The organism is Psychrobacter fjordensis (assembly GCF_904845995.1).
In the GTDB taxonomy this organism is placed as follows: Bacteria; Pseudomonadota; Gammaproteobacteria; order Pseudomonadales; family Moraxellaceae; genus Psychrobacter; species Psychrobacter fjordensis.
In genome coordinates, this window is sequence record NZ_CAJGYP010000001.1 from 1 (window position 1) to 57,671 (window position 57,671).

At 42.4% G+C, this 57,671-nt stretch carries 45 protein-coding genes (1 of these 45 running past the window's edge); 16 read left to right on the plus strand and 29 right to left on the minus strand.

Annotated elements, in window-relative coordinates; translation table 11 throughout:
* On the minus strand, positions 1-952 hold a 952-nt coding region (locus JMW61_RS00005; RefSeq protein WP_201548249.1), incomplete at its 3' end, for a heavy metal translocating P-type ATPase metal-binding domain-containing protein.
* Positions 953-1,419: 467 nt separating this feature from the next.
* Between JMW61_RS00005 and mrcB the strand changes: the two genes are divergently transcribed.
* The 6 genes from mrcB to purH all read left to right on the plus strand — a co-directional run bounded on the left by mrcB (position 1,420) and on the right by purH (position 9,433).
* Positions 1,420-3,888: a penicillin-binding protein 1B gene (gene mrcB / locus JMW61_RS00010; protein WP_201548251.1), complete on the plus strand. Its 2,469-nt coding sequence runs from the start codon at positions 1,420-1,422 to the stop codon at positions 3,886-3,888.
* Between the two features lie 32 nt (positions 3,889-3,920).
* Entirely contained in the window at positions 3,921-4,715 is a 795-nt protein-coding gene (locus tag JMW61_RS00015; RefSeq protein WP_201548253.1) for a tetratricopeptide repeat protein, read from the plus strand.
* A gap of 122 nt (positions 4,716-4,837) precedes the next feature.
* Positions 4,838-5,764 carry a 50S ribosomal protein L11 methyltransferase gene (gene prmA / locus JMW61_RS00020; protein WP_197218457.1) on the plus strand — a complete coding sequence of 309 codons (927 nt, stop codon included), beginning with the start codon at positions 4,838-4,840 and terminating at the stop codon, positions 5,762-5,764.
* Between the two features lie 182 nt (positions 5,765-5,946).
* Positions 5,947-7,131 carry a DUF3426 domain-containing protein gene (locus JMW61_RS00025; protein ID WP_201548255.1) on the plus strand — a complete coding sequence of 395 codons (1,185 nt, stop codon included), beginning with the start codon at positions 5,947-5,949 and terminating at the stop codon, positions 7,129-7,131.
* Between the two features lie 205 nt (positions 7,132-7,336).
* Positions 7,337-7,699, plus strand: a complete 363-nt coding sequence (gene fis, locus JMW61_RS00030) for a DNA-binding transcriptional regulator Fis (RefSeq protein WP_110922421.1) — start codon at positions 7,337-7,339, stop codon at positions 7,697-7,699.
* 153 nt (positions 7,700-7,852) lie between these two features.
* Complete coding sequence (gene purH, locus JMW61_RS00035) at positions 7,853-9,433, plus strand: bifunctional phosphoribosylaminoimidazolecarboxamide formyltransferase/IMP cyclohydrolase (protein ID WP_201548257.1); 1,581 nt, start codon at positions 7,853-7,855, stop codon at positions 9,431-9,433.
* Positions 9,434-9,631: 198 nt separating this feature from the next.
* Here the strand turns inward: purH and JMW61_RS00040 are convergent, their stop codons facing one another.
* Together JMW61_RS00040 and JMW61_RS00045 are read right to left on the minus strand one after the other, a co-directional pair.
* Positions 9,632-11,506, minus strand: a complete 1,875-nt coding sequence (locus tag JMW61_RS00040; protein ID WP_201548259.1) for a SurA N-terminal domain-containing protein — start codon at positions 11,504-11,506, stop codon at positions 9,632-9,634.
* 384 nt (positions 11,507-11,890) lie between these two features.
* Positions 11,891-12,163, minus strand: coding sequence for an HU family DNA-binding protein (locus JMW61_RS00045; RefSeq protein WP_045445077.1), 273 nt, complete (start codon positions 12,161-12,163; stop codon positions 11,891-11,893).
* A gap of 518 nt (positions 12,164-12,681) precedes the next feature.
* Here JMW61_RS00045 and JMW61_RS00050 point away from each other — a divergent pair.
* From JMW61_RS00050 to fdx, 8 genes are all read left to right on the plus strand, one after another.
* Positions 12,682-13,326: a hypothetical protein gene (locus JMW61_RS00050; protein ID WP_201548261.1), complete on the plus strand. Its 645-nt coding sequence runs from the start codon at positions 12,682-12,684 to the stop codon at positions 13,324-13,326.
* A gap of 535 nt (positions 13,327-13,861) precedes the next feature.
* The gene (locus JMW61_RS00055) at positions 13,862-14,371 is read left to right on the plus strand and encodes an Rrf2 family transcriptional regulator (RefSeq protein WP_110922417.1); all 510 of its coding nucleotides are present in this window, start codon (positions 13,862-13,864) and stop codon (positions 14,369-14,371) included.
* Positions 14,368-15,594 carry an IscS subfamily cysteine desulfurase gene (locus tag JMW61_RS00060; protein ID WP_197100802.1) on the plus strand — a complete coding sequence of 409 codons (1,227 nt, stop codon included), beginning with the start codon at positions 14,368-14,370 and terminating at the stop codon, positions 15,592-15,594. Before JMW61_RS00055 ends, JMW61_RS00060 begins: the two co-directional genes overlap by 4 nt.
* 149 nt (positions 15,595-15,743) lie before the next feature.
* Complete coding sequence (gene iscU / locus JMW61_RS00065; protein WP_110922415.1) at positions 15,744-16,154, plus strand: Fe-S cluster assembly scaffold IscU; 411 nt, start codon at positions 15,744-15,746, stop codon at positions 16,152-16,154.
* A gap of 397 nt (positions 16,155-16,551) precedes the next feature.
* Complete coding sequence (gene iscA, locus JMW61_RS00070) at positions 16,552-16,872, plus strand: iron-sulfur cluster assembly protein IscA (protein ID WP_110922414.1); 321 nt, start codon at positions 16,552-16,554, stop codon at positions 16,870-16,872.
* A 130-nt stretch (positions 16,873-17,002) separates the two neighbouring features.
* A complete protein-coding gene (hscB, locus tag JMW61_RS00075; RefSeq protein WP_201548271.1) occupies positions 17,003-17,584 on the plus strand; it encodes a Fe-S protein assembly co-chaperone HscB in 582 nt (193 codons plus the stop codon).
* A 328-nt stretch (positions 17,585-17,912) separates the two neighbouring features.
* Positions 17,913-19,793 carry a Fe-S protein assembly chaperone HscA gene (gene hscA / locus JMW61_RS00080; RefSeq protein WP_201548273.1) on the plus strand — a complete coding sequence of 627 codons (1,881 nt, stop codon included), beginning with the start codon at positions 17,913-17,915 and terminating at the stop codon, positions 19,791-19,793.
* Between the two features lie 70 nt (positions 19,794-19,863).
* A complete protein-coding gene (fdx, locus tag JMW61_RS00085) occupies positions 19,864-20,202 on the plus strand; it encodes an ISC system 2Fe-2S type ferredoxin (RefSeq protein WP_201548275.1) in 339 nt (112 codons plus the stop codon).
* A gap of 106 nt (positions 20,203-20,308) precedes the next feature.
* Here the strand turns inward: fdx and JMW61_RS00090 are convergent, their stop codons facing one another.
* The 5 genes from JMW61_RS00090 to JMW61_RS00110 form a co-directional block, all read right to left on the minus strand.
* Positions 20,309-21,559: an adenylate/guanylate cyclase domain-containing protein gene (locus JMW61_RS00090; protein ID WP_227687321.1), complete on the minus strand. Its 1,251-nt coding sequence runs from the start codon at positions 21,557-21,559 to the stop codon at positions 20,309-20,311.
* 615 nt (positions 21,560-22,174) lie between these two features.
* Positions 22,175-22,609: an HIT domain-containing protein gene (locus tag JMW61_RS00095; protein ID WP_110922409.1), complete on the minus strand. Its 435-nt coding sequence runs from the start codon at positions 22,607-22,609 to the stop codon at positions 22,175-22,177.
* A 223-nt stretch (positions 22,610-22,832) separates the two neighbouring features.
* Positions 22,833-26,534: a transcription-repair coupling factor gene (gene mfd, locus JMW61_RS00100; protein WP_201548279.1), complete on the minus strand. Its 3,702-nt coding sequence runs from the start codon at positions 26,532-26,534 to the stop codon at positions 22,833-22,835.
* A gap of 218 nt (positions 26,535-26,752) precedes the next feature.
* Positions 26,753-27,268: a ribonuclease E activity regulator RraA gene (rraA, locus tag JMW61_RS00105; RefSeq protein ID WP_265090110.1), complete on the minus strand. Its 516-nt coding sequence runs from the start codon at positions 27,266-27,268 to the stop codon at positions 26,753-26,755.
* Positions 27,269-27,406: 138 nt separating this feature from the next.
* The gene (locus tag JMW61_RS00110; RefSeq protein WP_197218443.1) at positions 27,407-28,108 is read right to left on the minus strand and encodes an NAD-dependent epimerase/dehydratase family protein; all 702 of its coding nucleotides are present in this window, start codon (positions 28,106-28,108) and stop codon (positions 27,407-27,409) included.
* Between the two features lie 503 nt (positions 28,109-28,611).
* Here JMW61_RS00110 and rpsT point away from each other — a divergent pair.
* Positions 28,612-28,878, plus strand: a complete 267-nt coding sequence (gene rpsT, locus JMW61_RS00115; protein WP_110922405.1) for a 30S ribosomal protein S20 — start codon at positions 28,612-28,614, stop codon at positions 28,876-28,878.
* A 232-nt stretch (positions 28,879-29,110) separates the two neighbouring features.
* On the opposite strand, the gene JMW61_RS00120 is transcribed toward rpsT, so the two are convergent.
* The 19 genes from JMW61_RS00120 to JMW61_RS00210 all read right to left on the minus strand — a co-directional run bounded on the left by JMW61_RS00120 (position 29,111) and on the right by JMW61_RS00210 (position 51,781).
* The gene (locus JMW61_RS00120; RefSeq protein WP_201548283.1) at positions 29,111-29,947 is read right to left on the minus strand and encodes a histidine phosphatase family protein; all 837 of its coding nucleotides are present in this window, start codon (positions 29,945-29,947) and stop codon (positions 29,111-29,113) included.
* A gap of 164 nt (positions 29,948-30,111) precedes the next feature.
* Positions 30,112-30,909 carry a metallophosphoesterase gene (locus tag JMW61_RS00125; RefSeq protein ID WP_227687322.1) on the minus strand — a complete coding sequence of 266 codons (798 nt, stop codon included), beginning with the start codon at positions 30,907-30,909 and terminating at the stop codon, positions 30,112-30,114.
* Positions 30,910-31,035: 126 nt separating this feature from the next.
* Positions 31,036-31,734 (minus strand): orotidine-5'-phosphate decarboxylase, encoded by a 699-nt coding sequence (pyrF, locus tag JMW61_RS00130; RefSeq protein WP_201548287.1) that lies wholly within the window; start codon positions 31,732-31,734, stop codon positions 31,036-31,038.
* Positions 31,735-31,807: 73 nt separating this feature from the next.
* A complete protein-coding gene (locus JMW61_RS00135) occupies positions 31,808-32,215 on the minus strand; it encodes a lipopolysaccharide assembly protein LapA domain-containing protein (RefSeq protein WP_110922401.1) in 408 nt (135 codons plus the stop codon).
* A 117-nt stretch (positions 32,216-32,332) separates the two neighbouring features.
* Positions 32,333-32,638, minus strand: a complete 306-nt coding sequence (locus tag JMW61_RS00140; RefSeq protein WP_110922400.1) for an integration host factor subunit beta — start codon at positions 32,636-32,638, stop codon at positions 32,333-32,335.
* Positions 32,639-32,989: 351 nt separating this feature from the next.
* Positions 32,990-34,678, minus strand: coding sequence for a 30S ribosomal protein S1 (rpsA, locus tag JMW61_RS00145; protein ID WP_110922399.1), 1,689 nt, complete (start codon positions 34,676-34,678; stop codon positions 32,990-32,992).
* A gap of 304 nt (positions 34,679-34,982) precedes the next feature.
* On the minus strand, positions 34,983-35,750 hold the full coding sequence (cmk, locus tag JMW61_RS00150) for a (d)CMP kinase (protein WP_201548289.1): 768 nt from the start codon (positions 35,748-35,750) through the stop codon (positions 34,983-34,985).
* A gap of 120 nt (positions 35,751-35,870) precedes the next feature.
* Positions 35,871-36,437 (minus strand): tRNA adenosine(34) deaminase TadA, encoded by a 567-nt coding sequence (gene tadA / locus JMW61_RS00155; protein WP_201548291.1) that lies wholly within the window; start codon positions 36,435-36,437, stop codon positions 35,871-35,873.
* Positions 36,438-37,175, minus strand: coding sequence for a uracil-DNA glycosylase (locus JMW61_RS00160; protein WP_201548293.1), 738 nt, complete (start codon positions 37,173-37,175; stop codon positions 36,438-36,440). It lies immediately after the preceding gene.
* Between the two features lie 177 nt (positions 37,176-37,352).
* Positions 37,353-39,917: an AAA family ATPase gene (locus JMW61_RS00165; protein WP_201548302.1), complete on the minus strand. Its 2,565-nt coding sequence runs from the start codon at positions 39,915-39,917 to the stop codon at positions 37,353-37,355.
* Positions 39,918-40,431: 514 nt separating this feature from the next.
* Complete coding sequence (locus JMW61_RS00170) at positions 40,432-40,839, minus strand: ATP-dependent Clp protease adaptor ClpS (protein WP_110922394.1); 408 nt, start codon at positions 40,837-40,839, stop codon at positions 40,432-40,434.
* Between the two features lie 176 nt (positions 40,840-41,015).
* Complete coding sequence (locus tag JMW61_RS00175; protein ID WP_201548304.1) at positions 41,016-41,849, minus strand: hypothetical protein; 834 nt, start codon at positions 41,847-41,849, stop codon at positions 41,016-41,018.
* A 103-nt stretch (positions 41,850-41,952) separates the two neighbouring features.
* On the minus strand, positions 41,953-43,020 hold the full coding sequence (argC, locus tag JMW61_RS00180; RefSeq protein WP_201548306.1) for an N-acetyl-gamma-glutamyl-phosphate reductase: 1,068 nt from the start codon (positions 43,018-43,020) through the stop codon (positions 41,953-41,955).
* 85 nt (positions 43,021-43,105) lie between these two features.
* The gene (hemE, locus tag JMW61_RS00185; RefSeq protein ID WP_201548308.1) at positions 43,106-44,242 is read right to left on the minus strand and encodes a uroporphyrinogen decarboxylase; all 1,137 of its coding nucleotides are present in this window, start codon (positions 44,240-44,242) and stop codon (positions 43,106-43,108) included.
* A 186-nt stretch (positions 44,243-44,428) separates the two neighbouring features.
* Entirely contained in the window at positions 44,429-45,601 is a 1,173-nt protein-coding gene (proB, locus tag JMW61_RS00190; protein ID WP_110922390.1) for a glutamate 5-kinase, read from the minus strand.
* A gap of 78 nt (positions 45,602-45,679) precedes the next feature.
* Positions 45,680-46,891 (minus strand): Obg family GTPase CgtA, encoded by a 1,212-nt coding sequence (cgtA, locus tag JMW61_RS00195; RefSeq protein ID WP_201548317.1) that lies wholly within the window; start codon positions 46,889-46,891, stop codon positions 45,680-45,682.
* A 301-nt stretch (positions 46,892-47,192) separates the two neighbouring features.
* The gene (locus tag JMW61_RS00200) at positions 47,193-48,635 is read right to left on the minus strand and encodes a glyceraldehyde-3-phosphate dehydrogenase (protein ID WP_110922388.1); all 1,443 of its coding nucleotides are present in this window, start codon (positions 48,633-48,635) and stop codon (positions 47,193-47,195) included.
* Positions 48,636-49,035: 400 nt separating this feature from the next.
* Positions 49,036-50,217 carry a lipocalin family protein gene (locus JMW61_RS00205; protein ID WP_201548319.1) on the minus strand — a complete coding sequence of 394 codons (1,182 nt, stop codon included), beginning with the start codon at positions 50,215-50,217 and terminating at the stop codon, positions 49,036-49,038.
* Between the two features lie 427 nt (positions 50,218-50,644).
* Complete coding sequence (locus JMW61_RS00210; protein ID WP_201548321.1) at positions 50,645-51,781, minus strand: NUDIX domain-containing protein; 1,137 nt, start codon at positions 51,779-51,781, stop codon at positions 50,645-50,647.
* 295 nt (positions 51,782-52,076) lie between these two features.
* On the opposite strand from JMW61_RS00210, the gene hemP reads away from it, so the two are divergent.
* Entirely contained in the window at positions 52,077-52,235 is a 159-nt protein-coding gene (gene hemP / locus JMW61_RS00215) for a hemin uptake protein HemP (RefSeq protein WP_227672156.1), read from the plus strand.
* Positions 52,236-52,510: 275 nt separating this feature from the next.
* On the opposite strand, the gene JMW61_RS00220 is transcribed toward hemP, so the two are convergent.
* Positions 52,511-57,505, minus strand: coding sequence for a translocation/assembly module TamB domain-containing protein (locus tag JMW61_RS00220; protein WP_201548331.1), 4,995 nt, complete (start codon positions 57,503-57,505; stop codon positions 52,511-52,513).
* 72 nt (positions 57,506-57,577) lie between these two features.
* Positions 57,578-57,671, minus strand: the final stretch of a protein-coding gene (locus JMW61_RS00225) for an autotransporter assembly complex protein TamA (RefSeq protein WP_201548341.1). The gene runs 3,254 nt beyond the window's last position; only the last 94 of its 3,348 coding nucleotides appear in the window; the start codon falls outside the window, past its right edge; it ends in the stop codon at positions 57,578-57,580.

The window sequence follows — 57,671 nt, forward strand, 5'->3', positions numbered from 1 at the left end:
TATGCTCGATGTAACGCCCTGCCAATAAGCAGAAAATAAACATGCTGACCGAATCGTAATACGTTTCCCCTTGCCCAGTAATCGTGGCATAGAGACTGGCGAAAAAAGTCACAATTAGCGCAATACTGACAGGCACATCCATATTGACTTGGCGGGCGCGAACCGCTGACCAAGCTGATGTAAAAAACGGTAGTCCAGCATAAAAGAAAACAGGTGTGCTGACGAACAATGAGACCCAACGTAGAAAATCACGCTGCAATATCAGCATATCGCTATATTCACCAAAATAGAGCGCCACAGCGTACATCATTGCTTGCATCGAACCCAGTGCTGCGATACCAAGACGCAGCAGCATTTGATTGGTATGGCGTGCCAGCATAGCCTCATGCGTGTCTTGACGATAAGGCTTGGCTTCATAGCCGATTTCATTGATAACGGCCAGAATACGGCTAATCGGCAGCTTATCTTCGTTCCAAATCACCCGCATGCGTTGGTTGGTCAAATTCACCTGACATTTACTGATACCATCCAACTCGTCGAGACGTGATTCAATCAACCACGTACACGCCGCACAACGTAGATTATTGACAGACAACTCTGCCACCGACATACCATCCTGCGCATACACGAACTGCTGCTTTATCTCGTCATGATCATAAACCTCAAGACGTGTCATCTGAGTAGGCAAGCTTGCCGTACGACTAATCTCCGAGCGGTCCAGATAGTACTGCTCCAGTCCTGCCTCTACGATACTCTGCGCTGCCAATTGACAGCCCATACAGCACATCTCACGTGATTGACCCAGTATCTCGGCATAGAATGGTGGCTGCGGTACAGGATCGCCGCAATGAAAGCAATCGCCCGCAAGTGGCAGCACTAGACCTTCAATGATCGAGTTGTCTTCATAATGATGGTTTGGGGTGGAGGCTATTGATGGAGGTACACTAGACATAATCGCGCTTACTTCCTTTAGACAGGTTTGCTCGAACCTTATTCATTCAAGTTCGTTTCAAGTAAATTCGCTTCGCGTGCAGCTTGCTATCATTAACGGTACTCAATGCTTAGGTTATAGAACCAAATAAAACAGTAACTCTAGAAGTCTCTTGGCGTTGCTAGCATAAAGTAATACGCAACAATAACAGCGGATAATTCATAAAAAATACATCGTTGTAGCAAGATTAAATTGCTATCGTGAACGACTATTCTATATGGCATCTATAAAAGCAATTAAAAGCTCCTGATGCGTTTATATTCATGTGAATACTTTAATAAAGATTATACTATAAGCAAGTGCTGTAAGCAGTCTCAATGCTCATAGTTTAATACCAATGAATGCTAACTTTGACGATGATAGATTGAAAAATTTGTCATTTTGCGTCATTATGAAGCAGTTTTTTATCCCAAAATGGTGCGATATCAGTGCAAAAATCCAATTCCAAGCTACCAAATACCCAGTTACCACAGTCTGCTAGGCCTATTGTCAGCACGCTACCTTCACAGCAGCGTGGCTTGGTATTTAGTAGTCTTATATTAATTGTCATTATCGCGGGTATGGTGCTGCTCGCGCTATACTTAATCAAACTTGATCGTACCATTACCCATAAGTTTGAGGGTAAGCGCTGGGATATTCCTGCCAAAGTATATTCACAGCCACTTGAGTTATATCAAGGTGCTAGTGTCGATACCGATACGATGAAAACTTGGCTAGAATTGCTTAACTATCAAAGCAACAAAGCTTATGATCGCACTGGCACTTATCATAAATCAGGTAATACCTACTTTATCCATACGCGTGGCTTTACTTATAGCGCCAATGATGTGGACAAAGAGCAAGTCATCAAAATGACTATTAATGGCAATAAGATTTCATCGGTACAGAGCACCTTACCTGCCAAGAGTGGCATCATTCGCTTAGAGCCTGTCAATATTGGTGGTATCTACCCAGATAGTAACGAAGATCGTATGGTCGTCTCATTAGATGACGTGCCACAGCCGCTCATCGACGCGTTGATCGCCACGGAAGACCGTGCGTTTTACGAGCACAAAGGGGTATCTGTACGCGGTATCGCACGCGCCGTAATAAATAACTTCTCTGGCGGCTCTAGACAGGGCGGCTCGACCATTACTCAGCAGTTGATCAAAAACTTCTATCTCAACTCAGACCGTACGCTAAAACGCAAAGCCAACGAAGCATTAATGGCTGTACTACTTGAATTGCATTACAGCAAAGACGAAATTCTACAGACGTATCTAAACGAGATTTACTTAGGTCAGAACGGTAAGCGCTCTATCAATGGTTTTGGCTTGGCCTCACAGTTTTATTTTGGCAAACCACTCAAAGAGCTGCGCTTAGATCAACAAGCCATGCTTGTCGGTATGGCAAAAGGCCCAAGTATCTATAATCCACGTCGCAATCCAAATGACTCAAAAGAACGCCGTAATATTGTTCTTGGTAATATGCTGGCTGTAGAATCACTTAGCCAAGAAGATTATGATAAAGCGATTGAACGACCGCTTGATATCGTGGAAAAACCTGTTGAAGGTAAGAGCCAATTCCCTGACTTTTTGGATATCGTCAAACGTGAACTGAACACTGTTTATTATTCTGATGACCTCAAAAACGAAGGTCTCACTATTATCAGTACGTTAGATCCGATTGCGCAGTTGGCAGCAGACAAGGCCGTTGATAAAAAACTGGGTGAGTTACGTCGCAAGAGCAGCAAAACCAAAGATTTACAAGGTGCTCTAGTGAGTGCCAATCCTGAAACTGGCGAGCTGGTATCTGTGGTCGGTAGTGGTAGTGAGTTTACCGGCTTTAACCGTGCCGTTGATGCCAAGCGTCAAGTCGGCTCATTATTAAAGCCAGTCATTTATATGACAGCGCTCGAAAGCGGACGCTACAATCTCGCAAGCTCGGTAGATGACTCACCAATTACGGTCAATTTAAGTGACGGTACTAAATGGAACCCGAAAAACTACGACAATCGTGATCACGGTTATGTCCCATTTACCACTGCACTATCACAATCATATAACCAAGCGGCGGTACGCTTGGGCATGGAGTTTGGGATTGATACCTTTGCCAAACAATTGAAGCGTATGGGTGTAAAAGAAGACATACCACCATATCCTTCAGCACTGCTAGGCTCTGTCAATCTTAGCCCGATGGATATGCTTGGCGTATACCAAGTCTTTGCGACTGGTGGCTTTCGCACCCCTATTCATAGTATTCGTACGGTGATAGATGATCGCGGCCGTATCTTGCAACGTACTGGACTCAATACTCAGCGCAGCATCCCACCTGAGACCAATTACCTCACGAATTACGCGCTACAGCAAGTGGTCGCAACTGGTTCTGCTAAACGTGCAAAATCACTTGGTAGCAATTTAAACTTGGCGGGTAAAACAGGTACCACAAACGACTTTCGAGATGCTTGGTTTGCTGGTTATAGTGGCAACTACGTCAGTGTGGTTTGGGTTGGTCGTGATGACAACAAACCTATCGGTCTAAGCGGTGGTAGTGGTGCATTACCAGTTTGGGTTGATTATATGGACCGTCTCAAGCTGACGCCTGTCTCATTACCAGAGCCTGAAGGCATTGAATGGTTATGGTTAGAGAACAACTCAGGTAAGCTCTCTAATGAGCGTTGTACTGATGCCCGTTATCTGCCAGTACTGTCAGCACATCTACCAGAAGAGGCCAGCAGTTGTGCGCTTGGCCTATATCAACAAGACCGTGCACGCGAGCAGTCACAACTACAAAATCAACAAGGCAACTTTGAGATTCCAAATGGTGAAGCCGTTGATACAGATAGCCAAGAAAATAATGATGAGCAAAATGAAAACGATGCTGATACTTGGTATGATCGTGCCGTTGAATGGTTCTAACATTGCTTTTAAATATTACAAAAGGTCTCAACATGTTGTTATCTCTGAAGCACGCTACGTCAGTCAAGCCAGCCGTTATTGGTAGTTCTAAAAAGCCCACCTCAGCCAATGCTATACTGGTAACCAGCGCACTTATCAGCATGTTGGGTTTGAGCGCTTGTCAGACTGCGCCGACTACGATGACGACAGCCCCTTCTCAGACTGTCCCATCGTCGCAAATGCCTGACATGTCTGCGCCTACTGAGACTCAGGCCCCTATCTATGAAGAGGGTGCTGACAGCGACTATCCTATCGAACCTGACAGTTCTGTTGAATCGACAAATCCACTGACTCAAGAGTCTCCGGTGTTTGTACCATCCAACCCTATACCGACTCAGCCTGACACTGTCTTCGTTATCCCTTCTCGTGAAGAATACGTAGTCCCTGAGCCATCTATACCATCACATAGCGAACTGTTAGAACGTGCTAGAAGCAACTCGCAGCAACGAACGCAACAAGCGACCAGTAACAATAGCAACCTGCCAGCGTTTCGCAGTTTAATGCAGACAGGTGTCAATCAGCTCAAAACAGGTCAATTGACCAATGCTGAAAGCAGCTTTACCCGTGCACAGCGCCTAGCACCCAAATCATCAGCGGTATATTTCTATTTAGCACAAGTGGCATTGAAAAAGAACCAACCTCGTAAAGCAGAAGCAATGGCACGCCGTGGTCTTAGTGTCTCTCAAGACGCCAATCGCAGACGCTCGCTATGGCAAATCATCTTGCAATCAGGACAGGCACAAGGTAACTCACGTGTCGTCAGTGAGGCAAAACAAGCATTACGTTAATATCAAAACATCTCTAAGTGAATAGATGCCAAGTTTATAACTTTGTAATCTATTCACTTTTTATATTCTACACTACATCATTTATCCAAAATATACATTTAATTTAGCTTAAGGTTATCGTTATGGCATGGCAACAACTACATTTACAATGTGAAAAAGCAAACGTCGATTTGGCTGAGGCGCTACTACTAGAGGCAGGCGCACTGTCTATTGCCTTAGATGATGCAGGTGACCAGCCTTTGTTTGAACCATTACCTGGTGAGTCTCCTCTATGGGATGAAGTTATCCTAACAGGGCTGTTTGATGCGACGACTGATGCTGGCAACCGTCAGGCTGTCGAGCAGTTGAGTCATGAAATCGCCGCTCAAGTACAAGCCACCCGTGTTTGGCTGAGTGCTGTCGATGACAAAGACTGGGAACGCGAATGGATGAGTAATTACCATCCTATCGAATGTGCCAATAACCTATGGATCGTACCCAATTGGCTAACGCCACCGAACCCTGACGCGACCAATATTATTATGGATCCTGGACTGGCCTTTGGTACTGGCTATCATGCGACCACGCGCTTATGTCTCGATTGGCTAACAGAGCAAGATTTAAAAGATAAAGTGGTCATTGATTATGGTTGTGGCTCAGGTATTTTGGGCATTGCTGCTTTGCTATTGGGTGCACGCCAAGTTTATGCAGTTGATATCGATCCACAAGCAGTATTGGCAACCAATCAAAATGCAGAACGCAATGATGTTGGTGACCGTCTACAAGCATTCTTGCCAGAAGAATTTACGGATTACTGTTCACAGAATTCTGTCTTGCCAGTAGACGTTATCGTCGCAAATATCTTGGCAAAACCATTAATTGGCCTAGCCCCTTATTTTGCGACTTTAATCACGCAAAAAGGTAGAATCGTACTAGCAGGCTTGATAGAGTCGCAAACTGACCAAGTCACTGATGCTTATCAGCCTTATTTTGCTCTTGATGCAAAACATGCTTTCACAGCGCAAGAAGACCAACATTGGCAACGTCTATCTGGTACATTTACAGGCTAGCAACATTTAATTACATCTGTTACGATAGAGGGCAGTCAGATACCCTGTGTTTGACGCCACTCTATCCGTGCTCATGACTCATAGATTTTTAAATGCTTTTGAATGATGGCATTAGCATCATAGGCAGCCTTTATTGAGTGGCTAAGCGGTATTGATAACCATATTTTTTTGGATTCGACCCTATGACTACGCCAATACAGACCCAGTGCCCTCATTGCAAAAATTGCTTGAAAATACAGCAGGATCAGCTCAATAGAGACAATGCAACAGTCATCTGCGATCAATGCCACCAAGGTTTTTTAGTCAACAAACATCTTGTTGTAAACCCTGATGTTTCTAAGATATCAGCCTCTCCCGTAGAGACAGCAACAACCCAAAAAAAGGATATGTCGACTCCACATAACCACTCTGCACAAACATCTAAAATCAATAATAAAAACAGCTCAGATAACACTAAATCAGCATTTAAAAAACCACCTTCAAAAAAAATCTCCTCTGATATATTAATCCATGATGACATGGATACCGATGAGACAGACGATACCGCTTTAGAATACGATTCTCTAGACAGTATGGATGCGTGGTTGGATCAAATAAACGAGACCAATTATACTTCAACAGTGTCTGATGAACCGTCAAATGCCACCTCTAAAACAACCAGTAAAAGCATCAGTTCAGCCGTCTCTAATGATATTCACGCTAATATCGATGATACGACTGACAACTCATGGCTCGAAAAGCTTCTTAAAGATCAAAACAAAAGCGAAGACATACTACAAGACGAAACCGACTTATCACGACTGTTACTCAATATGGGCGTGCCACTTAGAGACGAAGACAAATCCATTGATGAGCGTGTGAGAAAGTCTCAAGAGCAATTTATACCAACGCCGAGGAAACGTTCAGCAGCATCGTTACTATGGATACTCGGGTGTTTAGTGTTGGCACTATTACTCTTTGCACAATATGTCATCTTTAACTTAGAGACTTTGGTAAAGAATCCTGCTCATGCTGAAAAACTCCAAGCAATATGTTCAGCTATTTCTTGTAGCTTACCCAGTGCCAATATAAATACTCTGACTATTAGCAATGCCAATCATAGATCCAGCAAAATAAAAATGACGGGTAAATTTAGCGATATAAGCGCTACATTAAATAATCAAAGTGCAAGCACTCAGCTATATCCAAATGTTAAAGTCAGCGTCTATGGTAGCAATGAGCTAATTGGCGAGTTTATTGCTACACCAGCTGACTATCTATTAAGTAAGCAAAGCCAACTGGCTGCAGACAGCAACCGTCAGATACTCTTTACTATACCCGTTGCAAATACACAAATCCGCGATGTTAGCATCAGCCCCTTGTACTAAGTTTTGAGCTAAATTGAAGCTTATAACATTGAGTTAATGCTTATCAGTCAGAGAGGTTTGTATTCATACTATTGAGAATAAGCTTTCGTAAATAGCGTCAATGCTAAGATAACTGCCAATATATCAGCGCTAGACGACATTAATTTGATATAATACCCACAATATCTTATGGTTTGATTCTCCCTAATCCCAAGGACATTATCTTATGGCGCCTCATGCACAGCATTATGCCAATCATTTTGCTACAAGCTCTGAGCATCCTGCCGATTATAATAAAGAAAACTACCCTCAGCCGACTCACCACTTTAATGCGTCAGTAGACAGCTATGCGAGTAATACGCATGAGCCGCTACGAGTACACGTTGAGCGTGTGGTACGACAGTATTTTGCGATGCTAGGCGATGAGACACCCACCGACTTATACGAGCTCATCCTAAAACAAATAGAAGAACCGCTCTTATCTGTCGTCCTTGAAAAAACTCGGGGCAATCAAACCAAATGTGCGCAAATCCTAGGTTTAAACCGTGGCACTTTACGCAAAAAACTCAAAACTTATGACTTAATGTAGCCCTTGCTCTATGAGCGCACTTATCTTTAACAACCATCATTATGCATGGCAATTTAATACTCCTGACATTATCCATTGTGATACTGTTTGCAATAATTGTCTTCATCACCTTGCCAGACGTTTACGTCAGGCTTTTTTTATGGAAGTTTTTTTATGAGTACTACCCCACTTGCATTGTTATCGGTCTCCGATAAATCTAATATCGTTGAATTTGCTCAGGGCCTTATTAAAGCAGGCTTTGGCTTACTTTCTACTGGCGGTACTTATCGGTTACTCACAGAAAACAACGTTGATGTGACAGAAGTATCAGACTATACCGGTTTCCCTGAAATGATGGATGGCCGTGTTAAAACACTACACCCTAAAATTCATGGTGGTATCTTAGGACGCCGTGGTAAAGACGATGCTGTCATGAGTGAGCACGCCATTGACCGTATTGATTTGGTGGTGGTGAATTTATATCCGTTTGCTGAAACCATTGCACGTGCTGATGTCACGATGAACGATGCTATCGAAAACATCGATATCGGCGGCCCTACCATGGTTCGTTCAGCTGCCAAAAATCACGCCCATGTGGGTATCGTGACTGATCCGGCTGATTATGACCGTATTCTTACCGCATTAGGTGATGGTACTGCATTGACAACGGCTCTACGCTACGACTTGGCAGTGAAGGCTTTTGAACATACGGCACAGTACGACGGTATGATTGCCAACTTCTTAGGCAGCCGTGTGAACGAAAACCAAAAAGCAGAAAACTTCTCACGTACATTCAATGTACAGCTTGAAAAAGTCCAAGACCTACGCTACGGTGAAAACCCACATCAAAACGCTGCTTTTTATATCGAAAATCAGCCACTAAAGAGCCAACAAGCTTCTATAGCGACTGCCAAGCAACTACAAGGTAAGGCACTGTCTTATAACAACATCGCTGACACTGATGCAGCCCTTGAGTGTGTCAAAGCCTTTAGTACGCCTGCTTGCGTTATTGTCAAGCATGCAAATCCTTGCGGCGTCGCAGTTGATAATGACCAAGTAGCTGCTTATAACACAGCCTTCAGTACCGATCCTGAATCTTCTTTCGGTGGTATCATTGCCTTTAACCGCCCATTGACGCTCGCAGCAGCAAAAGCCATTATCGACAATCAATTTGTAGAAGTGATTATTGCGCCTAGCATCGAAGATGGTGTGCTTGAAGCGACTGCTGCTAAGAAAAACGTACGTGTATTGGTATGCGGCGAGCTACCAGCACCAGATCAACGCGATATCCAGCTAGACTATAAACGCGTTAATGGTGGTCTACTCGTACAAGAGCAAGATCTTGGTTTGATTACTGCCAATGATCTAAAAATCGTTACTGATGTACAACCAACTGAAGCACAGATTTCAGATCTACTGTTCAGCTGGAACGTAGCAAAATACGTCAAATCTAATGCCATCGTCTATGCCAAAGGTCAGCGTACTATCGGTGTTGGCGCAGGTCAGATGAGCCGCGTTAACTCAGCTCGTATTGCTGCCATCAAAGCAGAGCACGCTGGACTAGCGACTGAAGGTGCTGTTATGGCCTCAGACGCGTTCTTCCCGTTCCGTGATGGTATCGATAACGCTGCTGCAGTAGGCATCTCTGCTATTATCCAGCCAGGTGGCTCTATGCGTGATGACGAAACCATCGCTGCAGCCAATGAGCATGGCATTGCAATGGTCTTCACTGGCATGCGCCATTTCCGCCATTAAACCGTCTAGTATCTTGAAAACTGGCATTAATAGCCGTACTAAATTGTATACTGCTGTTAATGCTACATTCTTATGATAAAAGCAATATCCATTAAAAAAGCCACTATAAATAGTGGCTTTTTTATACGTCAAATTTAATAAGGATATTTAGAAAATATGATTTAGCAATCACACCATATTCCCCTCAATTCCTGATTTTTAGCGCCCTTGCGCATTTGACATATTGGCTTCGTTAATCTCAACTTTATACACCAAGCGTAGATAATCTAAATAGTCTTGTAGCTGATCCTGACCTAAGTTATCACGGATAATGCTAGCCGTTTGCGCTCTTTGCGCATCAGATAATGGCGACTGTGGCTCTGTCTTGATACGATCACCAACCAACAGAGTAGCACCCGTTTCTGTTTCGCTCGCAACAGCAACCACACCATTATTAGCCGCTTGCTGACTGAAAGCCAATCCACGCTCTTTTTCTGTCAATAGCGTTGTTTGACGGTTCACTGCACCCAATGACTGAAGGCTGACTGGCTGCTTGCTAATATCAGCTGACGTCTTAATACCAGCGACCAACGATTTGGCTTCTTTCAATGCCAATGCTGTGGCTTTTTGCTGACGTAGTATCTGGGTAATTCTTGGCGTAGCGGCAGATACAGCAAGCGTTTTGGTAGGACGATAATTGCTTGGCTGTACCCATACTGTACCGTTACCCACTTCGATACCAGCGGTCACTGCTTGATCTTGAATGGTAAACTCATCAAAAGCTTGCTTGATCACCGCAGGTTGTGACAGTACTGATGTGTTGTTCTCTTTGCGGTAATCTTTGAGACGCTTCAATGTCACGTTCTCTTGTTGAGCAATGTCTTCAATACTAAAGCCATCTGCTGCCATGTCATTAATCGCTGTTACTTTATCAGCATACATTTCCTGACGCTTATACTCTGTCGCCTTGGCTGTTAAGTCATCACGCATGCTCTCTAAAGTTGGTACTTTACTACCATTGTCTTCGGTCACCGTAAATATCTGATAGCCAAAGCTGGTCTTGATAGGTGCGGTGATATCACCAACACTCAATCCCTCTAACGCTTTTTCAACTGCTGTCGCGTCATTGCCGAATACAGAAGGGTTAAAGCGACCGATACTACCACCCGTCTCTCCTGATGGGTCATCTGACTCTGATTTAGCTAATGCTACAAATGATGCCCCTTTGTCTAAACGCGCTTTAACCGTATCTGCTCGTGCCTTAGCATTATCACCTGTCAATAGAATCTGACTAACTTGACGCTCATCGACGATGGCTTGCTCTTGCTTATAAGCTTCATATTGCTGCTGTAGATCTTCTTTTGTAACGTCTGTCACCTGAATGGTTTGAGGGCTGAGTTGCAGATAAGCCAAATCTACCATTGCCGCACTTTTTAGCGTTTCTTTATTGGCATCATAGTAGGTTTGTATGTCATTTTTGCTCAATTTCACCTGATCGCTGTAGTCTTGCCAATTAAAGCGATGCAACCAGACGTTGCGCGACTCAAGCTGCAGATCAATCAACTGACTGACCGCTTGCATTGGATACACTGCCGTACCGACGATACTAGCGTTAAGCTGATCCAAGCTCAACTGATTGCGAAATTCAGCAAACAACTGATTCTTTGTCATACCGCGCTGACGCAAAAAGTTCGCAAATTGATCGTTAGAAAAATTGCCATCAGCATCCTGAAATACTTCTTCTTGACGCAACAAACGATTAATTGTGTCATCAGAAACTGTCATACCAAGCTTGCCTGCTTGCTGCTCTAGTAGCGTACGATCAATAAGACCTTTTAGGACTTGCTCGTGTAGCACATCCTCATTTAATAGACTGGCATCCTCAACTTGTTCTAATATTTCAGTACGACGGCTATTGACAGCAGACTGGTATTCGGTCAGCCCTACACTTGCGTCACCTACCTGAGCGACTTGGTTGGGATCGACTCCACCGCCAAAGTAACTTTCGACACCCAATAGAGCGAGCGGCGATAGGCATAAAATCAATAAAATGCGACCTGGCCAGCTTTTTAAGAAATCGCGCAATTTATCCATAGTTATCTCTGCTGTATTAACCTATATTGATGAAAAACCATTGTAATATTAATATGAATATCAATGCTATCTAAGCAGGCAATGGTAAAAGTAAGCGCGCGTGCATTTTATATAGAAGGACAAGACTGACTAAAGCAGCCTAGTTTCAACAACGCATCTATCGCGCGCCCTATGATACGTGATTTTTGGTGTAGACTCAAAATATTCACGTTGTATGATACAAACTATAGCAATAAAAAAAGCACCCAAATATTAGGTGCTTTTTTATAATTTAGAGTATGGCGTTGAACCATGCTATAAATCATCTACTACTTTACTATTGGTAAACGCTATGTTTATTCGTATATTACGTCATGACACAGCGCTTACTGATAATAGTATGGCTTAGTTCAAGCGCTCTTTTAAGTTTTTACCAGCTTTGAAGCTAGGTACTTTGCTTGCAGGGATGCTAAGCTCTTCACCAGTCTTAGGGTTACGGCCAGTACGCGCTTTGCGGTCTTTTACGCTGAAAGTACCAAAACCAACTAATGAGATGCTATCGCCAGCTTCTAGCGCTTCACCAACACTTTCCATAACAGCATTCAATGCATCACCAGCTTGGGTTTTATTTAGACCACTTTTGTCTGCGATGCTATCAATTAATTCTGACTTATTCATAAAATTTCCTTCAAGTTTAAGGGGGATAATAAACGCTCACGCCAAGCATTGTAACGCTCTCATAGCATTTAAGCAATAAAAACTGCCTGACTGACGTATTAACAGGTCTCGCTTTGTTATCGTCTTTATATCAAGGCAGCATAAGGAGCGCAAGCGATTTTACATATTTTTGTTCACTACACTACGTATTTGACACTCAATGTTACGCAAAGTATCTGCAACGGTTCTATCAAGGCACAATGTTCAACTAATGTGACCTCATCTTAAAGATACACCTATATGTTATCTTATCGTTTAGCGCTGGTCAGGTCACATTAATGCACCATCAGTCACAAACACTCGTGTCTTTATTGCCTAACAAATTGTAAAGTAATAATTGACTAACTGACAGAAACTAGCGTTACTTTTTATTATAAAGGCGTTACTATAAGCAAAATATTACTGCACATTTTGCGTCGATTTTGACCCTTGATTGTCTTTTGCCTATAATTTGCCAAATAAAAAAACGGATTATTTACATGAAGCGTTCTACGTTGTCTCACTCTTTTTCTAATATCATTCTGGTGTTCATCGAGTCGGCGCTGACATTACTGTTACGTTTAGATCCTGAACTACGTAGAGCTGCTTATCCACTTGCCAAGCAAGGCACTGTTGTGGCGTTGCGTTTGTATTTACCACACGTTGAAATTTTTGCTACTTTTAGTACCAAAGGCGTATTGTTAGATGCTCAGCTACCTATTGACCGTAGCGAACCTGATGTCATCATCAATGCCTACAGCCTTCAGGTTATCAATGCCATAACCACTCACGACAGCGAAACGACTGAAAAGTTACAAATGCGCGGTGAGTCTGTGCAAGTACAATTGGTCAAACAATTCATCATGCAACTCGGTCTGGGTAGCTTGATTCAGGGCTTGATCAAAAAAATAAACGGTGGCAAAGGTAAGTCTAAGCCAACTGAAGCTGACCTAGCAGAAAAAAAGGAAAACTATAAGTTACGCATTAAAGAACAACAAACTCAGATAAACACCCTTACTATCAAAAACCGTGAGCTTGAAACCACCGTAAAAGAATTACAGAGCAAGCAAAAGATGCTTGTTATTGTAACGGTCGCTGCTCTTGTCATTATGATTGGTACTATCATTGCGTTGTTGATGAATTAATCTCAACGGTACATCATAATTTAGAACGATGACTTAATAAAAAGCGGCTGACATCCATTACAGGATATCAGCCGCTTTTTGCTTCTTAATAATCTTAATATTGAATAATCTCAATACTTAGTCACTTCAACACTCAATCATCCCAATAATTAGTCACTTCAACAGAATACACAGACAAACTTACAATCTTCTGTTTCTCAGCACGTTCAAAAGCTATAAGCAGAATCTCTATAATCACCGCCACTAAACGGTTTTATGACTGCTTCTAAATACCATTGTTTTTATCAATCATAGTAATAAGCTAGATTAACCATTCAACCACACTTTAATCTTGACTAAATTACTCGGGATTAAGTATAATTGGTCCAATCGTTGCACACATCGGGTCAATCATCTGTTGTTTAATAACGATAAGACACAACTTAGCTGCCCTATGATTTATATCCGTGACTTGTATATTTATACGAATTGTTGCAGATATCATCTCGCTAAGATCGTTGTTAACTAAAATGATATAACAGTTTGGAGATAACACATGCGTTTGACTACTCGAGGCAGGTATGCCGTTACTGCGTTACTAGATTTGGCACTACAGACCAGCCAACAAGAAAGTGCGGTATCCTTATCTGATATAGCCAAACGGCAATCGATCTCTATCTCTTATCTTGAGCAACTATTTTCCAAACTTCGCAAACGTGGGCTCGTTACTAGTATTCGCGGTGCCGCCGGTGGTTATCATTTGGCTAAACCATTGGATCAGATAGATGTGATGAGCATCATCTCTGCCGTCGATGAGTCTGTAAATGCGATGCAGTGTGAAGGACGTGGTGATTGCCAAGGTGGTACAATGTGCTTAACCCATGATTTATGGTGTGCACTGTCAAATCATATCGAGCAGTACTTGAATAATATAACATTAGCACAATTATTAGACATGGAAAACGTGCAGTCAGTTTCCGAACGTCAGCATAGCTCTACTAAAGAGATTTCCATAAAAGACATAAATACTATTACTCTATCGAACAGCGAGGCAAACCCAGCATGAGCCAACATAACAACCTTATATACTTAGATTATGCCGCCACTACTCCAGTAGCTAAATCAGTAGCTGCTAAGATGAGCGAGTATCTGACGGTAGATGGCGTCTTTGGCAACCCAGCCTCGCGCTCGCACGGTTACGGCTGGCAAGCAGAAGAAGCAGTAGAGACAGCGCGTCAACAAGTGGCTGAAGTCATTAACGCTGATCCGCGCGAAATCGTCTTTACCTCTGGTGCTACTGAGTCTGACAACCTAGCTATTAAAGGTGCTGCACATTTTTACCAGTCTCGTGGTAAGCACATTATCACCAGTAAAATTGAACACAAAGCGGTACTAGATACCTGCCGTGAGCTTGAGCAAGAAGGGTTTGAGATCACTTATCTTGAGCCACAACCAAGCACTGGGCTGATCTTGCCAGAACAAGTTAAAGAAGCGCTACGTGAGGATACAATCCTAGTATCACTTATGATGGTGAACAATGAGCTTGGTACGCTTACTGATGTGACAGCAATTGGTGAAATCACTCGCGAAGCTGGTGTGGTTTTCCATGTTGATGGTGCTCAATCAGTTGGTAAAGTATTGATCGATCTTGCAGAGATGAAAATCGACTTGATGAGTTTCTCAGGTCATAAAGCCTACGGTCCTAAAGGTATCGGTGCTTTGTTTGTTAGCCGTAAGCCACGTATTCGTCTAAAAGCTGAGCAACATGGCGGTGGTCATGAGCGTGGCATGCGTTCAGGTACCTTACCTACGCATCAAATCGTTGGCCTTGGCGCAGCATTCGCCCTAGCCAATGACAGCTACAAAGAAGACAATGCCCATGCAGCAAAACTACGTCAAAAGCTGTGGGATGGTCTACAAGATATTGAAGAGATTTACCTAAACGGCGATTTAGAGCATAGCGTTCCTAACATTGTGAACATCAGCTTTAACTTCGTTGAAGGTGAGTCACTAATGATGTCACTTAAAGACTTGGCTGTCTCATCAGGCTCGGCCTGTACGTCAGCGACACTTGAGCCATCATATGTATTACGTGCTATTGGCCGTCCAGATGAATTGGCACATAGCTCTATTCGCTTTAGCTTTGGTCGTTATACGACTGAAGAAGATATCGATACCGTTATCAAGCAAATGCATGAAGCCGTTGACAAATTACGTGCCCTATCACCACTTTGGGATATGTACCAAGATGGCGTTGATTTAGATTCAGTCGAATGGGCTGAGCACTAAAATTACCAAAAACGAAGATATGGCTATCGAACATAGCCATTAACCGATTGATCAGACAATTACGATTAAGTGTTTGACCCCAATTATCAATGAGTAGCAGCGTTCAAATCAATCAGCTACTGCTCATTATCTAACTAGGAGAAAACCCCATGGCCTATAGCGACCAAGTTATTGATCATTACGAAAACCCACGCAACGTTGGCAACCTTGATAAAAACGCCAAAAATGTTGGTACCGGTATGGTCGGTGCTCCAGCATGTGGCGATGTGATGCGTCTACAAATCCAAGTCGATGATAACGGTATTATCGAAGATGCACGCTTTAAAACTTATGGCTGCGGTTCAGCTATTGCTTCAAGCTCACTCGTTACTGAGTGGCTAAAAGGCAAGAGCCTAGACCAAGCTGGTGAAATCAAGAACAGTCACATTGCTGAAGAATTGGCATTACCACCAGTAAAAGTGCATTGCTCTGTACTTGCAGAAGATGCTATTAAAGCCGCTATTAGCGACTATAAAGGTAAGCATGGCGTAGCAGCAGCAACTGAAGAAGCTGTTATCTAAGGCTAAACCTACTAGCCTATGTGCTGCATGGTATTAGCAGCACTATAGTAGCAACACGTTAAACAGCTGCTGATGCTAAAAAGGTGACAATGACACTTATGTAATTGTCACCTTTTATTTTCTAAGAGCCGCTAGGGCGTGTCATTAATTAGATTGTGAGTCTTAAAATGAGAAAGATTGTAGATAAACAAGGAAGAAATTGCCGTTAATATGAACATATTGACAAAATTACTGACGATGTTTAGCAAAATTTAGCCATTTTAAGGCCACTAAATGTATTAATGTGCTAGTTGATGGCACGCCCTATCATATTATCTTGGCAATCTCGTAATTTCAGTTGCCAGTCTATACAGATTTTTTTATTGATACTTATAATTAATAGTCAATGGGAGTTGGCATGATTGAAATGACAGAACGCGCCGCTCAGCATGTTCGAGACTTTTTGGACAATCGCGGCAAAGGTGAAGGCATTAGAGTCGGTATCCGCACAGCAGGTTGCTCAGGTCTAGCTTATGTTTTAGAGTTTGTAGATACACCTGACGAAAACGACACACGTTATGAAAGCCGAGACGTTAGCATCTTTATTGATCCTAAAAGCTTGGTATATTTAGATGGTTTGTTGATGGATTATGAAAAAGAAGGTCTCAACGAAGGCTTTAAGTTCAGTAACCCTAATCAAAAAGGCGAATGTGGTTGCGGTGAGTCATTTACAGTTTAATGATTTAACCCTTACAACCTTTACGCTCGAAAAACAGTAAACAGTCTACGCTGCAATCCAGATTGTAGACTCAGTGATAGAGCGTCAAACAGACAGACATTTCAAACAAATAAAAAGCAAGGCGTATGATATGACAGACATCACACCAGAAGCACAGTTTGATAACTTCTTTGCTTTATTTGAGCAACCAGTACAATTTGAAGTCAATCAAGACAGTCTCGATCAACATCTACGTCTGCTACAAAAACGTTATCACCCTGATAATGTCACTAAAAACCAGACTGACATTGCTCAAGCACAACTACAGTCTGAAAAATATTCAGCACTGATCAATCAAGCTTATCAAACACTTAGCTCGCCTGATAGTCGTGCTAGTTATCTACTAGATATAGCAGATCAAGCTCAAAATCTAGAGCATTCAATTGCAGACTTAGACTTCTTAGAAGATGCGATGGAAATGCGAATGGATTTGGATGACGCTATTGAAGGCAAAGATCTTCCAGCCTTGCAGCAGTTACATCCTCAAATCACAGAGCGTCTCGCAAAACAATCTGAGCGCTTTAGTAACGCCTATCAAGAGAAAGACTGGAACACAGCGATTGATGCGACACAGAAACTAAAGTTTTTAGTGAAGTTAAATGCAGATGTCACGACTGGTCTTGATGACGTTGCAGCTGCGGCGCTAGCAGATGACGATGATTTATACGTTTAGATAGCTGTGAACAATTTATTTTATCCAAAGACTAGGTTTTAGATATTTAGTTAAAAAATATTTGGTTAAAATAGTACCGACTATACCGTATAATCATTTATCCCAAAATTTATTGGCCGTTGTACGACTCTATTTTTATGGTAGAGAACATAGTCGAGACAGTCTAGAATTGATACAAGGCAACCGAGCATATATAGCAGTATTAGTTAACACGCTAGGTTCGCGCCGTATTACTTGATAAATATTTTGACTATAATTGTCAGACTGTCGTAATACCTATGTTGCACTTACCCCATTTCACTTATTCATTTTATCTTTGAGTTATTTTATGTCTTTAATGCAAATTGCCGAACCCAATCAAAGTGCCCAACCTCACCAGCATCGTTTTGGTTTAGGAATCGATCTTGGCACCACACGCTCGTTGGTCGCTGTGGTACGTTCAGGCAAGGCGCAAGTATTAGAAGCAAATACCAGCACTGATACCTTGTTACCGTCTGTTGTTTATTATCCAAGCACTGGCAAGCCATTGGTTGGTTATGATGCCCTAGCCCACTTAGCGGATGATCCAAAAAATACGATCGTCTCGGCTAAGCGCTTTATGGGTCGTAGCCAAGCGGATATCAAATTCTCTCATCCTTACGAATTAAGTGGCAATAAAGATGACATGCCAGCTTTTGTCACCGCTCAAGGTAAAGTCTCTCCTGTTGAGGTTTCTGCCCGTATACTAGCGGCGCTTGAGCAACGTGCAGCAAGCGCATTGCCTGAAGATAGTATCGAAGGTGCTGTCATTACCGTACCTGCTTATTTTGATGAAGCACAGCGTCAAGCGACCAAAGATGCGGCTCAAGCGGCTGGTATCAAGGTACTGCGTTTACTGAACGAGCCAACTGCTGCTGCTGTCGCTTATGGTCTTGATCAAGCCACAGAAGCTAGCGAAAAAGAAAGCTACTATCTAATTTACGATTTGGGTGGCGGTACGTTTGATGTCTCTATCTTAAAGCTGACTGACGGCGTCTTTGAAGTACTAGCCACTGGTGGTAACAGTGCACTAGGTGGTGACGATATAGATCGCCTCATCACCAATTGGCTTATCAAACAATTGAATATCGATCCAAAAGATGTCAGTCTTCATGACAAATCAATACTTGCGCAACAAGCCAAAGCTTATAAGCAGGCACTGACTGATAGTGAACAAGTCGATATCGACATTGTCGTCAATACTCAATCTTATCAAGGTGTATTGAGCCGTACAGACATCTTAACTATCGTAGAACCTGTTAGCCGCCGTACCTTAAGTGTCTGCGAGCAAGTACTACGTGATGCCAAACTCTCTAGTACTGATTTGGACGAAGTTATCTTAGTTGGTGGTTCAACCCGTATGCCTGCTATTCAGCAAGTCGTGACTGATTTCTTTGCCAAACAGCCACTGTGCCGCCTTAACCCAGATGAAGTAGTCGCTTTAGGCGCGGCGCAGACAGCGCATCAACTGGTCAACGGTGATAGTGACAACAACTTATTATTGCTAGATGTGACGCCGCTATCACTTGGTCTTGAGACTATGGGTGGCCTAGTCGAAGTGCTCATACCACGTAACACGCCTATCCCTGTTAAAAAACGTCAAGTATTTACAACTTATCAAGACGGTCAGACAGGCATGGTAATCCATGTTGTACAGGGTGAACGTGAAACTGTCGATAACTGCCGCTCACTTGGACGCTTTGAATTGTATGGCATTCCTTCTATGAAGGCTGGGTTTGCCCGTATTGAGGTTACCTTTAGTATTGATGCCAATGGTCAGCTAACGGTCAGCGCACAAGAGACCACAACCAAAACAGAAAGTAAGATTGAAATTGTGCCTTCTTATGGGTTATCAGACGAACAAAAAGAGCAGTTACTGATTGCAGGATTTAAGCATGCAGAAGAAGACAAAAATGCACGCTCTTTAATTGAAACCAAAGTAGAGGCTGAACGTGAAATATTAGCACTACAATCGGCACTTAATGAGTTTGCAGCTTTGCTATCTTCTGAAGAGCAGCAATCATTGGCTGATCAAATACAACTAATGCAAGAAGTACTGAGCACTAATGACTTAGCACTTATTGAAGCACAACAATCACAACTCAAGCCCCATAGTGATGCTTTTGCTGCCCGTATTATGAATCAGAGCGTCAAAACCAGTATGGCTGGTACGAGCGCCCAAGATTGGTAGCATATTTGCTTAATAGCATCTCCATTATATTTTTATTTCTTTAAATTGATTAGCATCGGAAAGACGATTTATGCCAAAGATTACTGTATTACCCCACCACGAGATTTGTCCTGAAGGCGCTGAAGTCGAGCTAGAGGCCGGTAGTAACTTATGCAAAGCACTAGTAGATAAAGGCATTAAAATTGAGCATGCTTGTGAGATGTCAAAAGCATGCACAACTTGCCATGTAGTCGTACGTAAAGGCTTTAATGGTCTGGAAGAGATGGATGATATCGAAGCTGACTTGCTAGATCGTGCTTGGGGGTTAGAGCCTGATTCACGTCTATCCTGCCAAGTAATAGTTGAGGACGAAGATTTAACCATCGAAGTGCCTAAATATACCTTAAACCATGCTAAAGAAAATCATTAGGCACTTGTAGAAAGCTCTTTTTTATTTTCATATAAAAAGCCAACGATCATTATGATTGTTGGCTTTTTTACGTATATATTCAAAGACTATTATTTGTCAATGCGGCTTACTTATTACCTATATCATTGCGTTTATTTTCTGCATTAATATCATTTTCATTTTTTTCGTTTTCTTGCTCAATACGTCCAAGCGCAAAATTTAACCGAGCTTTAACATCCTGATAGTCGTTATGATTCATGTCCTTGAAGTTTAAATGCAAATTAAATCCAGGTAATGTGTAATCAACCCATTTTGATAAATGAGCTTTATTGATATCAGGATCAAAGACTCGCCATGCTTGTACTTTCTTATCAAATCCTTTTAGATGAAATGCACCAGCATGCTGACACTCATAATTATGACAGACATAGTCATAAGTACTTTCACTGATCAATATCTCATCTTTACCAGCACTAGACTCTAGTCTCGCTGCCAAATTGGCTTCTTTACCAATCAATGTATAGCTAAGACGATTGTTACTACCAAAATTGCCCACATGGCAATAACCTGTTGTAATACCAATACGTATATATAGCCCCTCAAATCCCATAAGGCGCCACTTCTGTCTCAAGGTGCGCATTTCACGCCGCATGTCTATTGCCATCTCAAGACAGCTCAAAGCATCTTGACGCGTACCTTGACTGTTTGGCTCACCGAAAAAGCATATCATGCCATCGCCAACAAACTTATCAAGCACCGCACCATGTTTGTTAGCAATTAACGTCATACTATGCATATAGGTATTCAAAATATCAGCCAAATTATCTGCGCTAAGGCTATCAGACAACTCTGTAAAACCAATGATATCTGAGAACATAATAGTCAGCTTGGCACGTTTATTAGAAACGTTCACTGGGATATCTGCTCTTACGATCGGCTCCCAAACTTGCAGTGGAACAAAACGCGTTAATTTATTAATAACAGAGACTGCACTAGTCAATCGCCCAACCGCATGATGAGAGTAAGCTTCATAACGGACATACTTCCTATAAAAACACGTAAATCGACATAAAACAACGATCATGCTAGCCAACAATATGATAGGCGTTATCCAATCATCATAACCTTCTAGCTTCGGAATATTTAAAATAATACTAACATAATAAAAAATAATAACCGTTATTACGGATACAATGATCAATCTTATACGATTTTCGGGGCTACTAACAATAATTCTAAGACCTATTAATGCCGCTAGACTGAGCGAAATAATCATATGCAGCTCTATCGACCCAATCACCATAGACAGTAAAATAATGACAATATTAGATGTCCAAAAGCTGGCTTGGCGACCATAATTATAAATTAGAATTAGCATACTTGGCAGGCCAACAATGACAAGGAGCGCCATTGCAGTGGGTCTAAAGTCAAAATGTAAAGCGAGGAGTATAACGGTGAGTATTAATACGAAAACTTCTGGGTAATCGACCTTATCGTATACTTCTTCTTTTGTCAGAAGCTCTGGTCTCAATCTGTCTAAATTAGTCATATGAGTGTTCGCTTAAGCAAAATAGGCTATATATAGTCATTCCTCTATAAAAGTATTACTGCGTTAACCTCGCTTGAAGTATCTAATATACATCTACACTTGGTTGCCTTGTACTACTTTTAAATTGAATCGACTATATAGGAGAAACCAAGAGGCATGAGTATAAGTGTATTACCTATTTTTATGACTGATTGGACATAAGTACGGTCTGATACTACATTATACTTCTTAAAGGTTATAAATCCCATGCCACTCATAACCAAAAGAACACCACTTATCATTTAATTTGCCTTAATATCCAATTAAATTAAAATAACGATCTTTATTATTTAAGTTAAAAAACAAAAAATCCAGATAATAAATATCTGGATTTTTTTTAACTGCTGCAAAATAGACTTTAAATAACTTAGTATATTTTTATTAATGTAATTATGGATTAAGATTTTATTTCATTTGCCAATCAAAAGGCATTTGATGATGTCCACGTAACGCCATCATCAGAGTCTGCTGCATTTGTGCCAATACTTCTTTGGTATAAGGAACAGCTGGAACACCCCATACTGGGTTTGGCCACTGCATGTCGTTTTGATAGCGTACGATATGATGAAAGTGTAACTGTGGTACTTGATTACCCAATGCCGCTACATTCATTTTATCTGCTTGGAAAGTCTTGGCCAGTTGGCTTGATAACCAGCTCGACTCACGTAAAAACTGTACTTGGTCTGTTTCGGATAACTCATATAACTCTTTGATACCTGATACACGTGGCACCAATATCAACCAAGGAAACTGGCAATCATTGATTAAACGGCAAGTCGATAGCGGAAAGTCACCCACTAAAAAGCTATCGGCAGCAAGTTTATGATGAAGTTGGAACATAATGACGGTTCTCTTGTTATGGATCTCAAATAAAAGAAATCAAAAGTATAGAAAGCTAAAATATGAGTAAATAAAATATGGTCTCATTATTTTATCAGTTATCTATGCGATAAAATAGCGCCTTGACTCATTGCCTTGGCGTTTTATCTTTAAACTATCTGCTTGAACGACTTGGCCAATCTCCTCATTCGTCTATATAGCAGATAGCCACCACAGAATGAAGCTAAGCTGGCTCTACCACCATATGCTCGCTAAAATAGCGTAACAGCTCTTGAATGACCGTAACACGCTGTTGAGGCGTCTCGAGTTTATCGGCATTTTGGTAACGGATGCCAGACGCACCATTCATACGATAGCGCTGCCCATCTGTTTGAATCAGTTTAATAATCGCTAATGCATCAACAGGTGTGTCAGGTGCAAACTCTAGCGTCATACTACTACCATTGGCATCGATTTTGTTAATCTTCAATGGTTCTGCTTGTAAACGTAACCCATGAATGGCAAAGAGCTGCTTGGTTTGATCCGGCAATATACCAAAACGGTCAATCATTTCAGTCCGAATATCCGTCAGCGCCTCTTTATCATCGGCATTACTAATGCGTTTATAAAACAATAAGCGCTGATGCACATCATGCAAGTACTCTTCTGGTATCAATGCTGAGCTGTGTAGATTTATTTCACTGGTCAGTGACAGCGGTGTACTTAAATCAGGCTGTTTGCCCGCTTTAATCGCTTTCGTCGCACGTTCTAGCATATCCATATATAAGCTAAAGCCAATTACCTGCATATTACCACTTTGCTGCTTACCCAGTATCTCACCTGCCCCGCGAATCTCCAAATCTTCACTGGCCAGCATAAAACCTGCGCCCAGTGTGTTGGCACGTTCAATAGCATGCAGGCGGCGTTTCGCATCGCCTTTGAGACCTTTAATAGACGGTACAAGCAAATAACAGTACGCCTGATGATGGCTACGGCCAACGCGGCCACGTAGCTGATGCAATTGGGCTAAACCAAATTTATCAGCGCGCTCAATGATAATAGTATTGGCATTAGGCACATCAATGCCTGTTTCGATAATAGTCGAGCATACTAGCACATTGAATTTTTTGTGATAGTACTGCTGCATCACTTGTTCAAGCTGGCGCTCCTGCATCTGTCCATGAGCCACACCTACACGTGCCTCTGGAACCAGCTCGCGTATGGTCTCTGCCATGCGCTCGATACTAGCCACATCATTGTGCAGCAGATATACCTGACCACCGCGTAATAGTTCACGCAAAATAGCTTCTTTCATAAGTGCCTCTGTCTTTTGCATGACAAAGGTTTTAATCGCTAGGCGTCTCGCAGGTGGGGTAGCAATGATCGACATATCACGCATGCCAGAGAGCGCCATATTGAGCGTTCTAGGGATAGGCGTCGCTGTCATAGACATACTGTCTACATCAGTCTGAATGGCCTTAATACGCTCTTTGTGACGCACACCAAAGCGATGCTCTTCATCGACAATCATAAGACCTAAATTAGAAAATTTGACATCAGGTTGTAGTAACTTATGCGTACCAATAACGATATCGACCTTGCCAGCGGTCAAGTCTGCCAATACTGTGTCTTGATGCTTTTTGCCACCGAAGCGTGATAGCGTTTCGATACGTACTGGCCAATCAGCAAATCGATCACGGAAGTTGTCTTCATGTTGACCTGCCAACAACGTTGTAGGTACTAGCACCGCCACTTGGTAGCCTGCGCTAACGGCAATAAAAGCCGCACGCATGGCGACCTCTGTTTTCCCAAAACCAACATCCCCGCAGATAAGACGATCCATCGGCTGATTTTGCTTCATGTCTTCCATCACTGCATGGATGGCATTGGCTTGGTCAGGCGTTTCTTCAAACGCAAACTGACTGGCAAACAAATCATATTGTGACGAGTCTATTTTAAAATGAATACCTACTTTAGCTTCGCGTCTTGCCTGCATATTTAGTAGCTCAGCCGCGACGTCATGAATTTGTTCCAACGCTTTTTGTTTAGCCTTATCCCACTTACCACTACCGATTTTGTGCAGTGGCGCAAGTGCTGGATCACCGCCGCTATAGCGATTAATCATTTGTAAATTGGCAACTGGGACGTAAATACTGGCGTCACCATCATATTTTAGGTGAATAAACTCTTGCTCACCATCACCTACGTCTAACGTAATCAGGCCGTTATAACGCCCGACACCATGCTCAATATGGACAACAGGGCTACCTTGAGTTATTTCGGTAACGCTCTTAACCAAAAACTCCTCTGACACACCGCTCTGACGGCGACGGCGCGTTTGCAGTACTTGTCGACCAAATAATTGCGTCTCACTAATCAGCACCAAACGCTCTGGAACATAAACACCGCGCTCAATAGGCGCAACGGTTAGACCGACCTTTGGTAGTTTGCTATAACCAATCCCACTCGTTTTATCGGCTACTAGGAACGCTTCAAAACTGTCATAGGCTTTGATATCGACTTTGCCTTTAAACAACTCGATGAGAATCTCACGACGACCGGCTGTTTCAGCAACGATTAATACAGGTGTGGACGTTTTTTCTTGTATTTCTAAGAACGCTAAGAGCTCAGCGAGAGGTTCGGATTTTTGATGATTTACCGCTAGCTGCGGTGGTGACTGGGCACTTAGTCTTACCAACCCCTGTGGTTTGTTTGATGCAGGCTCTAATGATGAACTCTCATTATCCACATCAGCGACATCTGTCATCAATGCTAGCTCATCGCGCGCGCTTAGAATAACGCGTGGATAATCGTTGAGATGCTCATTAAGCTTATTAGACAAGAGATACAGTAGCTCAGGGGCGACGATAGGCTTATCAATATCATGACGGCGCTCTTCATAGCGGCGCTGAATTTGTGACCAATAATCTGCCTGTTTTTCGTTAATCAATTCATCAGTAATAAATAATGCATTACTTGGCAAGTAAGCAAATAAACTACTCTCTGCTTCCCAGTCTTTTAAATCAAAAAACAATGGCTGATAATATTCAAGCCCACTGCTGGCAATACCCGCCATCACGTCTTTATGCAGTTCAAACTTACGGCTACTCGTATTGGGGAATACCGCGGCAAAGTTTGTACGGAAGGTCTCACGCCCTTCATCAAGTGGAAATTCTTTTGCTGGTAGGATTTGAAACTGCTGAATAGGTTTTGATATATCTGGCAGTTTATGTAGTAGCGACAACGACTCTTTGCCCATACTACTGTCGTTACCACTCATCATTGACTTAAGATCATCAACCGTCAGCGTGCGCTGAGTCTGTGGATTGAAGAAGCGAATGGTTTCAATCTCATCATCAAACAGATCGAGACGCAGCGGAAATGGCTGACCCATCGCAAAAATATCAATAATACTACCACGTACGGCAAACTCACCCGGCTCAAAGACGTTTTCAACGGCGCGGTAGCCTGCTTTTGCTAGTAGTCCGCGTTGAGTGTTGATATCAAACTGGTCACCCACACTCAAATCAAAATGCTGCCCAATCAGCCAACTTGGCGGTGCTACTCGGTGCATCAACGCCTGTACAGAAATCAGCAAGACACCTGATGTCGGCATATCCGTCAACAGATTGATACGCTCGCTCACAATATCTTGATGCGGTGACAGTTCGTCATAAGTTAATGTTTCCCAATCAGGGAACACGTAGGCATCCACGCCGCAAAATGCCAGTTCTGTTTCTATCTGATTGAGCTGATTTTGGTCGCGAGTCACGACAACCTTGAGACGATCAGCCACATCCCATATCGATCCCTGTACCAAGCTTGCTAACCACAAACTACTGACAGCACCGTGCACAGGTGCTAGCCAACGCCGCTCGGCATTTTGGATAGGAAATAGCTGCTGGTTAATAGGGTCAAACGCGTCAGTCAAAGCAGTGATAGGCATATAGAATAGGATCAAAGTTAAGAGTCAGATAGCTATTATACGAATATTTCATCAATTACCAAAACTTATGCCGTAACGGTTTGTCACTTAAAATTTTACTAATTATTAAATGAACAATTAAGACCTTAAAAATACTCATTACCACCTAAAATCGTCGTGAAATGAAAAAACCTCAACTTACAAGCCGAGGTTTTTAGTTGGTACTCATTGAGCTATTATTAAACTAATGGTTTATCACTAGCGATGATGCCATTGTTATCTGCATAAACAAACATTCCTGAGTTCAAGGTTAAATCACCAAAGCTGATTTCGATATCCGTTTGACCTTCGTCACGACGATTTGATTTACGTGGGATACAACCGAGCGCTTTAACACCAATATCCATCTGTGCAACGTCATCCACATCACGGACACAACCATAGATAACCACTCCTGACCAACCATTCTCAATCGCTGATTCTGCAATCATATCACCCAAAAGAGCGCAGCGCATTGAGCCGCCACCATCGACGACCAACACCTTGCCATGACCATCTTTGTCTTTACCGTCACTGTTTAATAGTGATTTGACACGGCTATTATCTTCAAAGCACTTCACTGTTACGATTTCACCGCAAAACTTGTTTTTGCCACCAAAGTTATGAAATGACTTGCCTTCAATATTTGGCAAACATACTTGCGACTCAGGATTAGCATCCAATAAATCACAAGTCACAAAATTTTCTCTATTCATCTGCATGGATTCCGGCATAGTGAAGCTCCTTGTTTTTGATTATCTAGTCATTACTCTCAATTTTTATCGAATATCTATATAAATACTTAGGTTATTTTAAAACACAGTGCTGTGATAAACATAAAAATCATTAACTGCTTAATTTTTCACTCTTGTCATCGCAAGCATCTGCTTATTCTCGATGATTTCTATTTTTTTCAATGTAGGCTCAGCACGGTATTTGTTACGCTCATAGATGGCGTGCGCACTCATCGCCATTGCACTAGCGACACGCTTAGCAGAAATAGGATGTAGTGGTAATGATTCTGACAAAAGCGGTGATATGAGCTTAAAAGCCTTTTGACCAATGCTCTCAAGAGGACGACCTTTATGTTTGCCTAATAGCAATGAAGGACGTAAAACGACTAGATGCGCAAAATCCAATGATATAATGGATTGCTCAGTTTCCGCTTTGACTCGATTATATAAAAAACGACTGTCAATATCGGCGTTCATTGAAGACAACAAGAAGAAGTTTTCGACGCCTTTATCTTGACACAACTTAGCAAAATTCACATTGTAGTCGTGGTCGACTTTTCGAAAGGCTTCGTCACTACCAGCCTGCTTTTTAGTCGTACCGAGACAACTAAAAGCATCTGTCTTACGATCAGCACCAACGCTGGCAAAAATCTCGGTTAGATTATCAAAATCGTTCACTTGATAAAAACGCATGCTGGCATTGATATAGCGTGGCGGACGCCGTGCAATCACAATTAACGTGTCATAGAGCTCACTAAGCTGCTTCACCAGATACTGCCCTACCAGCCCTGTCGCACCAATTACAATTGCTTTTCGCTGCATATCCGATCCATTTATATATAGTGTTGGAAAATTTATTTTTATAAGAAAATCTGTCGTGTGAAAGATCTTAAGTCTAGTATCATACCTAATTTAATACACAACTGACGGTATTCTATAGAATATATTGTAAGAGGTTTTATCAGCTGACGCATCTGTGTAGCCAATCACGTCTCCACTAACAATACTGAAAGATGGCTTAACAACAATCCTAATAGACACTAGAGAAATCAGCAGCCCATGTGATATCATAACTTCTTTTGGCATTAATCATCAAATATATTGTTCTAAGCGCAATAATTTGCTAAGATGTCCGGCTTTACACGTCAACGCTGTTTAATTATTCCAAACAGTTCTGGCGCTTGCGATGCTCTATCAATATTAGATACTTTAATATAAGACATCGACATCATGTTTGGCGAGAGGCTGCTCGTCACCGATGATTGTTTAAACCCTTTATTGCAATCAACATTCATATTTTATCTGTCTTTATCAAGGAGATACGCGTGGCTAATACTGCACAAGCTCGTAAACGCGCCCGTCAAAACACCAAACGTCGTCAGAACTCTGCGTCACAACGCTCTATGGTTCGTACTTACTTAAAACGTGTTGATGCGGCTATCGTAGCTAAAGATTATGACGCGGCTACCGAAGCTTACAAAAAAGCGGTACCAGTTCTTGATCGTATGGCTGACAAAGGTATTATTCATAAGAATAAAGCTGCTCGTCGTAAGAGCCGCCTAAACAAAACAATCAAAGGCCTTCAAGCTTAAGATTGGTCGCGTTTAGACCGCATTACGCTTTACAGTGTAATGACTAAAACCTTGTCACTGGTTCTAATACTGGGGCAAGGTTTTTTTATGCCTGTTTAAAACTCACTGATTCAATTTATATAGTCAAAGAAATCTAAAACAGCTACAAGGCAGCCGACCGCATATTGTACATATAGTACCTCTAGGGAGGGTAACACCTTAGCGGTTTAGTAGTTCGCTGACTATGCTGATATCAAGTCCATTTTACTTCTGGCGGTAGCAACAGTTTGCTAGGATGATACCCTGCAGCACGGTAACCCTCTAACAGAGTATGAATGGGACGAGTATAAACCTCACCACGCCAAACAAAATGCGCGTTGGCTTGCTCAAATGGCATATCATCAAACCACAAAAACACTCCTTCCATCATTTTTGGCCAATCGTTCCAATCAATCTCGACCACGTCAAACATCACGGCTAAAAATGCAGACAGTAGCGTATCATGACTGACGGCAAGCATAAGATGCCCATGCTCAGGCTGATGTTGATAAAATAGAGATAAGATATCGAGACCACCCTGATAGGCGTTTTTGGTACCTTCAAGATTGCCTTGTAGGAATCGATTGATGAAGTTAAGCACACCTATCTCTTTGAATACTGGATTGGCTATTTCAGGTTCAGTCACGAGGCTGCCGGGCTCAACCAGTAGTGATTGATGTGCAATATCTCGTCGTAGCCCTGCCCCTTCTTGCATCAGCTGCGCCGTATCAATACAGCGACCTATGGGGCTTGAAATACTATCGACATTGAGGGAGTACGGCAGATGTCCTGCCAACCAACGACCCCAAGATTTTGCCAACACGCGACCTTTAGGTGTCAGTGGCAACTGATAGCTGGCAAAGCCATTCCCATCAGAACGCTCGCGTAGAGAGTGCCTAGTAAACAAAATCAATCGCTTGTTTTCGGGTAATAAGCTGACTGACGAGATCATACTATCAGGCAGGTGTGAAGGCGCTGGTGCACTTGGGATGTGAGTCCCGAGCTTTTCAGCGGATAATTTTGATAAAGTGTGATTTGTATATTTACTCATGCTAACAAGCGTAGCAGATTTTCTGGTAGGAATGAACAAAATATCAGTACAATCATCGTATAGGCGCCAATGATTGTACCCAAAGCTGCTCAAAAATAGGGCGGTCACTTTTCACAACGCTATGACATTATTGCTAACAATACCTGTATCTCTACAGATACACGCTAACCGATATCAATCACTCTATCCCATGAGAACTCTAATGCCGTACTGCTTACTTCATTTGGATAAGCACGTGGATTAACAATTACCCGCGTCTTACCAATTTGATAGTCAAATGCTTCATGGGTATGTCCATGCACCCAGAGTGTCGGCGCCCACTCCTCATGCATCCATCCGGAGAGATCACTGATAAAAGCGGCGTTACTCGGCAAATTGGCATACTTCTCAGACACAGATAACGGGCTAACACTATGATGACTCATCACCACGGTTTTTTTACCCAGTTTATTAGCAGTGATTAATGCTTGCTGTAACCATTGACGCTGCTCGGCATGAAGTTGCATAGAGACCTCAGGTGAAAACAACTCGCTACCGGCATATATTTGTTTGTAATCACGCATGAAATGCCTAACAGCTGCCATCGTATCCTCATTGGCTTGATACTGATAATCCGTCCACAACGTACAGCCTAGGATTCGCACTTCACCAATATCCATATGCTGACACTGCAAAACCCGAACGCCTTCATTCGACTCGATATTATAATTGTCCCAAGTCGCTAGTTTCTTATCGAAGTGCAGCACATCTTCATTGAAGTGCTCATGGTTGCCTGCGATAGTGATTAGAGGAACTTGCAGACGCGCAGCTTGCTCCTGTAACCATGGCATACCATTATCACTATTTGCAGTATCTCCCGCTACTAGCACCACATCTGCATCGGTTTTAGGGATATGCCCTATCGGATGTGACTGACGAGCATAACTATCAATATGTAAGTCACTCAAAATCTGTAATTTCATATAAGCCAATATCATTGAATAAACACAAATAGTTTAGCACCTTTTACCTACCCGCAAAAAGCAAAAAAGACAGCGAGTTAGGCTGTCTTTTGATCGTTCAGGCATTACAAGTTATTAAGGTGTGGCCTAAATACTTTGTAGTATCTTCTGCAATTTCGCAGCAGGGTCTTCTGCCTGTGTGATTGAACGCCCAATGACTAAGTAATCAGAACCGTCACTGAGTGCCTGTTTAGGCGTGCAAATGCGTTTTTGATCATCAGCATTGTCTTCTAGCAGACGAATACCGGGAGTAATGAGTTTAAAATTTTGACCACACAATGCTTTAAGCGTTTTAGCTTCTTGTGCTGAGCACACCACACCATCAAGGCCAGCTTGCTTAGTCAATTGCGCCAGTCTACTCACGTGCGCATCCAGACCGTCAGTAATACCCGTTTGCATCAGCGCTTCATTGTCCATAGAGGTCAATACAGTGACTGCTATCAGCAAGGTATCAAAACCATTATCTAGCAAACACTGCTTGGCTAATGACATTGCTTCTAGACCTGCACTTGCATGGACGTTCACCATCCATACACCCAGCTCAGCCGCTGCCAAAACTGCTTGTGCAGTAGTGTTAGGAATATCATGAAATTTCAAATCTAAAAACACATCAAAATTACGCTGATGCAGTGCTTTGACAATGTCAGGGCCACAGCGAGTAAAAAGCTCTTTGCCTACTTTTAATCGACATAATGCTGGATCTAATTGATCCGCTAGTGCTAAAGAGGCTTCCATGGTCATATTATCTAAAGCGACGACGACTGGAGACTTAATTATATTATTCATGACTTAGCCATATTGGTATCGTAGTTATTGAAGAAGTATATCTAACTTAACCGCAGATTCATTGCGAGATGGTTTAATCTCGCTTATGTTTAGTAAGAGCAGCACTTTCATCTAAGTCGCTAACCGCTCCATCCTGTACATTAGTCGCCGTAGAGCCATAAACGGCTTCTTCTACCGTTGGCGAATTCGCTTGACGATCGATGACTATATTGGCTTGTGTGAGTTGCTCTTGTAGATTGGTCTTTGCTTTTTGCAAACGCGAAATTTCCCACTTGTTTTGTAAAACGCGGAAAATAAGCAGTGCTAGCAAAATACCAATAACGATACCTAGCATCAGACAAAGTATCAGTAGCAGCCCTAAATTCATCGTAGGCGCTTGCGAGAACAGTAAATTTACACCAACTTCAGTATTATTTGCCAACACCAAACCAAGCGCATAGGCAAAGCTCAGAAATAGCAGTACAAATAGTAAAAAGCGCATGAGACGGTTACCTTAGTTGGAAATGCCGTTAATGTATTCAGAATAAATAAGTGATATGAGCGACTGATAAACCATTTTATGAAAAATGCTTATTCAATAATTGGGTTATGACAACATTTAGCTAGTTGCAACCGTGTCATTGACCGCTTCGCGTAGTGCTTTTCCTGGTTTAAAATGAGGAATAGCCTTAGCAGGTACTGGCACGCTTTCCCCTGTTTTAGGGTTGCGTCCTAAACGTGCACGGCGATGGTGTAGACAGAAACTACCAAACCCACGAACCTCTACTCGGCCATCATTGGCTAAGGTATGCGTCATTAAAGTTAATATTTCGCGTACTGCATCATCGACGACTGTATCAGTCATATTGTCACAGTTCGCACTCAAATTACTAATAAATTCGGACTTGTTAATCGCTTGCTGCATTATTACGCTTGCCTTGTAAATTAATGGATAAGATGATTGTGAGTCAAAACGATATTTTAGGCTATTTAAATAACGGTATTTATTTCAATAACTGCTATTAAATCAGCATATCCTTAAAATAGTAAGGATAAAAACTCGGTCTTTAGAACAGCCTATCGCTTTAAATAGATAGTGACTCACATCTTGTTACTCAATGTTGCAAATGATAGCGGATATTACCGTAAATGAAAATAAGAGTTTGCCTCTTTGGGCAAAAACATCACCTATTAATAGTAATATCAAAATTTATTCATAAAAAAAAGCGACCGGAGTCGCTTCTTTTATATTACTTTATATCAATAACTTAGCAGCTTACTGCATTTGTTCTTTGATCAAGTCACCAATAGTTTTTGGTTGAGCTTCAGAACCGGCAGCGGCAGTAGTACTTGTGCTGCTTAGTTCTTTAATTGCTTGACGCTCTTCAGCTTCGTCTTTCGCTTTGATAGACAAGTTGATGTTGCGTGTTTTGCGATCAACACTGATGATTTTAGCTTCAACATCATCACCAACAGTTAGATGCTTAGTGGCATCTTCAACGCGGTCACGTTGGATCTCAGAGGCACGTAGATAAGCTTCTACTTCGTCAGCAAGTTCGATAGTAGCACCTTTAGCGTCTACTTCTTTCACTTTACCATTAACGATAGCACCACGGTCATTGTTGACTAGGTATTCGTTGAATGGATCAGAGCTTAACTGCTTAACGCCTAGGCTGATACGGTTAGCTTCTGCATCTACTGACAATACCATTGCTTCAACAGTGTCGCCTTTGTTGTAGTTACGGATAGCGTCTTCGCCAGTTTCGTTCCAAGAGATATCAGATAGATGAACAAGACCATCAATACCACCGTCTAGACCGATAAAGATACCGAAGTCAGTGATTGATTTGATAGTACCAGTGATTTTATCACCGCGCTCATGTTTCTTATCAAACTCATCCCATGGGTTAGCAAGAGTTTGTTTGATACCTAGGCTGATACGGCGACGTTCTTCGTCGATATCAAGAATCATTACTTCAACTTCATCACCCACTTGAACAACTTTAGATGGATGGATGTTTTTGTTGGTATGATCCATTTCTGATACGTGTACTAGACCTTCAATACCTTCAGAAATCTCAGCAAAACAACCATAATCAGTTAGGTTAGTTACGCGTGCTTTAACAACACTACCTACTGGATAAGTTCCACCAACGTTATCCCAAGGATCAGTACCAAGTTGTTTTAGACCTAGGCTTACGCGATTGCGCTCACGGTCAAACTTCAATACTTTAACTTTTAGGTCTTGACCAACTTCAACAACTTCTGATGGGTGCTTAATACGGCGCCATGCCATATCAGTGATGTGCAATAGACCATCAATACCACCAAGATCAACGAATGCGCCGTAATCAGTAAGGTTCTTAACGATACCTTCGATTTCGATGCCTTCTTCAAGCTTGTTCAATAGCTCTTCGCGCTCAGCTGAATTTTCAGCTTCCATAACTGCACGACGGCTAACTACAACGTTGTTGCGTTTTTGATCAAGTTTGATAACTTTGAATTCTAGCTCTTTGCCTTCAAGATGCGTCGTATCACGGATAGGACGTACATCTACCAATGAACCTGGTAAGAATGCGCGTACTGAACCGATATCTACAGTGAAACCGCCTTTAACTTTGCTTGAAATGATACCTTTTACGATTTCATCGTTGTCAGCAATTTTCTCAAGGAAGTTCCAAGTTTCAACACGCTTAGCTTTTTCACGTGATAGCAAGGTTTGACCCATGCCGTTATCAACTGCTTCAACCACGACATCAACGCTATCGCCAACTTCAACTTCAAGTTCGCCTTCTTCGCTTAAAAACTCTTCACGAGCGACAATACCTTCAGACTTCAGACCAGTGTCAACAGTGATCCAGTCGCTATCGATGGCTACAACAGTACCAGTGATAACCGAGCCACGCTCGATATCCAGACCTGTTTCTTCGATGCTCGCTTCAAATAGTTCAGCAAATGATTCCATTATGTCTACCTTTGTATAGCCGTATCCTGTCCAGCACAGTACGGATCAAATTTATGATTGCATAAAACGAGAATACTGGTTTTTTATCCCATGCAATCATATATAAAAACGTTTGTTGTTAATAAGCACATGTTTTACTGAAATTATTAACAACAACTGTCTCTCTTACCTGAAAATTTCGTTATCTATTCTATCAAATCATGTTTTCTTAGGGCCTGATAAGCCCCATAAATTTCACTACTACAATTTTATACTAAAACCAAACCTCATAGCAAAGCTTTTAATGCTTAATATGTTGTTTTTATTAACTATTAAAGAATATGCCTTTGATCTGACAGTGTTTCTTCACTTGTTCGTATACAGTATCAGCATCTAGTACTGAGCTATCAAGCAGCAAAGCGTCCTCTGCAGGTTTCGACGGTGCAGTGCTACGATTTTCATCACGATCATCACGAGCTTTAATCGTTGTTAAGATTGCGTCAAAGTCTGCTGTTTGCCCAGCGTTCAATAACTGTGCCACACGGCGCTCAGCACGCGCTTCAGCACTGGCTGTCAAAAACACCTTAACATCAGCGTTTGGGAATACTACCGTTCCCATATCACGGCCATCAGCAACCAAACCTGAACGAGTGGCCATGTCCTGTTGTAACTTTAACAACGCTTCACGAACTTTTGGAAAGATTGCTATCTGTGAGGCATAGCCTCCAACTGTCTCGTTACGTACCTGCTCACCAACTGCCTCATCATTCACCAGAATATCGACACGTCCTGACGCATTATTGGGCACAAATGCAATCTCTAAGCTTTGTGTCAACTTTAATACCGCCATTTCATCAATGGCTTGACTGGTATCTGCGGTAACCAAACCAGCTTCGAAAGCTTTAAGTCCTACAATACGATACAGAGCACCCGAATCAAGCAACTGATAGTCCAATGCTTGAGCTAAGCGCCATGTAACCGTGCCTTTGCCTGCACCGCTCGGCCCATCAATACAAATAACAGGATAACGCAGTGGTTGCGTTTGACTATTATCATTATGAAGTGCGGTGTTATCAGTTGTAGAAACGGTCATAATAATCACTTAATCGGAGACAATACTCATATGGCTGACAACTTCGCCATTAAATAGGGCAATATTATAGCAAAGAAACATCCCTATCACTAGCGACAAGTCCGATATCTTGTTAACAGATTATTTTGATTTCATTTTGGCCAGTTTTCGTCGTTCGTGAAAAAAGCTTTTGAGTATTTGACTACTGTGCTCGCTACAAAGACCTCTGTTTACTTGAATACTGTGATTATAAAAAGGCTGCATCGGCAAGTTCATCTGACTACCAACCATACCTGCTCTTGGCTCGCTCGCCGCATAGACAAGCCTTTCTACCCGTGCGTGAATCAGCGCCCCAACGCACATTGTGCAAGGCTCTAAGGTAACATACAGCGTTGTCTGTAATGGCAAGCGATAGTTATTTAAACGGGTACAGGCATCTCTCAATGCGATAATTTCGGCATGTGCAGTCGCATCATGGCGGCCAATTGGCTCATTGAATCCCTGCCCTATGACCTGCTGACCATGTACTAGTATCGCCCCTACTGGCACTTCTCCATGCTCAGCACCTTGCTTAGCAAGCTTGAGTGCTTCTTGCATCCACTTAACATCTTCAATTGACCAAAATATACTGGTCTGAATGCCTTCGATAACTGGCTGACGATTCAAGGATTGGTATGGTTTCAAGCTTATATCCGGTATATTTATCATCTATTGCGGTAACTGCCAATCAATTGGTGTTTGGCCGTACTGTACCAAATAGTCATTGGTCTTAGAAAATGGCTTAGAGCCGAAAAAACCACCACGGTTAGCGGCAAGCGGTGAAGGATGCACAGCCGTCAGGATAAGATGCTTGTCTGTATTGATATATTTGCCCTTTTTCTGCGCTTTACTTCCCCATAATATAAACACTGTACGCTCTGTTTGTTCATTGACCACATCAATCACCGCATCAGTGAACTGCTCCCACCCTTGATTTTGATGACTGTTCGGCTCACCCTCTTTTACAGTCAATGAGCTGTTTAATAACAAGACTCCTTGCTGCGCCCAATACGTTAAGTCACCATGTGCTGATGGTTTCAGACCAATATCAGTAGCCATTTCTTTCAACAGATTATTAAGCGATGGCGGTTTTGGAATAGCTTTTGGCACAGAAAACGATAGTCCCATTGCCTGTCCTGGACGATGGTAAGGGTCCTGACCTAATATCACGACTTTGACTTGTGATAGAGGCGTTAAGTTAAAAGCATTAAACATCAACGGTGCTGGTGGGTAAATGCTTTCCTCTGATTGGTACGCTTCTTTTAAAAATGCACGCAAATTATCCATATTATCAGAGGTTAGCTCATCTGCTAATGCCGTTTTCCAATCTGTTGGCAGGCGTACATTGTCTAAAATCGCTTGCTTTTGCTCGGGGGTTTTGGTCGTCTGTTCATCAAACAGTTCCATAATATGTCCTTTTTTATTTGTTATACATCATATAAATGCTGCATCAGATTACATGAACAAGTCTTTCACATTAGAATAAGTAGACTCATACATTGGCTTTATGATGAATTATAGCAATAAAAAAACGGCTACCGTAGCAACATGGTAACCGTTCTTGTTTTATTGATAATAAAAGACTTAGCTGGCTAACGACTCAGAGTCCGGATATGGCTCATGCGTTTCAACGACCGTCAAAATAATGCGACTGTCTGACGAACCTTTATCTGACGTTTTACCATTGGTTTTTTCAATCTTAACAGACTTGTCATCTTGCTCAGTAATGTCTTCAGGCTCTAGCGTTAGATGTACAACCCCACCATTGACCAAGTCACCAAACAAAATCATGCTTGCCAATGGCTTTTTGATCTCGTCTTGAATCAGACGCTGCATAGGACGTGCACCCATGAGGCGATCGTAGCCTTTATCAGCTAGATAATTACGGACATCATCGTCAATCTCTAAAGTCACTTGCTTATCATCAAGCTGCACTTGCAACTCAACCAAGAATTTATCGACTACTGATACCACTACCGACGTATCTAGTGGGTTAAACTGAATAATGGCATCAAGACGGTTGCGGAACTCTGGCGTAAAGACACGTTTGAGCGACTCTGTGTTATCGCGACTGTGGTCTTGCTGAGTGAAGCCCATAGATGAACGGCTAATACTGTCAGCACCAACGTTGGTGGTCATAATAACGATAACTTGCTTGAAGATAGCAACACGACCATTGTTGTCCGTCAAGGTACCGTGATCCATCACTTGTAGTAACAAGTTGAATACATCAGGATGCGCTTTTTCGATTTCATCAAGCAATAAGACACAATGTGGATGTTGATTGATTTTTTCAGTCAACAGACCACCTTGATCATAACCGACATAGCCAGGAGGCGCACCGATCAAACGTGAGGCCGTATGTGCTTCCATATACTCTGACATATCAAAGCGAACTAACTCGACACCGAGCAGATTGGCTAATTGACGTGATACTTCTGTTTTACCCACGCCTGTAGGACCAGCAAACATAAACGAGCCGATAGGCTTATCTGGTGCCTTTAGGCCAGCACGAGACAGCTTAATCGCATCTGCTAACGTTTCAATCGCTTCATCTTGACCAAATACTAAATGCTTGAGATCACGATCTAGATGCTTGAGAATACTCTTATCATCGCTAGACACTGACTTGGGTGGAATGCGTGCAAGCTTAGCAACGATGGCTTCAATATCGGCAACATCAATTTTCATCGGTGGTCTTTTTTTCGCAGATTTTGAATCTTTAGATGATTGAACACGATTATTAGCTTTGGCAGTATCGGCTTCATCCTGCATTTCATTACTGTCGACATCGCTATGAGTCACACCTTCAAAATCTTCTTCATCAGAGTCAATCTGAGCATCAAAGTCTTGCTCTAAATCAGCAATGAAGCTTTCTTCTGCATCAATATCATCCGCATCTGGAATCACGCCCAAACGCTTATAAGCACCCGCTTCATCAATCACATCAATAGCTTTATCTGGTAAAAAGCGCTCGTGGATATGCTTAGCAGATAACTGAACAGCGGTAACCAATGCTTCATCTGTATATTCGACGTTATGAAATTCTTCATAGCGAGGCTTTAGACCACGTAAGATATCGATACTGTCATCAACGCTTGGTTCTTTTACATCGATTTTTTGGAAACGACGTGATAAGGCATGATCTTTCTCAAATACCTGACGATACTCGGTAAAGGTTGTAGAACCTATACAGCGTAATTCACCATTAGCAAGTGCCGGTTTGATCAAGTTTGACACATCCATATTGCTACTCATTGACGACCCTGCGCCAATAATCATATGAATCTCATCAATGAATAAAATCGCATTGGGTTTATTCTTTAATGCGTCAAGCAACGACTTCATACGTTTTTCAAAATCACCGCGGTATTTTGTGCCAGCGATTAATGAACCAATATCTAGGCTATAAATAACGCAACCATTCAATGGTTTTGGGGCTTTGTCATTGATAATTAACCATGCCAAGCCTTCAGCGATAGAGGTTTTACCAACACCAGGCTCACCGACTAACAATGGGTTGTTTTTACGGCGACGACATAGTACTTGCGCAGCACGCTCAATTTCAGAAGCACGTCCAATCAATGGATCGGTTTTACCTTCAGCAGCACGTTGGTTTAAATTGGTAGCAAATTCGACCAATGGATCTTTGCTGGTTTTCTCTGAGGCATTACGGCGCTCACCAGTCATCGAAGCACGCGGCTCAGAGGGTTCTTCTTTATCTTGACCATGTGATAAGTACTGAGTCAACTCAAGGCGGCTGATGCCTTGCTTTTTAAGCAGGTAAACAGCATAAGTATCATGTTCTGAGAACATAGATACTAAGATATCGGAGCCTTCTACCAAACGCCCACCACCGATAGATTGCACATGAAAAATAGCACGTTGCAAAATACGATCAAAGCTTTGTGTAGGCTGCGGTGATTGCTCTGTATCTGCATCTATCGTTGGCGTATGCTTATTGATATAAGCTTCCAACTCAGTACGCAGCGTTGAGACATTTGCATTGCAAGCAGTCAATGTATTGGCGGCGTGCGTATTTTCTAGCAATGCCAGTAGTAAGTGTTCAACAGTTAGATACTCATGCGACTTTTGACGCGCAAGGGTCATTGCTAAACGCAAAGAAACTTCAAGATGACGACTTAACATAACAACTTCCTACGGTTATACCTATCTTTATAATTGATAGCTTTATGAATGAGTTAGTAAGTAAATCAGGGCGATAGATGGATTGTTCAAGGGTAATATCTGTATTATTAAAATATCTTGCTAAATGACACTGTCTAGGGATTGTATAAATAACAGTATTGTCTATCATCAACTAACTATTACCAACCAAGAGTGCTGATAACTCATACTTGCTGTTCTTTATATCAACACGATACTCAATCAGAGTCAATCTATTAAAAACGACTAAAGTGTATCAAAGCGTGCTGTACACCAACGGTGTTAGAAATAATAAATGATAAAAGCTTAGAGAGTGAAACAGATAAAAGAGAGATTGAACGAGGCGACAAAGAATTTGAAAGGGTTTTTTATCAACAGTGAAGTGAAAAAAGTTCTATGCAAAATAACTATATAGCTCACTGTGGCAAGTAAGCTATTTATCAAAGCTAAAAATAGATAAACGAAACATTGAAATCAGCATTATAGGGAGATTCAGTTATTCGCCTTGGTGCGGCTCTATTTGAGTCAATAGTGGATAGCCTTCACGATGCGCCAAACTATTTACTTTTTTGGCCTTAGTCTCAGCAATGTCTTTTGGATAAATACCCGCAATACCTTTGCTCGCATTGTGAATCGTCAGCATAATCTCAACGGCAGAGTCCATACTGTGACGAAACTCTGATTGCAGAATATAGACGACGAATTCCATTGGTGTATAGTTATCATTATACATAACGACTGCGTACATCGGCGGCTTAGCCACTTCTGGCTCTGCCACTAGTACATCTGCCTGCGGTGATGTTTCGCCATCCGTATCCCCATCCTGCGCACGGTCAGCAGGCATGTTTGGAAGATGCCAATCAGAGACGATTGGCGTAGTCTGTAGTATTGCTTGATTTATCATAATTAGAGTACAAATTAATAGGTATATTTATTACGGAATAAGGGATAGTGAAGAGAGGTAATCGCTAGTTTAATACAATTAGATTTAACACTTTCAGATATAGTATCAGGCTCGCTGAGTCTACTGTTTGTAGTACTGTCACTCGCCTTTCTCATATCTTAGTTATCTAGAACCAACTAAGGCTTAATAGGACTGTCATCAACTTCTGGCAAATCCAAAAGTGATAGCGGCATAGTGTCCACTCGAGCACCGAGCTTCCAATCATATATCTGCTCTACTTCCTGCCCGCCTGCTTTCAAGCTGAGTTTTACTTGTAACGGCTTAAAGCTAGATGGCATGATAAAACGGCCACGAATACGAACAATGCCTTCAATCGTATCGACTGGATACTCTAAAGGCACTTCTACGAAGTCATCATCATTAAGCAGTGTCAATGTTGGCGTCAGTCGTTTTGATGCGCCATCACTGGCAAGCATTCCAACATCAAACATATACTCAAAAGCATTTTCGGGTAATGGTTTAATATGAGCGCCAAGCACCTGTAATGGCATGCCACCTTTACTACTAACGATATCAGCATATAACTCGTTGAGCTGCGAAAGCTGTCTGTTTTCAACCGTCAATTCTTGCTTGTTTTCACTCAGCTCTTTTACATTGGCTAAGCTTATTGCCAGCTCTTGCTTGGCAGTAGCCGCTTGATTGATCGCTATTTTATGACTAAGACGAGTGTCTTCCAGCTCTTTGGTCGCCTCTTCACTATTGATTAGTGCTTGCTGGGTTTCTGTTTCCATAGAGTGGTAGCCGCGCTGATAGCCAAGCTTATGACCAAATATCAGTCCAACCATGGCAGTTACCAGTATGACAACCACAAATAGCGCCAGTACCAATGTAGACGCTCCTTGCTGCTCGCGGCCTATAGAACTTACTGGGCGAAAACGATGGCGATTGGCGTCTATACACGATGAACGTGCTGACTGTGAGCAAAAGCGTAATACAAACTTAACACGCATTTAGGCGGTATCTCTTAACAATAAGTACCTGTTATTATAGCGGAATTTATAATCAATACCTAGCACCGTAAATGTGAATGATTGGAATATAAAGCAGTCGATGTTAAGGAACAATCGGCGCAAAGTTCAGTCCCATTGACTCATCAAACCCAAACATAACGTTCATGTTTTGCACGGCCTGTCCTGCTGCGCCTTTGACCAAATTGTCTTGTACTACGATGACAGTCAACTCAGCACGATCACTGTCTTGATGCACGGCAATACGTAAACGATTGCTGGCGCGTACACTACGTGTATCAGGGTAAACACCCTTTGGCATCACATCAACGAACGTCTCTGATGCATATGCGTTTTCAAACGCCTGTTGCCAGTCGATAGCAGCCCCAGCATCCGTCAGCTCCATATGAATTGAGCTTAGCATACCGCGTATCATCGGTACTAAATGCGGTAAAAAACGAATACGATGGGTAAACTGACTGTCTAATAATTGTGCAACACCCTGCTCAATCTCAGGTAGATGACGATGCCCCTCGACGCTATAAGCTTTAAAGTTATCTGTTGATTCAGCGTAATTGAGCGCAAGCGAGGCTTGGCGACCCGCGCCAGACACACCAGACTTTGCATCAATGACAATGCGAGATTCAATCAAACGTTCTGCTTGTTTATTTTGTGCTTCAATGATCGGCTTCAAACCCAAAATTGCAGTGGTTGGGTAACAGCCAGGGTTGCCCACCAACAATGCATTTGCAAGTTTATCGCGATTGACTTCAGGTAGTCCATAAACAGCGGTCTTTAACAGCTCAGGACACGCATGTGACTGTTTATACCACTTTTCAAAGTCAGTCAATGACTGCAAACGAAAGTCAGCAGCCAAATCAATGACCTTTACACCAGCTTGAGTAAGCGCTTCAGCTTGTTGCATTGCTACGCCGTGTGGTGTCGCAAAAAACACCACATCACACTCTTGTAGCGTCGCCAGCGTATCGTCGCCTAAGTCGCTAAAGACGATATCTGATATACCGCGTAAGCTTGGGAATATCTCATCAGCTCGTGTACCAGCTTCACTACGCGAGGTTAGCAAATCAATAGATACTTCAGGATGGGCAGATAATAAGCGAATCAGCTCAATACCTGTATAACCTGTACCACCAACAATCGCTGCTGAAATCATAAGATATCCTTTTTTCTTTTACTCAGTAAATAGCAGATAAATATCACGTCTATATTGACGCTTATAAGCTTTGCATATTCAAACTTTAGATTTTGTAATCGTGCACTGCATCGATAAACACTTTTGCATTGTCAGGGTTGACCCACTGAGTGATGCCATGACCTAAGTTTGCGACATAACCTGTTTTTTCACCGCTAGCATATGCACTATCTAGCATTGCATTTACTTCAGCGCGAATCGTTGCAGGTGAACCATACAAGGTTGCTGGATCCAAGTTACCTTGGATGGCTTTGCTACTCTGTAGTTTTTTATGCTGCTTGGTCAACTGACGCTGACTGTCAGTCAACACCTGGCGAGCACGATCAATCGGCATCGTCCAGTCTAGGCCTAAAGCATCAGCTTCACTATCAGCTTGGATGTCTAACCATAGCCCACCACCTTTCGTAAACAATACCACTGGTATTTCCGGATGGCGTACCTTTAGTTCAGCGACAATACGCTTATTATAAGAATGAGAAAAGTCAATAAACTGACGATGACCAAGCGCGCCGCCCCAACTGTCAAATATCTGTAAAATTTGGGCACCAGCGACTACTTGCGCATCTAGATAATCAATGACAGACGTTGCCAATTTATCCAATAGTTGATGCAAAAAGTCAGGATTGCTGTATAAAAAACCTTTGGTATAGCGATAGTCTTTTGAGCTGCCGCCTTCAATCATATACGTCGCTAGCGTCCACGGGCTACCAGAAAAACCAAATAATGGCACTTGACCATTTAGCGCTTTACGGATGCTCGTCACTGCGCGCATGACATAATCAAGAGAGTCGTTAGCGTCTAGCACAGGCAATCGATCGAGATCTGCTTGCGTACGAATAGGATACTTAAACTTAGGACCTTCGCCCGCTTCAAAATATAAGCCTAGCCCCATTGCATCAGGGATAGTCAAGATATCGCTGAATAAGATGGCAGCGTCTAAATCATAACGACGTAGTGGCTGTAAAGTCACTTCAGTGGCACGGTCTGTATCTCTACACAGACTCATAAAGTCGCCCGCTTCAGCACGAGTTGCTTTATATTCTGGTAAATAACGACCTGCTTGACGCATCATCCAAACTGGGGTGGTGTCTATCGTCTCAAATCGTAGTGCTCTCAGCAATCTGTCGTTTTTTAATGGTGCAAAGTCGTGCTGAGTCGAGTTACTATTGTCTGAAGCACTCATGTACAAATCTCCAAAACAACAAAGTATTCATACTTATTGATGAATACTTTGTTGGATAAAATACGTTAAATAAAAGAATGATAAATATTTATAGAATGGTCATGACAACATCTCAGTTTAAATATTATTAATCCATATTTAGACTAAGGCTGTATGCATACCAAGCATTTCTATATTATTAATGTGCTATACGGTTAATGCCAAGTTATCACGGTGTACCATGACCACACGCTCTTCACTACTACCAAAAATCTTATCAAACTGCTCTGTACGCTCACGTGCTACTCGATGCGCATCCTGCGATGAAAAGTTGACTTGACCGACTGCGAGACGCTCACCGGTATCTTGATGGATAATTTCAACCACATCACCTTCATCAAAACCACCACGGACTTCGACGACGCCAACGGGTAGTAGACTTCTATTATGCTCAGTCAGTGCCTTTGCCGCACCTGCATCCACAACCAAGCTACCTGACATACGCAGGTGAGCCGCCAACCATTGCTTACGAGCAATAATTTTGTCTTCATCGTTGGTTGTCAAAAGCGTACCAACTGCTTCACCTGATACCACACGAGTGATGACGTCATCAATTGCACCGCTTACGATAACGGTTGGACAGCCACCCATTGCAGCAAGGCGACCAGCACGGATTTTGGTCAACATACCACCGCGTCCGAGCTTGCCACCATCTCCGGCTATATCAAACAAGTAATCAGCCATCGCACGCTCTTGACGAATCATTTTTGCATTAGGATTGTCACGTGGGTTATCTGTAAACACACCATCTTGATCGGTGAGGATAATGTACAAGTCAGCATTGACCATCGCTGCTGCCATTGCCCCTAATGTATCGTTGTCACCGAATTTGATTTCATCAATGGTGATGGTGTCGTTTTCGTTAATAACAGGTAACACGCGCCATTCTAATAATTGCGTCAATGCGCCTGTCGTATTGAGATAACGGCTACGATTAGACAAATCATCATGAGTCAATAGCAGCTGCGAGCTTTGGATACCATGTTGGATCAATGCTGACCACCATGTTTCAATTAAACCCATCTGACCAATAGAGGCACAGGCCTGTAATGCGGCTAGTTTTTTAGGGCGCTCCTCAAGGTTCATACGTACCACACCTTCAGCAACAGCACCTGACGATACTAGTAGCACTTCGACGCCTTGCTTGTGCAGCTTAGCAATCTGTTTGGCCCACTCGTATATGGCAGTTCGATCCAGCCCTCGACCGTTATTGGTTAACAACGATGAGCCAATCTTGACAATAACGCGCTGAATATCAAAGTTGCGATTTTGCTTAACAAATCTTGCTTCTTCGATCGTGTTTTCTATGCCATCTGCCATATAAACTCCTTTTTATCTTATGAATTGATTAGGGGATTGATTTAAAAAATTCAGGTACATCAGTTCAAGCTTGTTCATTTATGGAACGTAAACCACCTCGACACCGTCTTCATCATCGAAGTCGTCATCATCGTCATTTAAGTCCACCCCTTCACGTGCTGCTCTGCGGGCCGCACGATAGGCTTCACGCTGGGCTTCAGTGTTTAGACGGACTTCTACTTCTAAGCGCTCAAAACGTGTTCTTTGTGCTTCAGCGAAGATAGGATCTTCTAGTTCACGCTCGCGCTCTAGCTCAATCTCATTCATCAAATGATATTTAACCGCATCGGTTCCTTCACCCATAAGGGTTGAGGTGCGAAATACATCGCCTGTCCAATCAAGCTCAGCGACAATATGGGTACAGAGCTCATCTAACTCTTCTTCAAGCACTTGATCGATTTTGTTTAATACTAAAATCTGAGGTAAGTTGGATAACTCAGGCGAAAAACGTTCAAGTTCATTCAAGATAACACGAGCGTTGTTTACCGGATCGCTGCCATCAACTGGCTTTACATCGACCACATGTAACAATCGACGAGTACGAGCCACATGCTTTAAGAAGCGGATACCAAGTCCGGCACCTTCTGAAGCACCTTCGATCAAACCCGGAATATCTGCCATCACAAATGAGCGATGACGACCGATATCAACTACCCCTAAATTAGGAACGAGTGTGGTAAATGGATAGTCAGCAACTTTTGGTCTAGCAGCAGAAACTTGACGAATAAAAGTAGATTTACCAGCATTAGGCAAACCAATCAAGCCAACATCAGCCACTACTTTTAGCTCAAATTTAAGAACTTTTAACTCACCTTCAAAACCAGATGTCGCTTTACGCGGTGCTTGGTTGGTAGAGCTCTTGAAATGGGTATTACCCAAACCACCATCACCACCTTTGGCAATCAGTAACGTCTGACCAAGTTCAATCAAATCGCCCAACACTTCATCTGTTTCGGTATCAACTACCGTGGTACCAATAGGCACTGGTAAAAACAAATCATCAGAGCCCTTGCCTGAACAGTTTCTACTATGACCATTTTCTGCTCGCATGGCGTCGTGACGACGGGTATAACGATAGTCAACTAGCGTGTTAGTGTTGTCTTCTGCAATGACATAAACATCTCCGCCTTTACCACCATCACCACCATCAGGGCCACCACGTGGGACATATTTTTCTCGGCGAAAACTGGCGATTCCGTTACCACCGTCACCTGCTTTTACCGTTACGACGGCTTCATCAATAAATCGCATTTTACTTTCCTTAATTCACAATCTAGTTTATATACTAGTTACAACCAACGGTTATATTATGGGGTTTTACTGTATTGTCACAAAAAAACATTGTGACAAAATAAGCGCTAAAAGCACGCTACTTGTATTTGATATTCAATATGAAAATAACACCCGATAATCAATCGGACTATCGGGTGTTTAAGTATGACAGCTAACGCAATATCAAGCTATCCAAACCAGACGCTATTATGGCAAATTTTGCAGTATGACCGCATCAATTTACACAATATTAGACAACTGGTTTATTATGCTTAACGTTCTATGCAGGAATTTGAGTGTAGCTAATTCCAGCCATCTGGGTCGCCAGACGCAATACCTGAGTACTATAACCTACTTCGTTATCATACCAAACATACACAATGGCTTGATTACCAGTCAGGATAGTCGCTTGCGCATCAATGATACCGACATGAGTCGTGCCAACGAAATCCGTTGATACGGCTTCTGTAGAATCTGTATATGCAATCTGCGACTGCCAAGTGCTGCTGTTAGCAATTTTACGCAAAAATTCATTCAACGCTTCAGCACTTTCTGGTGCCGTTTTAAGCGTTAAGTTCAAAATTGCTAGGCTGACATTTGGTGTTGGTACACGGATAGCGTTACCCGTTAGCTTACCACTTAATTCTGGTAGTGCTTTACCAACTGCTTTTGCCGCGCCTGTGCTCGTGATAACCATGTTCATCACTGCACTACGACCACGGCGGTCTGCTTTATGGTAGTTATCAACCAAGTTTTGATCATTGGTAAATGAATGAATGGTTTCTACGTGACCGTTTTCGATACCGTACTCATCATTCAATACATTTAGCGTTGGTGTAATAGCATTAGTGGTACAGCTAGCAGCACTAACGATAGTATCATCACCAACCGTGTCATTGTTCACACCATAAACGACGTTTTTGATGTCACCACCAGCAGGGGCAGTGAGTAGTACTTTTTTCACGCCAGTAGATTGTAGATGCTTACCAAGGCCTGCTTCGTCTTTCCAGATACCCGTGTTATCAATAACGAGAGCATCGTTGATACCATAAGCGGTATAATCGATTTCACTAGGGTCTTTAGCATAGATAACTTGTACAAAACGACCGTTAATAATCATGCCGTTGTTGTCATCATCGATACTAATGCCACCCAAGAATCTACCATGGATCGAATCACGCTCAAGCAATGAAATACGTTTGGCCAAGTCACCAGCTGCTGCTGGACGTACGACGATAGCTTTTAACTGCATACCTTTTGCACTTGATGCTTGCGCCAGTAATAAACGGGTCAAGATACGACCAATACGGCCGAAACCATATAATACTACATCTGTCGCGCCATTCACGGCACCTGCATTATTAACAGATTTTAGCGCAGCTTGTACGTCAGTGTCATTAGCAATCAATTGACCAACATCGATACGAGTGGCTTGGATATCTTTGCTCTCTGCGATGACTTTTACCATCGCTAAAGTGTCAGCGATATCAATAGACTTAGCGCCATGGTCACGCAACGCAACTTTTTGATGCAAAGCGAGTATTTGACCAACTGAGGTAGAGTCTAGCGTTTCGCCGAACAAGGTCACTTGTACGTCTTGCGCATTATAGAGCTTATTCAATAACCCCATTAGCTCAATCGCTTGTTGCTCTTGATTATTGTAGTTGCTTAAGTGGTCTTGATGTAATTGGCGTAAGGTATCAGCGTTGCTCACGAGAAACATCCTTATGGTCAGTAATGTATGATCAATAAAATATGAAGAAATATGAAATAGATAGGTTGTGTATGCTCTAAATGGTGACTCTAATATGATAATCAACCACTATCAATATGGGTTATTGACACCAGAGTATTTGAATCGCATAGATTTTAGCCTAAAACGCCTCATTTTGCCAGTAGTAACCGATTAGCTAGTGTGCATAATAGGTTTCATCCTCATATACAGACTCATATATAGATGGGAGTAAAAATAAAGGCAGCCGTATATGCTGCCTTATTAGGTTTTTTTGAATGAGAGTTGCTATGACTTTTTATGAATTGAAATAATCCAATAATAACCAGTTAGCAATCAGGTATACAAAATCATTCTGCAATTAGAATTTAACGTTTTGTATTTACATCAATTATGGCGTTAAACTTACCGTCTGATTGGTTTGCGGCGTTAGCTTAAATTCTTTTAAGTCATAACCTTGTTGTTGTGCAATCTGACGATATTTAGAATAGGTTTCTTGACTGACATTAGGCGAACGAGCCAATAGCCATAGATAATCTTTGTCAGGTGTGCCGACCAATGCCGTCTTATAATCAGCATCACGTGCCAGTACCCAATAATCGGCACGGCCGACTGGTAACCAACGAATCCATGAGGGCAAGAAGGTTACTTTTAGCTTACTACCAGTCTCATCCGCTGGCTTAGCGAGACCTTCAGCAACAATCTCAGAGCCATCTTCGGCCATACACTTGTTAGTGACAGTTATACCTTTTCCATCAGATTTTTCAGCATAATTAGCCGTGACGTCACTGGCACAATTGCGTTGAAAATACATTGGCAAACGTCCTATCTCGTACCAAGTGCCTGCATACTGCTTTAAATCAACACTATCTACAGTGGTTGGTGTATTTGCAGATTTGTGAATAATGGCACTTGGTTCTATAGACAATGTCTCTGTCGTGGTTTTGTCCATCATTACATTGGTAGCAGCCATAGACGCTGCATTGACTGGAGGCGTAGTAGCATAAGCTGAAAACGCAGCCAATGGTATAATAATCGCTAAGGCAATACCTGTATGTTTGATCAGTCCATTCATAAATATGCGCTCCGGTATTTCTTTATACGATGAAAGAGTGGTATCCGATGACAAATCAGTTTTTTGTTCAAAATCTTTGTGCTCGAATTTTTCTTTTGATATGTTCATCTGATCAGCCACAGACTCTGAAGTCAGCGGCTCAGACAGGGTTACTCCTTGAGACTGTTCAAGTTGGGACTGTTCAAGACTGCTGTTCAAACCATTATTTTTCGTAATGTCGTTATCAGACATAGCAGACTCTTTAGCCTTTAGCGGGCTTTTGACAGCGTTTTTGTACCCAAAATAGCTGTCTTGCGAAGACGTGTCTTTTACCGAATGGCTCGGATACTCATCATTCGATTCGTCATGGTTGTAGCTAGCATCATTGCTGGCATAGCCCGTCTTTTGCGCATTATCCTTATTCAGATAATAACTGCTTGGCTGGCTAGTCTGCTGAGATTGAGAACCAGCTTCCTGTGAATCAGACCATACTGACTTAGGTAACTTGTTGGCTTTCATAGAATTACCGTTATTAATAATGACTGTGAAAATTTCTTTGTGTATTTATCCACCTAGTCTAACTCTCTGAACGTCGCCAAATTCAAAAAGCGTGTCTAATAAGTAAACTAGCGCTACAGAATTTGATGTTATTGCAAGGGTCAAAATATATTTTCATAGGCAATTTGCTAATGAATAATAAACAGTTTGCTTATGAATGATAGAGTAAACACTCTTTAATTAGGTATTCTATATTAAGGACAACTTGACTATTAAAACAGTGTCGCAATGTAGGGAAACGCAACGGTTTGTAAGTAACTAGGTCTTTATGCGTTAGAACAAATACCTAATAAAAACATAGTTACTTACTGGATAAATATCAGAAAAATCAGTGATATCCCTGATAATTTTCAACAAATAATAGGCTCAATATAAATCGAATTTCTTCTCATTTTTCACTGTTAAAAAACTGACGAATACCAGCAACGCTGACACCACCATGTTCTAATGCTTGATCTATCATCGTGGGTGATAGACCGCCCAAACCAATGACTGGCATATCGGCCAGCTGTGCTAAGGCAGACCATGCCTCCCAACCAAGTGGTACAGTATCAGGATGCGTGTGAGTGGCTAATACTGGTGAGATGAAAATACCGATCACTGGCGGTAGCTGTTGCTGTATTCGAGCACTGGCGAGTTTGTTGGCAGCTTCAATACTGGCACTATTGTGACAGCTGATTATCAACGGAAAGCCATCAGATAAAAAAGTCTCAGAGACTGAAAGATCTTGAGCATCTTCAAACCATTGCATCAGTGCCGCATGGGTCAGATGATTTGCAACGATTTGATGGGAAATGCTTTCATCTTTAATCGATGTTGACTTATCAATGTCTAGAAACTGGCTATCGGCATCATAAGGTACAATCGCTTGAACGTCTGGACGACCATGCATCAATTGCGCTGCTAGATTGCCTGAGCACTCTGCATCAGCTTCTTTTGTTCTAATATAAACCAAAGACTCTGGTGCTAAATTGTCTTGATGATATTGCAACCATGCTGCCGCTGGATCTGTACATTCGCTAAAATGTGATAATGAATAGGTAATCGTTATCTGCGTTGTCAATCTCAGCCATTCTAGAATCGTTTTATTCGCAGCGGGCAAGGGATATTCACCTGCCAATAGCTTAGACTTATTCACCCATGTCAGTGCCTGCCCTTCTAATCCATATTCGCAATGTTTATGCTGCTCGTATTGCTGCGCTGTCAGCTCAATCTTGTAAACCTGTAGTACAACCTGCTTGTCACCATAGTCATGATGCAAACGACCAAGCTTGACGACAATGTCATTCCCTATAGCAATCCCTGTTTCTTCAGCGACTTCTCTAACCAGCGCCTGTTCAGCACTCTCATTGGCATCAATCTTACCGCCGACGAACTCATAACGATTGCCTTGGTGTTGGGTAGCATTTCTAAACCCAAGTAAATATTGCTCTTTATGATGAATAACAGCGACTGCAACGTTTACGATGACTACTTTTTTATCTATGATTTGGTTTATTTCTTGGTTATTTGGTTCGATTGGCATGGTTTTGTCCTTCGTTGTTTATTTTTATTAGAGTATATTCAGTCATACGAAAATATTAGGAAATAGTAGAAATACAACTTAAGTCACTGATTTAAAATACAATACTTATGGTTCATCTCGAATAAGATAGGCTTTATAACAACTGCTTTAGATAAGTTTACATAATAACTGCATTTTATTTTATCAGTTGTCTTGCAAAATCATTCAATCTAAATGATAATTATCATCGTTAAAGACGATTACTTACTGTTATCGCTACTCAGCTATTTTTTATCAAAAGGATTTTATTATGAGCATGGTCATCTCTCGTTATCTAAACTGCCGCGAAAACCGTCTACCTACTCTACAATCACAGCACTTATTTGCCCTAACCAAGGAAGTACGTATCGAGCATGAAGGTGAAGAGTACCGCCTACGCCTGACACGTAATAATCGATTAATCCTAACCAAATAGAACGAACATCACTCGATGTCCACTTATAAAAAAACGCCTTCATTAAAAGGCGTTTTTTATTGGCTGAAAATTACTGTGGTCATCGTTAGTTGATATAGATTTTAGATATTGATAATAATTTATAGTCAAAGAAATCTAAAATTGCTACAAGGCAGTCGACTGCAGATTGTACAGGTAGTACATCTAAGGAGACTAACACCGTAGCAGTTTAGCAGTTTAGCAGTTTAGCAGTTTAGTAGTTTAGTAGTTTAGTAGTTCTCTGACTAGCGTTGAGTTTAGAACTGCCAACTATAAACTTCATCTACTGCATTCTCTGCAGCGGCGCTTGCTTCAACATAGATACGACGCGTCAACTGGTAACGAACCGACAAGCTATTCTGAGCATTAAACACACCTACTCCGTAGCGGATATATAAATCAGGGGTCACGTAACCAGTGACATTGACATTGGTGTCTTCACTGCTGCCTGAGGCATCCACAGTGAGAGATTGCAAACCAAAAGCCTGACCTATCTGATTGGTTAAGCTGCGTGTACCACTCAGTCCGAAACTCAATCCAGCCGCTGCTAAGTTATTGGTAACCTGCGATTTAAATCCTTGCTCACTGATTTGGGTCGCACCTGTATTAGTAAGGCGGCCTGTGACCAATGCATTCATCGCTTGCTGCTGTGTCAGACCAGCATTGTTAAAGACGATGATATTTGGTGATTCAGTATCACCTTTGACGCGTAGGCCTACTATTTTCCCTTCAATGCTTTTGACTGCTTCGACACTTAAGGTCGGGTTCATCACATCCCCATCAAAGCGTACTTGACCATAATTAAGCTCTAAACTTTGACCAAAGGCATTGATATCCGTACGACGCGATACCTGCACCACACCTTTCGCACGCATAACACCAGTACCATTTTGGGTGATATTAATCGCCCCTGCTAAAGGAATCACGGCACCAAATCCACGGAAATTAATATCCTCACCCAAATCAATACCAATATTTGCATTGATAGACCAAGGCTTGGAGATAGCCAAGACTTCATCGATATTACCAATCAAGCGACGATCAAGTACGACTGCATCTTCGGTTTGCGTCACGATATCTTCACTGGCTTCTGGTGGACGGATAGTCGCTGACGGTACACTAATGGCACCTTTGATATCAACATAGCGATCACCTGGGCGCACAATAATATCAATATCCGGATCGATTTCAGCCACTAGCAACGGCGGCTGAGTAAGCACCAAGCCTTCGCCGATAACACTTAGCTTAGCCTGTAGCTTCTGTTTCCAATCAACCGTTCCTGTTAGAGAGCCTTTACCAGTACCACTGTTAAACGTGCCTTCCATCGTTGCTTGAGTGCCGCGGATTTTGGCGGCAGCATTTACATTGGTCAAGTTAATCGGTAAATCCAACATGGCGATACGGCCATTAGAAAGCTTCACATCACCATAGAACTGCGGCTTGTCTAACGTACCGCCGACGCCACCTGCCATCGTGACATTTCCTCGCAGGACTCGCATCCCTGGGAAGAAAGGCTTAAATATCGCTAGATTAAGCTCATTAAGTACCAGTGCACCCGAAATTGGCTTAGGCGCTTTATAAGGATCAACAACGACTTCAGCATAGCCACGAGCACCGCTTCCGGTATTGATATCTGTGCGCAGCTTGAGGCCTTCTGGAACGGATACAGCAATGAGAGAAACCCGCTTATAAGGTAAAGTAACAGCAGCGCTATCACCCTCTTGAGCTAAGCCAATTTTGCCATTATCCGAATACAACGTTGTATTAATAGTCGGCGGACGACCACGTTGCCAGCCGACAATGGCTTTACCATTAATCTTGCCATGCCAATCAATATCTTTGGGCAAAAAGACTGAAAACAACGAAGTATCTAAATTCTGTAAGGCCACATCGACCTCACCTTGATCTGGTGATGCGACTAGTTTTTTGCGTAAACACAGCTTGCCAGTTTGATCAGCAGCTTGCCAACAGTGCGCGGCTAGCTGTACTTTAAAGTCCGTGTTTTTCCCGTTCTGTTCATTAGGCAAATTCACAATCAACTGCGCTGGTTGCAACTGGTTTAAAGTCGCATATTTAGACTGAATGCGACCCTCACCGATGACTCCAGACCAACTCACGTTATTACGATTAAATCCACCTTTGACTCTTGCACCAATAGTTAGCTGTTCATTGGCTACATCGAGATCGACTACATGTGCCTGCTCTGTCCCATTAAATGAAGCCTTAACACTTTTAAAACTCTGTCCAGCAGCATCTAAGCCTTCGGCAGTAATGATAAGCTGACTTGGGCTATTTGCTAGATTGACCAGTTTTCCGCGAACACGACCCTGACGTAAAACAAAGCCTGGTAGCGCAAGACGCTCACCCACCAAATCAATATAAATGGTTGGCAACGCTTGTCCTACTGGCTGCGATAAAGTGGCACCGCCAGTTACTTTACCAGCCAGCTGATCTGAGAGCTGATCTAAGCTGGTGATATTGATTTTGGTTTGTAGCTGCTTAGCATTACCGTTAGCAGTTACGTAATTATCACCCCAACGCAGTACGAGGTTTTTGGCATTCAAGCTATCAATTAAGGCATTTACTTTTTTGTATTGCGCTTGAGCATCTTGCGTTTGCAGACTTTCAAAGTAGCTTGCCAAGTCTTTTGGTAAGCGCATTTTCGCCGCCAAGCTGCCTTTAGCGCTCAACGTCTGCCCTTTTAACATACCGCTCAAATTAACTTGCTTGATATTGATAATTTGCTGCGAATCACTCCAGCGTCCATCAGTATCTATCGTACCCGTGATCAGACTGGGTGTGTCTTTTAGGAAATACCCTAGGTTAAAACGATCCATTACCGCATTGATATCCCACGCAACTCCTTGACGCACATCTACGGTACCTTTGGCATCGATGCTGCCGGCAGCACCCACATGACGGAAGCGTTTGATACGAATCAATTGATCATCGCCACTGGCATCAATAGTCAGCTTACCTGCTGGCAGTTGCTCAGCATCCAGTACACCATCGAAATTTACGGCAAAACGTTTTAGCTTACCTGCTGTATTTTTGCTATTGCTAGGCGGCGTTTGCCATTCACCACTGGTGGTTAGATCGCCCGTCAGAATTGCCGGATTATTGGGTAGAAAATAACCTAAATTGAAATCGTCAAAGCGGCCATCTACCGTCCAACCAATATTTTTGCGTAAATCAATGACACCCTTCGCTGCCACTGCGCCAGCCTCGCCATTATAATTTAATTTACGGATACTAATCAGATTTGGCGTGCCAGCAGCATCAATAGATAGGCGGCCTTTTGGTACATCTGCCGTATCAATTTGGCCATCAAAGCGCGCATCAAATACAGACAGCTCACCACCGACGATATCGACGCTGGCATCACCATCACCTGTTATACCGATAGTACGACTGTCTTGTGTGGCATCAAGCTGCGTCTGCAAATCCGTGTTATTCAGCGTGATGATATGGCGCTGACCACTGACACCGCTTTTGGTGATATTTAACAGACGACCACGGGCGTTAATACTACCTGTCAAACGCTCAAGTGGTAAGTCGCTGCGGTATTTTTTCGGGAGCAAGCCTTTGGTACTCGCATCCACTTGCCATGTAAGTGGCGTATTCTTACTCGCTAGTCGAATCTGCCCAGTTCCAGATAGGTCGCCTACGATTCCTTCATAGTTTAATCGATTGATATCTATGACGTCACCAGCTTTGCGTAGGCGCACATCATAGTTGCCTTTAGGAGCAGCATTGAGCTCATTGATAACCGCATTGGCATCAACGGATAGCTGTGAGTCACGAATGATGACATCCGCCTGCCCACTCGGGCTATTAATATTGCCGACATCAGGCACATCACGGCGGACTAGATTTTGCCATTTAGCATCAATATACCAAGGAGCCGCCTGTTTAGATTTCGCTGAAACTTTACCACTGGCAATGTTGGCATTGACATGCTCACCATCACGTTGACGTAAATCTACATCTATTTCTGTATTACCAGCGCTATTTCGCTGCTGATAATGTAGCGACAGTCTGCCATCAAGCGTTTGCGGTGCGTACGCTTTAAAGTCAGCGTACTCATCAGGAATCGCTTGGCGGATATCAAAGTTACTGCCTGTCGCTCGGATTTTTGCATCAAAGCTGCTCTTCCAATCTAAAATACCTTGCAACACCAAACGTCCAGCAGGTACATCAGCATCTAAACGATCAATACGCAGCTGACTATCAGCAATAACCGCACGGCCTTGATAATGACCTGAAGGAATGTCTTTGGCCGTCAGTTCAGTATTGATGCGTAGACGTATCTCAGAGATGACACCCTCTGCTGTGGCCGTACCGCTTTTTAGGCGAATATCTTGATCTTCTGCATACGGGATTAAGATATCATCCCATTGCAGTTTTGCCCGAAACGGTGAATCGCTGTCCAATCCCTGCACAATAAAATCACCGGTAACATCACTATCATTATAGCGGCTGCTTACTTTACCAACCGTGCGCTTGAGCGTACCTATTGCGGTAATGTTTAGTGGATCAATATAGGCTTGTTCTAGTGCACTTACTTCTGCAATAGCACTTAAATCTAGCGGATAATCGCCTTGTAAATCAATTTCACCTTTTAAAGCACTGATATTGACGATGTCAGCATACTGCAAATCACCACGAGCAATGGATACCGTGCTGCCGACCCAAGTCAAATCACGGGCAACGATATTACGGATGATGATAGGCTCTTTGGTCACTTGCTTATAAGTGATGCTTTTGATTTTAGCTTGATCAAAGCGTAGATTAACGGGTAACTGCAGGGTTTTATAATCGAAGGGCTCACCCGTTGGTGGTTCATTGTTGATAATCTCAATAGTCTGTATATCGGCCTCACGCAAATGCACTTCTTTGGCAAATACAGCGCGCCAGCCTATCTTTACATAGGCTTTATCAACCAATATTTCAAGGTCTTCAGTCGCCTTGATATCGATGTCGGTCACCCAAATACCGTCACGCAAGTTACCTTGCCCATATTCGAACTCTATGCCTGTCTCGGCACTGACTTTCTCTAATATAAACTTGGTACCTGACTCTGTGCCAGCCGCATAAAAGAACACCGCAAACATAATCGCGAGTACGATTAAAATCAGCACCAGTAGCTTGAGCAGAAATGATAACGGATACAAGCGTCTGACTGCACGAGCGTCGCGCTGTGCCGGATCTTCATCTGGTGAGTTACTAGGCGGGTTGTTTTTTGTCAGCATGGCACTCAACTACGTTAAAGAATGATTACCGGCAATCGGTACGATAAATAAATAACAGAACGAATCAAACAATTATAAAGGCGAACCAATAAAGAAGTGCAATCTAATGGGAATACTTTCTTCTGTCACGCCAGCCGCCACATCGACTCGCACCACGCCCACAGGT

Bases quoted from the DNA above. Each gene is read 5' to 3' on its own strand.
- hemE (WP_201548308.1), bottom strand. From the start codon at position 44,242: ATGAGTGCTTCAGACAATAGTAACTCGACTCAGCACGACTTTGCACCA.
- JMW61_RS00175 (WP_201548304.1), bottom strand. From the start codon at position 41,849: ATGCGTGTTAAGTTTGTATTACGCTTTTGCTCACAGTCAGCACGTTCA.
- JMW61_RS00055 (WP_110922417.1), top strand. From the start codon at position 13,862: ATGCGTTTGACTACTCGAGGCAGGTATGCCGTTACTGCGTTACTAGAT.
- JMW61_RS00110 (WP_197218443.1), bottom strand. From the start codon at position 28,108: ATGCAGCGAAAAGCAATTGTAATTGGTGCGACAGGGCTGGTAGGGCAG.
- JMW61_RS00060 (WP_197100802.1), top strand. From the start codon at position 14,368: ATGAGCCAACATAACAACCTTATATACTTAGATTATGCCGCCACTACT.
- JMW61_RS00025 (WP_201548255.1), top strand. From the start codon at position 5,947: ATGACTACGCCAATACAGACCCAGTGCCCTCATTGCAAAAATTGCTTG.
- mfd (WP_201548279.1), bottom strand. From the start codon at position 26,534: ATGCCTATCACTGCTTTGACTGACGCGTTTGACCCTATTAACCAGCAG.
- iscU (WP_110922415.1), top strand. From the start codon at position 15,744: ATGGCCTATAGCGACCAAGTTATTGATCATTACGAAAACCCACGCAAC.
- JMW61_RS00040 (WP_201548259.1), bottom strand. From the start codon at position 11,506: ATGGATAAATTGCGCGATTTCTTAAAAAGCTGGCCAGGTCGCATTTTA.
- JMW61_RS00210 (WP_201548321.1), bottom strand. From the start codon at position 51,781: ATGCCAATCGAACCAAATAACCAAGAAATAAACCAAATCATAGATAAA.
- JMW61_RS00160 (WP_201548293.1), bottom strand. From the start codon at position 37,175: ATGGAACTGTTTGATGAACAGACGACCAAAACCCCCGAGCAAAAGCAA.
- hscB (WP_201548271.1), top strand. From the start codon at position 17,003: ATGACAGACATCACACCAGAAGCACAGTTTGATAACTTCTTTGCTTTA.
- cmk (WP_201548289.1), bottom strand. From the start codon at position 35,750: ATGACCGTTTCTACAACTGATAACACCGCACTTCATAATGATAATAGT.
- rraA (WP_265090110.1), bottom strand. From the start codon at position 27,268: ATGAATAGAGAAAATTTTGTGACTTGTGATTTATTGGATGCTAATCCT.
- JMW61_RS00050 (WP_201548261.1), top strand. From the start codon at position 12,682: ATGAAGCGTTCTACGTTGTCTCACTCTTTTTCTAATATCATTCTGGTG.
- hscA (WP_201548273.1), top strand. From the start codon at position 17,913: ATGTCTTTAATGCAAATTGCCGAACCCAATCAAAGTGCCCAACCTCAC.
- pyrF (WP_201548287.1), bottom strand. From the start codon at position 31,734: ATGAATAATATAATTAAGTCTCCAGTCGTCGTCGCTTTAGATAATATG.
- JMW61_RS00120 (WP_201548283.1), bottom strand. From the start codon at position 29,947: ATGAGTAAATATACAAATCACACTTTATCAAAATTATCCGCTGAAAAG.
- JMW61_RS00095 (WP_110922409.1), bottom strand. From the start codon at position 22,609: ATGTTCCAACTTCATCATAAACTTGCTGCCGATAGCTTTTTAGTGGGT.
- proB (WP_110922390.1), bottom strand. From the start codon at position 45,601: ATGGCAGATGGCATAGAAAACACGATCGAAGAAGCAAGATTTGTTAAG.
- JMW61_RS00140 (WP_110922400.1), bottom strand. From the start codon at position 32,638: ATGCAGCAAGCGATTAACAAGTCCGAATTTATTAGTAATTTGAGTGCG.
- JMW61_RS00045 (WP_045445077.1), bottom strand. From the start codon at position 12,163: ATGAATAAGTCAGAATTAATTGATAGCATCGCAGACAAAAGTGGTCTA.
- fis (WP_110922421.1), top strand. From the start codon at position 7,337: ATGGCGCCTCATGCACAGCATTATGCCAATCATTTTGCTACAAGCTCT.
- JMW61_RS00170 (WP_110922394.1), bottom strand. From the start codon at position 40,839: ATGATAAATCAAGCAATACTACAGACTACGCCAATCGTCTCTGATTGG.
- JMW61_RS00165 (WP_201548302.1), bottom strand. From the start codon at position 39,917: ATGTTAAGTCGTCATCTTGAAGTTTCTTTGCGTTTAGCAATGACCCTT.
- rpsA (WP_110922399.1), bottom strand. From the start codon at position 34,678: ATGGAATCATTTGCTGAACTATTTGAAGCGAGCATCGAAGAAACAGGT.
- JMW61_RS00200 (WP_110922388.1), bottom strand. From the start codon at position 48,635: ATGTTTCTCGTGAGCAACGCTGATACCTTACGCCAATTACATCAAGAC.
- argC (WP_201548306.1), bottom strand. From the start codon at position 43,020: ATGATTTCAGCAGCGATTGTTGGTGGTACAGGTTATACAGGTATTGAG.
- iscA (WP_110922414.1), top strand. From the start codon at position 16,552: ATGATTGAAATGACAGAACGCGCCGCTCAGCATGTTCGAGACTTTTTG.
- prmA (WP_197218457.1), top strand. From the start codon at position 4,838: ATGGCATGGCAACAACTACATTTACAATGTGAAAAAGCAAACGTCGAT.
- JMW61_RS00205 (WP_201548319.1), bottom strand. From the start codon at position 50,217: ATGAAAGCCAACAAGTTACCTAAGTCAGTATGGTCTGATTCACAGGAA.
- fdx (WP_201548275.1), top strand. From the start codon at position 19,864: ATGCCAAAGATTACTGTATTACCCCACCACGAGATTTGTCCTGAAGGC.
- tadA (WP_201548291.1), bottom strand. From the start codon at position 36,437: ATGATAAATATACCGGATATAAGCTTGAAACCATACCAATCCTTGAAT.
- purH (WP_201548257.1), top strand. From the start codon at position 7,853: ATGAGTACTACCCCACTTGCATTGTTATCGGTCTCCGATAAATCTAAT.
- JMW61_RS00125 (WP_227687322.1), bottom strand. From the start codon at position 30,909: ATGAAATTACAGATTTTGAGTGACTTACATATTGATAGTTATGCTCGT.
- hemP (WP_227672156.1), top strand. From the start codon at position 52,077: ATGGTCATCTCTCGTTATCTAAACTGCCGCGAAAACCGTCTACCTACT.
- JMW61_RS00220 (WP_201548331.1), bottom strand. From the start codon at position 57,505: ATGCTGACAAAAAACAACCCGCCTAGTAACTCACCAGATGAAGATCCG.
- cgtA (WP_201548317.1), bottom strand. From the start codon at position 46,891: ATGCGATTTATTGATGAAGCCGTCGTAACGGTAAAAGCAGGTGACGGT.
- JMW61_RS00135 (WP_110922401.1), bottom strand. From the start codon at position 32,215: ATGCGCTTTTTACTATTTGTACTGCTATTTCTGAGCTTTGCCTATGCG.
- JMW61_RS00015 (WP_201548253.1), top strand. From the start codon at position 3,921: ATGTTGTTATCTCTGAAGCACGCTACGTCAGTCAAGCCAGCCGTTATT.
- JMW61_RS00090 (WP_227687321.1), bottom strand. From the start codon at position 21,559: ATGCTAATTCTAATTTATAATTATGGTCGCCAAGCCAGCTTTTGGACA.